Origin of the sequence: Pseudomonas entomophila (assembly GCF_013523125.1) — a bacterium.
In the GTDB taxonomy this organism is placed as follows: Bacteria; Pseudomonadota; Gammaproteobacteria; order Pseudomonadales; family Pseudomonadaceae; genus Aquipseudomonas; species Aquipseudomonas entomophila_B.
Genome location: NZ_JAAMQJ010000041.1, coordinates 1 through 43,307 on the forward strand (window position 1 = coordinate 1; position 43,307 = coordinate 43,307).

At 64.3% G+C, this 43,307-nt stretch carries 38 protein-coding genes and 1 rRNA gene; 17 read left to right on the forward strand and 22 right to left on the reverse strand.

The features are described from left to right. Positions 1 to 237: 237 nt before the first annotated feature. The 4 genes from G7007_RS18075 to G7007_RS18090 form a co-directional block, all read right to left on the reverse strand. Positions 238 to 783, reverse strand: a complete 546-nt coding sequence (locus tag G7007_RS18075) for a C40 family peptidase (protein ID WP_181103906.1) — start codon at positions 781 to 783, stop codon at positions 238 to 240. A 135-nt stretch (positions 784 to 918) separates the two neighbouring features. Continuing rightward, complete coding sequence (locus G7007_RS18080) at positions 919 to 1,554, reverse strand: C40 family peptidase (RefSeq protein ID WP_181103909.1); 636 nt, start codon at positions 1,552 to 1,554, stop codon at positions 919 to 921. Positions 1,555 to 1,688: 134 nt separating this feature from the next. Then, on the reverse strand, positions 1,689 to 2,393 hold the full coding sequence (hda, locus tag G7007_RS18085; RefSeq protein ID WP_181096626.1) for a DnaA regulatory inactivator Hda: 705 nt from the start codon (positions 2,391 to 2,393) through the stop codon (positions 1,689 to 1,691). 227 nt (positions 2,394 to 2,620) lie between these two features. Next, the gene (locus G7007_RS18090; RefSeq protein ID WP_181103912.1) at positions 2,621 to 3,670 is read right to left on the reverse strand and encodes a DUF2066 domain-containing protein; all 1,050 of its coding nucleotides are present in this window, start codon (positions 3,668 to 3,670) and stop codon (positions 2,621 to 2,623) included. Between the two features lie 293 nt (positions 3,671 to 3,963). Here G7007_RS18090 and purM point away from each other — a divergent pair, with 293 nt between their 5' ends. From purM to G7007_RS18110, 4 genes are all read left to right on the forward strand, one after another. Further along, the gene (gene purM, locus G7007_RS18095) at positions 3,964 to 5,022 is read left to right on the forward strand and encodes a phosphoribosylformylglycinamidine cyclo-ligase (protein WP_181103915.1); all 1,059 of its coding nucleotides are present in this window, start codon (positions 3,964 to 3,966) and stop codon (positions 5,020 to 5,022) included. Beyond that, positions 5,022 to 5,675: a phosphoribosylglycinamide formyltransferase gene (purN, locus tag G7007_RS18100; RefSeq protein WP_181103917.1), complete on the forward strand. Its 654-nt coding sequence runs from the start codon at positions 5,022 to 5,024 to the stop codon at positions 5,673 to 5,675. The genes purM and purN overlap by 1 nt, the downstream gene beginning before the upstream one ends. A gap of 8 nt (positions 5,676 to 5,683) precedes the next feature. Continuing rightward, the gene (locus tag G7007_RS18105) at positions 5,684 to 6,394 is read left to right on the forward strand and encodes a DUF3108 domain-containing protein (RefSeq protein WP_181103920.1); all 711 of its coding nucleotides are present in this window, start codon (positions 5,684 to 5,686) and stop codon (positions 6,392 to 6,394) included. Positions 6,395 to 6,775: 381 nt separating this feature from the next. Continuing rightward, on the forward strand, positions 6,776 to 6,964 hold the full coding sequence (locus G7007_RS18110) for a hypothetical protein (RefSeq protein WP_060394688.1): 189 nt from the start codon (positions 6,776 to 6,778) through the stop codon (positions 6,962 to 6,964). Between the two features lie 61 nt (positions 6,965 to 7,025). Here the strand turns inward: G7007_RS18110 and G7007_RS18115 are convergent, their stop codons facing one another. From G7007_RS18115 to cysM, 5 genes are all read right to left on the reverse strand, one after another. After that, a complete protein-coding gene (locus G7007_RS18115) occupies positions 7,026 to 7,565 on the reverse strand; it encodes a DUF2058 domain-containing protein (protein ID WP_181103923.1) in 540 nt (179 codons plus the stop codon). A 25-nt stretch (positions 7,566 to 7,590) separates the two neighbouring features. Further along, positions 7,591 to 8,424: a nucleoside triphosphate pyrophosphohydrolase gene (mazG, locus tag G7007_RS18120; RefSeq protein ID WP_181103926.1), complete on the reverse strand. Its 834-nt coding sequence runs from the start codon at positions 8,422 to 8,424 to the stop codon at positions 7,591 to 7,593. Between the two features lie 63 nt (positions 8,425 to 8,487). Further along, a complete protein-coding gene (gene relA / locus G7007_RS18125) occupies positions 8,488 to 10,728 on the reverse strand; it encodes a GTP diphosphokinase (RefSeq protein WP_181103927.1) in 2,241 nt (746 codons plus the stop codon). 98 nt (positions 10,729 to 10,826) lie between these two features. Continuing rightward, positions 10,827 to 12,185: a 23S rRNA (uracil(1939)-C(5))-methyltransferase RlmD gene (gene rlmD, locus G7007_RS18130; protein ID WP_181103930.1), complete on the reverse strand. Its 1,359-nt coding sequence runs from the start codon at positions 12,183 to 12,185 to the stop codon at positions 10,827 to 10,829. Further along, complete coding sequence (gene cysM / locus G7007_RS18135) at positions 12,185 to 13,084, reverse strand: cysteine synthase CysM (protein WP_181103933.1); 900 nt, start codon at positions 13,082 to 13,084, stop codon at positions 12,185 to 12,187. The genes rlmD and cysM overlap by 1 nt, the downstream gene beginning before the upstream one ends. 509 nt (positions 13,085 to 13,593) lie before the next feature. Here cysM and G7007_RS18140 point away from each other — a divergent pair. From G7007_RS18140 to G7007_RS18155, 4 genes are all read left to right on the forward strand, one after another. Then, positions 13,594 to 16,344, forward strand: a complete 2,751-nt coding sequence (locus G7007_RS18140; protein WP_181103938.1) for an ATP-binding protein — start codon at positions 13,594 to 13,596, stop codon at positions 16,342 to 16,344. 86 nt (positions 16,345 to 16,430) lie between these two features. Then, positions 16,431 to 17,420, forward strand: coding sequence for a 2-hydroxyacid dehydrogenase (locus G7007_RS18145; RefSeq protein ID WP_181103941.1), 990 nt, complete (start codon positions 16,431 to 16,433; stop codon positions 17,418 to 17,420). Between the two features lie 81 nt (positions 17,421 to 17,501). Then, on the forward strand, positions 17,502 to 17,939 hold the full coding sequence (locus G7007_RS18150) for a hypothetical protein (RefSeq protein WP_181103944.1): 438 nt from the start codon (positions 17,502 to 17,504) through the stop codon (positions 17,937 to 17,939). Beyond that, positions 17,936 to 18,340 carry an META domain-containing protein gene (locus G7007_RS18155; RefSeq protein WP_181103947.1) on the forward strand — a complete coding sequence of 135 codons (405 nt, stop codon included), beginning with the start codon at positions 17,936 to 17,938 and terminating at the stop codon, positions 18,338 to 18,340. Before G7007_RS18150 ends, G7007_RS18155 begins: the two co-directional genes overlap by 4 nt. Positions 18,341 to 18,526: 186 nt before the next feature. Here G7007_RS18155 and G7007_RS18160 read toward each other — a convergent pair whose 3' ends face one another. After that, positions 18,527 to 18,997 carry a TlpA family protein disulfide reductase gene (locus G7007_RS18160; RefSeq protein WP_181103950.1) on the reverse strand — a complete coding sequence of 157 codons (471 nt, stop codon included), beginning with the start codon at positions 18,995 to 18,997 and terminating at the stop codon, positions 18,527 to 18,529. Positions 18,998 to 19,082: 85 nt separating this feature from the next. Between G7007_RS18160 and arsC the strand changes: the two genes are divergently transcribed. Together arsC and wrbA are read left to right on the forward strand one after the other, a co-directional pair. Then, the gene (gene arsC / locus G7007_RS18165; protein WP_181103953.1) at positions 19,083 to 19,436 is read left to right on the forward strand and encodes an arsenate reductase (glutaredoxin); all 354 of its coding nucleotides are present in this window, start codon (positions 19,083 to 19,085) and stop codon (positions 19,434 to 19,436) included. Next, positions 19,433 to 20,038 (forward strand): NAD(P)H:quinone oxidoreductase, encoded by a 606-nt coding sequence (wrbA, locus tag G7007_RS18170; RefSeq protein ID WP_181103956.1) that lies wholly within the window; start codon positions 19,433 to 19,435, stop codon positions 20,036 to 20,038. Before arsC ends, wrbA begins: the two co-directional genes overlap by 4 nt. An 18-nt stretch (positions 20,039 to 20,056) precedes the next feature. Here wrbA and G7007_RS18175 read toward each other — a convergent pair whose 3' ends face one another. Beyond that, positions 20,057 to 20,728, reverse strand: coding sequence for a DNA-3-methyladenine glycosylase I (locus G7007_RS18175; RefSeq protein ID WP_181103959.1), 672 nt, complete (start codon positions 20,726 to 20,728; stop codon positions 20,057 to 20,059). Between the two features lie 3 nt (positions 20,729 to 20,731). Continuing rightward, a complete protein-coding gene (gene ttcA / locus G7007_RS18180) occupies positions 20,732 to 21,556 on the reverse strand; it encodes a tRNA 2-thiocytidine(32) synthetase TtcA (RefSeq protein ID WP_181103961.1) in 825 nt (274 codons plus the stop codon). A 164-nt stretch (positions 21,557 to 21,720) separates the two neighbouring features. Here ttcA and G7007_RS18185 point away from each other — a divergent pair, with 164 nt between their 5' ends. Further along, a complete protein-coding gene (locus tag G7007_RS18185) occupies positions 21,721 to 22,215 on the forward strand; it encodes a SprT family zinc-dependent metalloprotease (protein ID WP_181103964.1) in 495 nt (164 codons plus the stop codon). Between the two features lie 219 nt (positions 22,216 to 22,434). Here the strand turns inward: G7007_RS18185 and G7007_RS18190 are convergent, their stop codons facing one another. After that, a complete protein-coding gene (locus G7007_RS18190) occupies positions 22,435 to 23,757 on the reverse strand; it encodes a dicarboxylate/amino acid:cation symporter (RefSeq protein ID WP_181103967.1) in 1,323 nt (440 codons plus the stop codon). A 345-nt stretch (positions 23,758 to 24,102) separates the two neighbouring features. Here G7007_RS18190 and G7007_RS18195 point away from each other — a divergent pair, with 345 nt between their 5' ends. From G7007_RS18195 to G7007_RS18215, 5 genes are all read left to right on the forward strand, one after another. Next, positions 24,103 to 24,804 carry a 4'-phosphopantetheinyl transferase family protein gene (locus tag G7007_RS18195; RefSeq protein ID WP_181103969.1) on the forward strand — a complete coding sequence of 234 codons (702 nt, stop codon included), beginning with the start codon at positions 24,103 to 24,105 and terminating at the stop codon, positions 24,802 to 24,804. A gap of 600 nt (positions 24,805 to 25,404) precedes the next feature. Further along, complete coding sequence (locus G7007_RS18200) at positions 25,405 to 28,284, forward strand: ribonucleoside-diphosphate reductase subunit alpha (RefSeq protein WP_181103972.1); 2,880 nt, start codon at positions 25,405 to 25,407, stop codon at positions 28,282 to 28,284. Positions 28,285 to 28,576: 292 nt separating this feature from the next. Then, positions 28,577 to 29,830: a ribonucleotide-diphosphate reductase subunit beta gene (locus tag G7007_RS18205; RefSeq protein WP_181103974.1), complete on the forward strand. Its 1,254-nt coding sequence runs from the start codon at positions 28,577 to 28,579 to the stop codon at positions 29,828 to 29,830. A 201-nt stretch (positions 29,831 to 30,031) separates the two neighbouring features. Further along, entirely contained in the window at positions 30,032 to 30,898 is an 867-nt protein-coding gene (locus G7007_RS18210; protein ID WP_181103977.1) for an AraC family transcriptional regulator, read from the forward strand. Positions 30,899 to 30,928: 30 nt separating this feature from the next. Next, entirely contained in the window at positions 30,929 to 31,315 is a 387-nt protein-coding gene (locus G7007_RS18215; RefSeq protein ID WP_181103980.1) for a cupin domain-containing protein, read from the forward strand. A 176-nt stretch (positions 31,316 to 31,491) separates the two neighbouring features. On the opposite strand, the gene G7007_RS18220 is transcribed toward G7007_RS18215, so the two are convergent. From G7007_RS18220 to G7007_RS18245, 6 genes are all read right to left on the reverse strand, one after another. After that, positions 31,492 to 32,058, reverse strand: a complete 567-nt coding sequence (locus G7007_RS18220; RefSeq protein WP_181103982.1) for a UPF0149 family protein — start codon at positions 32,056 to 32,058, stop codon at positions 31,492 to 31,494. Between the two features lie 86 nt (positions 32,059 to 32,144). After that, the gene (locus G7007_RS18225; RefSeq protein ID WP_181103984.1) at positions 32,145 to 33,134 is read right to left on the reverse strand and encodes an asparaginase; all 990 of its coding nucleotides are present in this window, start codon (positions 33,132 to 33,134) and stop codon (positions 32,145 to 32,147) included. Continuing rightward, a complete protein-coding gene (locus G7007_RS18230; RefSeq protein ID WP_181103987.1) occupies positions 33,131 to 34,288 on the reverse strand; it encodes a hypothetical protein in 1,158 nt (385 codons plus the stop codon). The genes G7007_RS18225 and G7007_RS18230 overlap by 4 nt, the downstream gene beginning before the upstream one ends. A 9-nt stretch (positions 34,289 to 34,297) precedes the next feature. Next, positions 34,298 to 35,194 (reverse strand): nitrilase family protein, encoded by an 897-nt coding sequence (locus G7007_RS18235; RefSeq protein ID WP_181103989.1) that lies wholly within the window; start codon positions 35,192 to 35,194, stop codon positions 34,298 to 34,300. Between the two features lie 142 nt (positions 35,195 to 35,336). Then, a complete protein-coding gene (locus G7007_RS18240) occupies positions 35,337 to 37,265 on the reverse strand; it encodes a flavin monoamine oxidase family protein (protein ID WP_181103993.1) in 1,929 nt (642 codons plus the stop codon). A 434-nt stretch (positions 37,266 to 37,699) separates the two neighbouring features. After that, positions 37,700 to 39,103 carry an MFS transporter gene (locus G7007_RS18245; protein WP_181103996.1) on the reverse strand — a complete coding sequence of 468 codons (1,404 nt, stop codon included), beginning with the start codon at positions 39,101 to 39,103 and terminating at the stop codon, positions 37,700 to 37,702. Between the two features lie 224 nt (positions 39,104 to 39,327). Between G7007_RS18245 and G7007_RS18250 the strand changes: the two genes are divergently transcribed. Further along, on the forward strand, positions 39,328 to 39,861 hold the full coding sequence (locus G7007_RS18250) for a helix-turn-helix transcriptional regulator (protein WP_258198615.1): 534 nt from the start codon (positions 39,328 to 39,330) through the stop codon (positions 39,859 to 39,861). Positions 39,862 to 39,918: 57 nt separating this feature from the next. On the opposite strand, the gene G7007_RS18255 is transcribed toward G7007_RS18250, so the two are convergent. The 3 genes from G7007_RS18255 to rrf form a co-directional block, all read right to left on the reverse strand. Continuing rightward, positions 39,919 to 41,562 carry an acetolactate synthase large subunit gene (locus G7007_RS18255; RefSeq protein WP_181104001.1) on the reverse strand — a complete coding sequence of 548 codons (1,644 nt, stop codon included), beginning with the start codon at positions 41,560 to 41,562 and terminating at the stop codon, positions 39,919 to 39,921. Positions 41,563 to 41,804: 242 nt separating this feature from the next. Then, positions 41,805 to 42,995 (reverse strand): hypothetical protein, encoded by a 1,191-nt coding sequence (locus tag G7007_RS18260; RefSeq protein WP_181104004.1) that lies wholly within the window; start codon positions 42,993 to 42,995, stop codon positions 41,805 to 41,807. 239 nt (positions 42,996 to 43,234) lie between these two features. Next, positions 43,235 to 43,307: ribosomal RNA gene (gene rrf, locus G7007_RS22680) — 5S ribosomal RNA — on the reverse strand; the annotation flags it as partial.

Sequence of the window (43,307 nt, forward strand, 5' to 3'; positions counted from 1 at the left end):
GCAGATCGTCTGCGCGGCCATGCGCAAGCTGCTGCACCTGGTGTATGGCGTGGTGAAATCCGACAAACCATTCGACCCTCAGATCGCGCTTGCGAAGTGAGGATCAAGACGGTATCTACACCCGTAGCACCACCGCAGCGTTGCAGGCTGTCGCGATTCCCTGTGTGCGGCCCCCGCCAGGGCGCTGGACCGGCCGCGATTGGGCCCGCCAGGGCCCACAAATACCTCAAGCCAATGTCACGGGTTCTGCGCCAGGTGCCCGGCCGGGATGATGCGCTTGGCCTGCAAATAGGCCTTGTGCCAGTAGCTGTTCGACAGATGATCCAGACGTACGGTGCCGCCCGTGGACGGTGCATGGACGAAGCGCCCTTCCCCGACATAGATCCCCGCATGGCTGACCTGCGAACCGCCGCCGGTGGCGAAGAACACCACGTCGCCCGACTGCAGCGCGTTGATGTCGACGTTGGGCGCGCGCATGACGATCATCTCGCGGGTGGAGCGTGGCAGGCGGATCCCGGCCGCATCCTGGTACACGTACTTGATCAACCCACTGCAATCGAACCCGGAATCCGGCGTGTTGCCGCCCCAGCGATAGGGGGTGCCGACCAGACCGATGGCACGGAACAGCACGTCCTCGGCGACCGGCGAGAAGGAGGGTTGCGCGTAGTTGATCACCAGCGGACGTTGCTTGGGCACGACCGGTGCCGGCGCAGGTGCCTGACTGGAACAGGCAGTCAACAGGGCTGCCAGAGAGAAGAATGCGAAGCGCGCCAACATCGCCATGAGCCAGAGCTTCCTGTCTGAGTCGTTCGGGCAATTGCCGAAAAGAGTTGAGAAATTAGATTAGACGCTTTCTGTAAATACGCACGGCGGCTCGCTTTTCAGCTGAGCCGCCGTGTTCGACCACACCGTTTCGCGTCAGTTGCGCGCGATCGTGGTCGGTGCCATGGCCAAGGCGCGCTTGGCTTCCATGAAGGTCTTGCTCCAGTAGCGATCGCCCAGGCTGTCGATGCGCACACCACCGCTGCGGCGGCTGCTGGAGTGGATGAACTGGTTGTCGCCGAGGTAGATGCCGGCGTGGCTGACACGACCGCGGCCATTGGTGCTGAAGAACAGCAGGTCACCTGGCTTGAGCTTGCTGCGCGACACGGTCGGTGCGTCGACGTTGATCATTTCGCGCGTCGAGCGTGGCAGATTCATGCCGGCTTCTTCACGGAACAGGTAGCCGATGAAGCCACTGCAATCGAACCCGGATTTTTCCGTGGTGCCGCCGAACCGATAGCGCGTCCCGATCAGCTCTTTGCCGCGCTCGAGGATGCTGTCGGCCAGCACGGGCAGGCGATAAGGCTGGCTGCCGTGGGCGAAGGGCTGGGTGTCTTCGTCTTCCGCCGGTTCTGCGTCGAACACCGAAGCGACCGGTGCTGGCGCCTTGTGTTGAACCTGAACGGTAACGGGGGCGTGATCCTGGGGCTGGGAAACGGGGCCTTGAGCGGCGCAGCCAAAAAGCAGGGTCACCAGTGCAAGTGGCACGAGGGGTGCGAAGCGAAGCAGCATGGGCACGACCGTGACTGATTGTTGGGAAGGTTGGCACTATGCCTTCCGTCAAATCTATTTGCAAATTTTATCGAGAAAAATGTGACTTTTACGTTTCGGCGCGTTCGAAGGGTTTCGCATAGATCGATCGATGCTTACCAACCCAGGGTTTCCTTGAGAAACGGAATGGTCAATTTGCGTTGCGCCTGTAACGACGCCTGATCAAGACGTTCGAGCAGATCGAACAGCGCAGCCATGCTGCGAGTACCCCGGGTCAGGATGAAGTGTCCCACTTCGTCGGTCATCTGCAGGCCACGGCGCGAGGCGCGCAGTTGCAAGGCCCGCAGCTTGTCTTCGTCGCTCAATCCCCGCATCTGAAAAATCAGCGCCAAGGTCAGCCGGGACTTGAGGTCCGGCAGGCGGATCGGCAGTTCGCGCGGAGAGCTGGCCGCAGCCAGCAGCAGACGCCGGCCGCTGTCGCGCAGGCGATTGAACAGGTGGAACATGGCCTCTTCCCAATCGGCCTTGCCGGCGATCGCGTGCAGGTCGTCGATGCAGACCAGTTCGTACTGTTCAAGGTGATCGAGCAGTTCAACGCCACGGTCGAGCAGCTGTGCCAGGGGCAGGTAGACCGCAGGTTCGCCCAATTGCTGGAAGCGGTGGGTGGCGGCCTGCAACAGGTGGGTGCGCCCGACGCCTTGCTTGCCCCACAGATAGATGAGGCTTTCGGTCCAGCCGGCGTCGGCTTCGCATAACCGTTCGACATAGCCCAGCGCCGCGGCATTGGCGCCCGGGTAGTAGTTGATGAAGGTGGCGTCGTCGCGCAAGCGCACACCCAGGGGCAACTGGATCGGTTTCATGCTGACTGACGGTCGCGAGGACCACGGGGGGCCTTTGGAGAACGGTGCGCGAAGTCTATACCCGCAATGCCGAGCGCACAATCGGCGAGGCGCCGAGGGCGAAGTAAATCAACGGCTTGCGTGACGCGCCCAGGGCGGTGTCGCCCGGTGGGCGCTCCGGCGCGCGGCCTATAAGGAAGGCAGCAACCGCTTGGGGTCACCGCCTTCACCGGTCGAGCGACCGACGCTCACCACCCGAAGCGCAAACCGTCGAATGGCTCAGCTGATGGCGCCGTGGCACCGACTTCGCGGCCCTCGGCCTGAGGCACCGGCGCCGGTTCCGCTTCGACCGGCAACTCGCGCAGCCTGGCCAGGCCCAGTTGCGCACGCAGCTGGTCACGGCTGCCAGTAACGGCATAGGTCAGCGTGTCGCCGTCCACTTGTCGCAACTGTGCCCCATAGGGCTCGAGCGTCCGGCTCAGCTCGGCGTAACGCGGCAGGTTCATGCCTTCGACCTGTATCCGCAGATCGCTGCCGCTGCCAGGGCGAGTGACGAAACGTGGGGCCAGACGCTGGCTGACCGCCCGCATCACCGCATCGGCCAGGCTGGCCGGGTCGGCGCCCTCGGCACGCCCCTGTTCATGGGTATCGCCCAGCCACAGCTGCCAGCCCGCCTGCCAGCCACCTTCGCCCTGGCGTGCATGCACGGCCAGTACGGCATCGGTGGCATAGCGCTGCGACGCGTCTCGCAGCGCATCGGGCGCCTGGCTGTCGAGCTGCGCGCCGTCGGCGACCAGTTGCTCCTGCAGGTCGGCCAGTGGCAGGCGCAGCGGCAAGCCGCGGTGCTGCGCGGCCTGACGCAGGACGCCGGCTTCGGCCTGGCCATCGCCCACCAGGTGGCTGCCCTCGACCGTCTCGTCGAGCCACCAGCCGATGATCGATGGGCGGTTGCTGCCCCACAAGGCCAAGCCTGCCTGGCGCAGCGTGCGCTCGGTGCTGCCTGGGTCGAACTCGACGACCAGGGTTTCAGGTGGACCGGCTTCGTAGCCGAACTGGCTGATGATGCGCTGCGGGTCCTTGCGCAAGGCACTCAGGGCAGGCTCCTGTGCGGCCTTGGGGTCGCCGGTCAGGCGTAGCACCAGGGTCTGCAGGGCCTTGTCGGTGGCGATGGCGCGCGCGTCGGCCCCCTGGCCCTGGACGGTTTCGCGCACCTGGTAGAGTCCGGGAACGGACGCGGCCTGCGCGATGGCGCCAACGCTGACGAGGCAGCCGGCGAGCAGGTAGTTGAACAATCGCATGAATGAATCCTGTCCTGATGACATGGGGCCCCGTCTTGTCGGTCTGGACAGGGCGAGGCTGGCGCCTACCTTATTACAGGCCTTGCCGCGACAACCAGGGGCCGGTGACCGCGCAGGGATTTTTTGTCGCTCGGCCTCGCCGGCCGACGGCTTGAGGATGGCCGCTGCCGGGCAACCCTGATAAAATCGCGCGCCTTCGCAGACCATTGGCGTTCATGCCCCGCCGTCCTCAGGACCGGCCGTGGCCGTCGCGGTCGTTTCCCCTGAATCCCTCCCTCTAAAGGCCTGGATCAATGAGCAAGCAACCCTCCCTGAGCTACAAGGACGCCGGTGTAGACATCGACGCCGGCGAAGCACTGGTCGAACGCATCAAGGGCGTGGCCAAGCGCACCGCGCGCCCTGAAGTCATGGGTGGCCTGGGCGGCTTCGGCGCCCTCTGCGAGATCCCGGCCGGCTACAAGCAGCCGGTGCTGGTCTCGGGAACCGACGGCGTAGGCACCAAGCTGCGTCTGGCACTGAACCTGAACAAGCACGACAGCATCGGCCAGGACCTGGTCGCCATGTGCGTCAACGACCTGGTGGTCTGCGGCGCCGAACCGCTGTTCTTCCTCGACTACTACGCCACCGGCAAGCTGAACGTCGATGTGGCCGCCACTGTGGTCACCGGCATCGGCGCGGGCTGCGAACTGGCCGGCTGCTCGCTGGTGGGCGGCGAGACCGCCGAGATGCCGGGCATGTACGAAGGCGAAGACTACGACCTGGCCGGCTTCTGCGTCGGCGTGGTGGAAAAGGCCGAGATCATCGACGGCTCCAAGGTCGCCACGGGCGACGCGCTGATCGCCCTGCCCTCCTCCGGCCCGCACTCCAACGGCTACTCGCTGATCCGCAAGATCCTCGAAGTGTCCGGCACCGACATCGACAGCACCCAGCTCGACGGTACGCCGTTGGCCGACCTGCTGATGGCACCGACACGCATCTACGTCAAGCCGCTGCTCAAGCTGATCAAGGATACCGGCGCGGTCAAGGCCATGGCCCACATCACCGGCGGCGGTCTGCTGGACAACATCCCGCGCGTCCTGCCCGAAGGCGCCCAGGCGGTGGTCGACGTGGCCAGCTGGCAGCGTCCGGCGGTGTTCAATTTCCTCCAGGCCAAAGGCAACGTCGATGAACACGAGATGCACCGCGTGCTCAACTGCGGCGTCGGCATGGTCATCTGTGTGGCCCAGGACCAGGTGGACAACGCCCTGCGCGTGCTCACCGACGCCGGCGAGCAGCCTTGGGTGATCGGTCACATCGCCCAGGCACCGGCCGGTGCCGCCCAGGTCGAGCTGAAGAACCTCAAGGCACACTGATGCCGAGCGAGCCCTGCAATGTCGTGGTCCTGCTGTCCGGTAGCGGCAGCAACCTGCAAGCCCTGATCGACAGCACGCGCGCAGTGCCGGGCCCCGCCCGGATCTGCGCGGTGATCGCCAACCGCGCCGATGCCTACGGCCTGCAGCGCGCCCAGGCGGCCGGGATTCCCACCGCCGTGCTGGAGCACCCCGGCTTCGAAGGTCGCGAAGCCTTCGATGCCGCGCTGACCGAGCTGATCGACGGGTTCTCGCCGGACCTGGTGGTGCTGGCAGGCTTCATGCGTATCCTCAGTGCCGGCTTCGTCCGGCACTACCAGGGCCGCCTGCTGAACATCCACCCGTCCCTGCTACCGAAGTACAAGGGCCTGCACACGCATCGCCGCGCGCTGGAAGCCGGGGATGCCGAGCATGGCTGCAGCGTGCACTTCGTGACCGAGGAACTCGATGGCGGGCCCTTGGTCGTACAGGCTGTGCTGCCGGTCGAGCCGGGCGATACCGTCGAGTCCCTCGCCCAGCGCGTGCACCACCACGAACACCAGATCTACCCGCTGGCGGTACGCTGGTTTGCCGAAGGACGCTTGCGTCTGGGTGCAGAGGGTGCCTTACTGGATGCCCAACCGCTGCCTGCCTGCGGTCACTTGATCCGATCCTAGGAGAACCTATGCGCCGTGCCCTTTTCCTGGCTCTTGCCGTGCTTGCCCTGCCCGTGCACGCGGCTGAACTGAAGCCGTTCTCGGCCAGCTACACGGCCGACTGGAAGCAACTGCCCATGAGCGGCACCGCCGAACGCAGCCTGACCAAAGGCGCCGACGGCAACTGGGCGCTCGACTTCAAGGCGTCGATGATGATCGCCAGCCTGACCGAGCAAAGCACCGTGCGGATGGACAAGGACCTGCTACTGCCGCAGCAGTACCATTTCGAACGCGGTGGCCTGGGCAAGGCCAAGAAAGTCGACCTGACCTTCGACTGGTCGGCCAAGAAGATCACCGGCAGCGACCGTGGCGATGCGGTGAGTCTGCCGCTGAACCGGGGCGTGCTGGACAAGTCGTCCTATCAGTTGGCGCTGCAGCATGATGTGGCGGCCGGCAAGAAGAGCATGACCTACCAGGTGGTCGATGGCGACGAGATCGACACCTACGACTTCCGCGTGCTGGGGACCGAGAAGGTCACCACCAAGACCGGCCAGGTCGAGGCGGTCAAGGTCGAGCGTGTGCGCGATCCGAGCCAGAGCAAGCGGGTGACCGAGCTGTGGTTCGCCAAGGATTGGGACTACCTGCTGGTGCAACTGCGCCAGGTGGAGACCGATGGCAAGGAATACGTGATCGTGCTGCAGGATGGCACGGTGGACGGCAAGGCGGTCAAAGGCAGTTGAGGTGATCGGGGCGTGAAAAAGCCCTGTTGATCGACCATCAAGGATCCCGGTTCGTGCTGAGGCATGTGCCGGGATTTTTGTTTCCATGGCAAGGTGGCTTTTCCGATCGGCGTTGGTGGGGCCGACGCTATCGCTGGCAAGCCAGCTCCCACCCAGACCGGTGCCACGATCGGTCCGCAAGGGCCATGAAGTCAGTCATTCCCCGCCCAGCCCGACGTGTACCGATAGCACCCAGACCGGCGGACACCGCGAACAGCCGGTCCTCTCGGAACGCTGCATGAAACATGTTTCACCGTCGTTTTATTTACTTAGGCGGCTATCGAACCCTATAACAGAAGCGTGCGACATGGTGTCGCAGCCTACTGAAAGTGGAGTTTGACGATGACTGTTCAAGTGACCGAACGCGATGAATCGAAACTGTCCCACGAAGGTCTGGCCGCCGGTGTGCGGATCTGGGACGTGCATCAGCAAGGCTTGCTGGTCGGTATGTTCCACACCGAGCAGGACGCCAATGCCTACCGGCAGGAACTCGAAGGGTTGGAACACGAGGGGCGGTTGCAGCACGGATGAGGGTGCCTGAGGGCCGTCGTTCACGGCCCTCGGCGCCGCCGGGCGATTCAACGAGCGGTGGTTACCACATCAGGTCGTCCGGGATCTTGTAGGCCGCGTATGGATCGTCCTCGTCCGCCTCTTCCACGTGGGTGTTGAGCAACAGGATGCGGTGCGCATCGCGCTCCTGGATCTTCAGCGCTGCCTCGCGCGGAATCACTTCGTACCCGCCCCCATGCGATACGATCGCCAAGGCGCCGTTGCTCAGCTTGCTGCGCATCAGGGCATTGACGGCGATACGCTTGACCTTCTTGTCGTCGACGAAATTGAAATAATCTTCCGTCGTCAGCTTCGGCAGACGCGTCGCTTCGATCAACTGCTTGACCTGGGCGGCACGGGCCTTCTGCTCGGCCTTTTCCTGCTGCTGTCGGTTCAGCTCATTGTCGCGCTTGACCTTTTCGGCCATGGCCTCCTTGGCCAGACGCTGCTGGGTGTCGTCGACCTCGACCTGGCCTTTCTGCTCCAGGCGCTTTTGCTTCTTCTCGGATTTGTTGACCTGCTTGACCTGCTTCTGGTTGACCAGACCGGCCTTGAGCAACTGGTCGCGAAGGGAAAGACTCATGGTGTTCACTCACTTATGCATCGGCTCAGCCGCAGCTGGGCAGGTTCTTTTCCTGACGCTTGGCTTCGCCCCACAGGGCGTCCAGTTCGTCGAGGGTGCAATCTTCGAACGGACGGGCGCTGTCGCGCAATGCCTGTTCGATGAATCGGAAGCGCCGCTCGAACTTGCGGTTGGCGCGGCGCAGGGCGTTTTCAGGGTCCTGCTTCAGGTGACGGGCCAGGTTGGCCGTGGCGAACAGCAGGTCGCCCAGCTCGTCCTCGATCGCGTCGGCGTCGCCCTCGGCCATGGCCTGCAGGACTTCGTCGAGTTCCTCGCGCACCTTGTCGAGCACCGGCAGCGCGTCAGGCCAGTCGAAGCCGACCTGGGCAGCGCGCTTTTGCAGCTTGGTCGCCCGCGACAGCGCCGGCAAGGCGGCGGGCACGTCGTCGAGCAGCGACAATTGCTCAGGCACGCCTTTCTCGGCACGTTCCTCGGCCTTGATCGCCTCCCAGCGCGCCTTGACCTGGTCTTCGCTCAGGCGTGGGCTGTCCAGGGGGGCATGCAGGTCGCCCGTGGGGAAGACGTGGGGATGACGCCGGATCAGTTTGCGGGTGATGCCATCGACCACGTCGGCGAAGGCGAAGCGCCCCTCTTCGCGGGCCAGCTGGCTGTAGTAGACCACCTGGAACAGCAGGTCACCCAGCTCACCTTGCAGGTGGGCGAAATCACCTCGTTCGATGGTGTCGGCGACCTCGTAGGCTTCCTCGAGGGTGTGCTTCACGATACTGGCGTAATCCTGCTTCAGGTCCCAGGGGCAACCGTGTTGCGGATGGCGCAGGCGCGCCATCAGGGCGAGCAGGTCGTCTAGCGTGTAGGTCATACGTGTGTCCTTCATCGCCCGACGGCACTGCCTGGGCAGGCAGCGGTCGGACGATCGCGAGGGTCAAGGCGTGCGGTTGCGTCGGGTCTCGATGATGTTGGGCAGCTGGGAAATCCTGCCCAGCAGCCGGCCCAGGGCGTCGATCCCCGGGATCTCGATGGTCAACGACATCAGCGCGCTGTTGTCTTCCTTGTTGGAGCGGGTGTTGACCGCCAGCACGTTGATCCGCTCGTTGAGCAGCACCTGCGAGACGTCGCGCAGCAAGCCGGGCCGGTCGTAGGCGCGGACGATGATGTCCACCGGGTACGTCTGCACCGGCACCGGCCCCCAGTTCACCTGGATCATGCGCTCCGGCTCCCGGCCACCGAGCTGCAGCACCGAGGCGCAGTCCTGGCGGTGGATGGTCACGCCGCGGCCCTGGGTGATGTAGCCGACGATGGGGTCGCCGGGCAGCGGCTGGCAGCACCCGGCGATCTGCGTCAGCAGGTTGCCGACCCCCTGGATCTGGATGTCGCCACGCTTGCCGTTGCGTGGACTGGTGGGTTTGCGCGCGATCAGCTCGATCTGCTCGTTACGGTCGGGCTCGAGCAGTTGCTGGGCGGCATTGACCATCTGCGCCAGACGCAGGTCGCCGGCCCCGAGCGCGGCGAACATGTCCTCGGCGGTCTTGACGTTGGCTTTCTCGGCCAGCTTCTCGAAGTCCACCTGTGGCAGACCCAGCCGGCTCAGCTCGCGCTCGAACAGGCTCTTGCCGGCGGCGACGTTCTGGTCACGGGCCTGCAGCTTGAACCAGTGCACGATCTTGGCCCGGGCGCGCGAGGTGGTGACGTAGCCGAGGTTGGAGTTCAGCCAGTCGCGGCTGGGGTTGCCGTGCTTGCTGGTGATGATCTCGACCTGCTCGCCGGTCTGCAGGCTGTAGTTCAGCGGCACGATGCGCCCGTTGATCTTGGCGCCCCGGCAGTTGTGGCCGATCTCGGTGTGCACCCGGTAGGCGAAGTCCAGCGGCGTGGCGCCCTTGGGCAGGTCGATGGCGTGGCCGTCGGGGGTGAACACGTAGACCCGGTCAGGCTCGATGTCGACGCGCAGCTGCTCGGCCAGGCCGCCGATGTCGCCCAGTTCCTCGTGCCACTCGAGCACCTGACGCAGCCAGGAGATCTTCTCTTCGTAGTGGTTGGAGCTGGGCTTGACGTCGGTCCCTTTGTAGCGCCAGTGGGCACAGACGCCCAGCTCGGCTTCCTCGTGCATGCCGTGGGTACGGATCTGCACTTCCAGCACCTTGCCCTCGGGGCCGATCACCGCCGTGTGCAGCGAGCGATAGCCGTTTTCCTTGGGGTTGGCGATGTAGTCGTCGAATTCCTTGGGGATGTGCCGCCACAGGGTGTGCACTATGCCCAGCGCGGTGTAGCAGTCGCGAACTTCGGGCACCAGCACGCGCACGGCGCGCACGTCGTAGATCTGGCTGAACTCCAGCCCTTTGCGCTTCATCTTGCGCCAGATCGAGTAGATGTGTTTCGCCCGGCCGCTGATGTCGGCGTTGACGCCGGTGGCCAGCAGCTCGTTCTGCAGCTGGTTCATCACATCGTTGATGAAACGTTCGCGGTCCAGCCGGCGCTCGTGCAGCAGCTTGGCGATCTGCTTGTACTGCTCAGGCTCCAGGTAGCGGAAAGACAGGTCCTCCAGCTCCCACTTGATGTGACCGATGCCCAGCCGGTGCGCCAGGGGCGCATAGATGTCGAACACTTCGCGCGCCACGCGCAGGCGTTTGTCGTCGTCGGCGACCTTCACCGCGCGGATGGCGCAGGTCCGTTCGGCCAGCTTGATCAGCGCCACGCGCACGTCGTCGACCATGGCCACGAGCATCTTGCGCAGGTTCTCGACCTGCGCCTGGGAGCCGAGCACCAGGGACTGGCGGGGGTTGAGGCTGGCGCTGATGGCGGCCATGCGCAGCACGCCGTCGATCAGCTTGGACACCACCGGGCCGAAGCGCTGGCCGACGTCGGCCAGGGTGGCCTTGCCTTCGCGCACGGCGCGGTAGACCACCGCGGCGACCAGCGAGTCCTGGTCGAGCTTGAGGTCGGCGAGGATCTCGGCGATCTCCAGGCCCGCCTGGAAGCTGGAGGTGCCATCGGCCCAGGAATGCTTGGCCGGGTTGCCGTTCTTCTCGACCTCCTGGGCGAAATCGCAGGCCTCCTTGAGGGCCGCACGATCGAGCGCCGAATCGACGCTCACCACATGGTCGAGCCATGCATCGAGATTGATACTGCCGTCGGTGTTGACCGGCTGGTGCACTCTCACCTGTACCATCTTTGTTCTACCTTTCCATACAGCGCGCCTCGCAGGACGCGCTGGCAATCACCGTGCGACCTCCCATCCATGGAAGTCGCACCAAGGGGCCAGCCTGGCTAGCCCACTTCGAATAACGCCATGGCTTCGACATGCGCCGTCTGAGGAAACATGTCGAGAATCCCGGCCCTCTTTAACCGGTACCCCTGGGCCACCAAGGTCTGGGTGTCTCTTGCCAGCGTAGCTGGGTTACAGGAGACATAGACCAGTCGACGGGCGCCCAGGCGCACAATATTTTTCACCACTTCCTGGGCACCGTCCCGAGGGGGGTCCAAGAGTACCGCAGAAAACCCTTTCGCGGCCCACCCAGCATCCCCCAGGGGCTGCGACAAGTCAGCCTGATGGAAGCTGGCGTTGACGAGACCGTTGGCCTGCGCATTGGCCGCGGCACGCTCGACCATGGCCTGCACGCCTTCGACCGCCACCACTTCAGCAGCCGACCGGGCCAGCGGCAGGGCGAAGTTGCCCAGGCCGCAGAACAGGTCCAGGACGCGCTCGTCGGCCTGGGGCGCGAGCCAGGCCAGGGCCTGCTCGATCATCGCCAGGTTGACGGCGGCGTTGACCTGGACGAAATCGCCCGGTCGCCAGGCCAGGGTCAGGTCCCAGGGCGCCAGCTCGAAGCCCAGGGTCTGTCCGGGCTGGTCCGGCATCGGCTCACCCTCCCCCTGCAGCCACAACTGAGCGTCGCTCTGCTGACAGAACGCGCGCAGTCGCGCCAGGTCCTGCTCGGCCAGGGGCGCGACATGACGGACCAGCACGGCCTCGGCCGTGGCGCTGAACAGTTCGACATGGCCCAGCACCTGGGGTTTGTCGAAGCTGCGCAAGACCGTCGGCAGGTGCCGCAGGATCGTCTGCAAGGGCTGTACCAGCACCGGGCAGTCCTCGATGGCGACGATGTCCTGGCTGGCTTCGGCACGCAAACCCACGTCGAGTTCACGGCGCTTCGGGTCCCAGCGCACGGCAACCCGGGCACGACGGCGATAACCGAACTCCGGTCCGCTCAAGGGAGCGGCCCAGTGCTCCGGGGTCACGCCGGCGACCCGTTGCAACTGCTCGGCCAGGGTGCGCTGCTTGAGCGCCAGCTGGTCGGCGTGGGGCAGGTGCTGAAGGTTGCAACCGCCACAGCGGTCATAGTGCCGACACGGCGCCGGGCGCCGCTCGGGGCTGGCCTGCTGGACGCGCTCCAGGCGCGCCTCGACCACCTTGCCACGGGCTGCGAGTACGCGAGCCTCGACGGTTTCGCCTGCCAGCGCGCCGCTGACGAACCAGGTGCGCCCGCCCTCGAACGCGATGCCGCGACCGTCGCCGGACAGGCGCTCGATGACCAGGCGCTGCTTCTTGCCCACGGGCACCTGGGCGGCACGTTCGCCGCCGGCGGGCTGGAAGCGCAGCCCGCCATTGCGTTTTTGTCTGGACATCACGGCGCGTCGAACAGGCCGGTGGACAGGTAGCGATCGCCGCGGTCGCAGATGATCGCGACCATCACGGCGTTTTCGACTTCACGGGACAGGCGCAACATGGCCGCCACCGCACCACCGGACGACACGCCGCAGAAAATGCCCTCCTCTCGGGCAAGCCGACGCATGGTGACCTCGGCCTCCTCCTGGGACATGTCGACCACCCGGTCGATGCGCGTGGCATCGAAGATCTTCGGCAGGTAGGCCTCCGGCCAGCGCCGGATCCCTGGGATCGCCGCGCCTTCCATCGGTTGCAGGCCGACCACCTGCACCGCCGGATTCTGTTCCTTGAGGTAGCGCGAGCAGCCCATGATGGTGCCGGTCGTGCCCATCGAACTGATGAAGTGGGTGACCTGGCCCTGGGTCTGCTGCCAGATCTCCGGCCCGGTGCTGGCGTAATGCGCCTCGGGGTTGTCGCCGTTGCCGAACTGGTCCAGCACCAGGCCACGGCCTTCGGCCTGCAGCCGCTCGGCCAGATCGCGCGCGCCTTCCATGCCCTCGTCCTTGCTCACCACGATCAGCTCGGCGCCATAGGCGGCCATGGCCGCCTTGCGCTCGGCGGTGGAGTTGTCGGGCATGATCAGGATCATCTTGTAGCCCTTGATCGCCGCCGCCATGGCCAGGGCGATGCCGGTGTTGCCGGAGGTCGCCTCGATGAGCGTGTCGCCTGGCGTGATCTGGCCACGCAGTTCGGCGCGGGCGATCATCGACAGCGCCGGACGGTCTTTCACCGAACCGGCCGGGTTGTTGCCCTCGAGCTTGAGCAACAGGGTGTTGCTGGTTTCCCCGGCAAGGCGTTGCAGGCGCACCAGCGGCGTGTTGCCGACGCAGTCGGCGATGGTTGGAAACTGCAGGGTCATGGTGGAGTTCGCAATCGAGACGACAAAGGCGACCATCATACCGACAAACCCGTACAGGCCATATCACGCAATCGATGGTCGTCATAGCCAGGGGTTCTAAGTGGTCATTGCCGGTGCCCGGGGGTTGGTTTTTCGTGTCCATCCTGGGCCATCGCGGCGACGGGTGTTGCGGGCCCTGCGGGCCCGATCGCAGCGCGGGGGCCGCTCTACAGGAGATCGTGTCGCGCCGGCCGGGTGTGAGCGGCCCCTGCCGGGGCGCCGGACCGGCCGCGATCGGCCCCGCAGGGGCCGCAAAACCCGCCCTTGCACGCCTCAGCCATGAACCGAGTCGAACAGCCCTCCGATCCCACGCCACCCCGACACCGGCTTGGCAAGCGCACTGTCGAGGCCGCACCTCGATCGGCAGGCTCGTCATCACACAACAAGTGCATTGCCGCCACGGGCGGAGTAACGTGCGGGGCTGGGTTCGCCTGGACCACAACAAGACAGCCACGAGACAGGAGAGCGTCGTGTTCGATCGACTGGGAATCAGGAGCCGGGTGCTGCTGCTGGCGCTGGTACCTGCCGGCCTGATGGCGGTGGTACTGGGCAGTTATTTCACCTGGTTGCAGCAGAACGAACTGCGCACGCAACTGCTGCAGCGCGGCCAGATGCTGGCCGAACACCTGGCGCCCCTGGCCGCACCCGCCCTGGCCCAAGGCGCCACGGCCCAGCTCGAGCGCATCGCCGTCGAATCCCTGGAGCAGGAAGACGTACGCGCCGTGACCTTTCTGAACGCCGACCGCAAGCGCCTGGCCCATGCCGGGCCGAGCATGCTCAACCCGTCGCCCAGCGAGGCCGGGGCCGGTACGCGCCTGTTGCAACGCACCGGCAACGATGCCACCCGCTACCTGCTGCCCGTGCTGGGCCATCACCGCGACCTGGCGACCCATGCGGTGCCTGCCGAATCGCAGCGGCTGCTGGGCTGGGTCGAAATCGAACTGTCCCATGGCAACACCCTGCTGCGCGGCTACCGTAACGCGTTCGCCAGCGTGCTGCTGATTCTCGCCTGTCTGGCCTTCACCGTCCTGCTGGCCTTGCGCATGAGCCGCGCGATCAACACGCCGATCAGCCGGATCAAGCATGCCGTGGGCCTGCTCAAGGACGGCCACCTCGACGAGCGCCTGCCGGCGCTGGGCAGTCGCGAGCTGGACGAGCTGGCCTCGGGCATCAACCGCATGGCCGAGACGCTGCACACCGCACGCGAGGAGTTGCAGCACAGCATCGACCAGGCCACCGAAGACGTGCGCCAGAACCTGGAGACCATCGAGATCCAGAACATCGAGCTGGACATGGCGCGCAAGGAGGCGCTCGAAGCCAGCCGCATCAAGTCCGAATTCCTGACCAACATGAGCCACGAGATCCGCACGCCGCTCAACGGCATCCTGGGGTTCACGCACCTGTTGCAGAAGAGCGAACTGGCGCCACGCCAGCTCGATTACCTGAACACCATCGAGAACTCGGCCGACAACCTGCTGGGCATCATCAACGAGGTGCTCGACTTCTCGAAGATCGAGGCCGGCAAGCTGGTGCTCGACAGCGTGCCGTTCAACCTGCGCGACGTACTGCAGGACACCCTGACCATCATGGCGCCTTCGGCCCATGCCAAGCAGCTGGAGCTGGTCAGCCTGATCTACCGCGACACGCCGCTGTCGCTGATCGGCGACCCGCTGCGTCTGCGGCAGATCCTCACCAACCTGGTCAGCAACGCCATCAAGTTCACCCACGAAGGCACCATCGTCGTGCGGGCCATGCTCGAAGACGAGCACAAGGACCAGGCGCAGTTGCGCATCAGCGTGCAGGACACCGGCATCGGCCTGTCGCCGGACGATGTCCGCTCGCTGTTCCAGGCGTTCAGCCAGGCCGACAACTCGCTGTCGCGTCAGACCGGCGGTACCGGGCTGGGGCTGGTGATCTCCAAGCGCCTGGTCGAGCAGATGGGCGGTGAGATCGGCGTCGACAGCACGCCGGGCGAAGGCTCGCAGTTCTGGATCACCCTGAGCCTGCCCAAGGCCCACGACGATGTGGAGACCTTGCCACCCTCTGCCCTGGTCGGCCGTCGCGTCGCGCTCGCCGACCCGCACGTCCTGGCTTGCCAGGCGCTGGAACACCAGGTGGCCGATTGTGGGCTCGAGAGCACCGTCTTCGCCTCTTTCGAGACCCTGCTCGAGGCTGTCCAGGCTGCGAGCCAGGCCGGTCGACCGTTCGATTTCGCGGTCCTGGGCATCCATCTGGGGGTGCTCTCGCCCGGGCAACTGGGTGAGCTTGCACACGGGCTCGAGCGCGTCGGATGCCAATGCGTGGTGCTCTGCCCGACCACCCAGCAGACCCCGTACCATGCCTACCTGAGCGACGGGCAGACACAGTTGCTGGCCAAGCCGACCTGCACGCGCAAGCTGCGCCGCACCTTGCTGGAACTGGTGCAGCCACGCCGTCCGGTACGCGAACCGCTGAGCAGCGACACGCGTGCCCCTCGCCTGTTATGCGTGGACGACAATCCGGCCAACCTGTTGCTGGTGCAGACATTGCTCGAAGACATGGGTGCCGAGGTCATGGCCGTCGACAATGGCCAGGCCGCGATCGACACGGTGCGTGACCGTCCGTTCGACCTGGTGCTGATGGATGTGCAGATGCCCGGCATGGACGGCCCGACCTGCACGCAGCGGATTCGCCAGTGGGAGGCGGGACGCGAGGCGCCGCGCCTGCCGATCGTCGCACTGACCGCCCACGCCATGGCCAACGAAAAGCGTGCACTGCTGCTCGGGGGCATGGATGACTACCTGACCAAACCCATCAGCGAGCGGCAATTGGCCCAAGTGGTGCTGAAGTGGACCAGGCTGACCCTGGACACTTCCCTGTCACGCCCCGAGCGTACACCGCACAGTCATGAACTCAAGGTGCTGGACGCCGAGGAAGGCTTGCGCCTGGCCGCCGGCAAGCCGGACTTGGCCGCAGACATGCTGGCGATGCTGCTGGCGTCGCTCGACAGCGACCGCGAAGCCATCCGCGCGGCACGCGCGGCCAACGACCGCGAAGCGTTGATCGCCCAGGTACATCGGCTCAACGGCGCCACCCGCTATTGCGGCGTGCCTCAGCTGCGCGCCGCCTGCCAGCACAGCGAGACCCTGCTCAAGCAGGACCATGTCGAAGCGCCCCACGCGCTGGATGAACTGGACCGCGCCATCACCCGCGTGGCGCAGCAGGCCAGATCCAGCGCCTGACACGGGGCGAGTCAGGCGTCGACACAGGTCAATGCAGGCGTCGGCCGCCTGGCTACACTTGAGCTTTCTTCTGCCGGAAGATGGCCATGCGCGTTCTCTTGTTCAGCAGCCAGCCCTACGACCAGCACAGCTTCGATCGCGCCGCGGCGGATCGAGCGCTGGTCCTGCACCACCAGCCTGCCCGCCTGACGCTCGATACCGCGTTGCTGGCCCAGGGGTTCGAGGTGGTCTGCGCCTTCATCAACGACCAACTCGATGCGCCCGTGCTCGAGCGCCTGGCCGCCGGCGGGACTCGCCTGATCGCCCTGCGCTCGGCCGGCTACAACCATGTCGACCTGGCGGCAGCCAAGCGCCTTGGCCTGGTGGTGACACGGGTACCGGCCTATTCGCCTCATGCCGTGGCCGAACACGCCGTCGCCCTGGTCATGGCACTCAACCGCCATGTGCACCGCGCCTACAACCGCACCCGCGACGGAGACTTCACCCTGCATGGGCTGACCGGGTTCGACCTGCATGGCAAGACGGTCGGCATCGTCGGCACCGGTCAGATCGGCGAAGCCTTCGCCCGGATCATGGCCGGGTTCGGTTGCCAGCTGCTGGCCCACGACCCCTTCCCCAACCCCGCCGTCCTGGCCTTGGGCGCCCGTTACGTGGCCTTGCCGACGCTTCTGCGCGAATCACGCATCATCAGCCTGCATTGCCCGTTGACCGATCAGACCCGCCACCTGATCGATGCCCAGAGCCTGGCCCACCTGCGACCTGGCGCCATGCTGATCAACACCGGAAGGGGTGCGCTGGTCGATACGCCGGCCCTGATCGACGCGCTCAAGTGCGGACAGCTGGGCTACCTGGGCCTGGATGTCTACGAAGAGGAGGCGCAGCTGTTCTTCGAGAACCGTTCGGACCTGCCGCTGCAGGACGACGTGCTGGCGCGCCTGCTGACCTTCCCCAACGTGATCATCACCGCCCACCAGGCCTTTCTGACCCGCGAGGCGCTGGATGCCATTGCCCGCACGACCCTGGACACCCTCATCGCCTGGTCGGAGGGCCGTCCCTGCCATACCGTGCTCGAATGAGGCAGCCAGGCGTCGACGGGGCGTACGGTCGTGATTAAAAGCGCATCTGCCCTTACACTAGGCGGCATTTCTGGAGGACCCATGGTCGAACACGATTTCCGCTACACCCTGTTCAATCCACAGCACACCTTGATCGAATGCCGCGCCCTGGTGCCCGGCCGTTACCAGGTCACCGGCAACGGTGGCTCGATTCAGCGTGGCGATGTGCTGCTGGTGACGCTCAAGGGCAGCAAGAGCCTGTCCATGCGCCTGACCGTCGAAAGCGTGCGCCACCTGATCAACCCCCAGGGCCAGTGGGTGGCGGTGGCCAGCGGGCCGGCGTTCACCGAACTGGAAATCCTGCAGTGGCAGGTGACCTGCGATCAGTGCCAGGCGGTGCTGGAGGTCGAGTTCGCGGTGGACGCCAAGCTCGGTGCCAAGGCCCGCAAGCCTGCGGCCAATGCCCGTGTCGCCGAACTGGGCTGGGTGACGCATGGCCAGGGCCACCTCTGCCCTACCTGTCAGGAGACGTCTGCATGAAACATCTGCTTGCCCCCTCGCTCGTGGTCCTCGGGTTGACGGGCTGCGCCACCGAGGCACCGCCTCTGCAAAAGGAGCGCAGCTACGCACTGGAATGGATCGGCGAGCGTCCGCTGATGGACAACAGCCACCTGACCCTGACCCTGGGCTCGGACAATCGCGCCTATGGCAACGCCGGCTGCAACCACTGGTTCGCACCCTACACGCTCGACGGCGATCGGCTGACGTTCGGCCCGCCGGGCAGCACGCGCAAGCTGTGCGCACCGGCGATCATGGAGCAGGAGCAGCGCTTCCTCGACGCCCTGCCCAAGGTCCAGCGCTGGGACACCTCCGCCGAGGGGCAGTTGCGCCTGTGGACGGGCGTGGGCCAGCCGCTACGGTTGTGGCCGGACGAGGGTTGAGGGGGTAGAGGCCGGCGGTGTTCGACGGGTGAGATTCGGCTCGTCTGGCTGATCTAGCAGGCCGGCGCAGGCCCCTGTGGGAGCGGGCTTGCCCGCGATAGCGTCCGGTCCGTCACCGCCTGCATCGCGGGCAAGCCCGCACAAGATAGAATCCACGGGCGCTTACCTGCTTTATGCAACCCCCGCTCAGACCTCCGGCCCCTTCAGTGCCTTCAGGCGTGCCTTGAGGCTTTCCAGGGTCTGCTCGCCGACCAGTTGCTCGCGCACCTTGCCCTTGTCGTCGATGATGTAGGTGACCGGCAGTGCCTCGCTGCGCGGCAGGTCGTAGTGCTCGGCCGGGTCCTGGGCCAGCACGGTGAACCGGATGCCGAGGGTCTCGCTGGCCTGCTTGAGCTCATCGCCCTGCAGCCCGTCGAAGTTGACCCCGATGACCTTCACGCCACTGGCCTGCCAGCGCTGCGCGGCGGTGTTCAACTCGGGAACCTCCAGACGGCATGGCCCGCACCATTCGGCCCAGTAGTTGAGGATCACCCAGTGCCCGTCCACCTGGCTGGCCTCGACGGCCTTGCCATGCTGATCGACACCGTAGTCCGCGCCGCAACCACCGAGCAGCAGGCCTGCGGTAATGGCCAGTGCTGCCGCGAAACGCCTTGCCATGCGTGCATCCTTCTTGAAGTTTGAAGCGAACGATCGATTCGCTGAGGTTAGAATAGCCGCCACACCCTGCTGGATGCGACCTGTGATGACCGATCTGACGCTGTATCATAACCCGCGCTGCTCCAAATCCCGCGAGGCCCTGGCGCTGCTCGAAGCCCGCGGCCTGGCGCCGACGGTGGTGCGCTACCTGGAGACACCGCCGGATGCCGAGGCCCTGCGTGCCCTGTTGAAGGCCTTGGGCCTGCCGGCGCGTCAGCTGCTGCGCAGTGGCGAAGATGCCTACAAGACCTTGGGACTGGCCGACCCCGCCCTCACCGAGGCCCAGCTGGTCGACGCCATGGTCGCGCACCCCATCCTGATCGAGCGTCCCATCCTGGTTGCGGGCGACCGGGCCGTCGTCGGTCGTCCTCCCGAGCAGGTGCTGGAGATCCTGCCATGAACGCGCCGTACATTTTGGTGCTGTACTACAGCCGGCACGGCGCGACCCGCGACATGGCCCGGCACATCGCCCGAGGCATCGAACTGACCGGCCTGGAAGCGCGCCTGCGCACTGTGCCGGCCGTGTCCAGTGACTGTGAAGCGGTCGCGGCGGACATTCCCGAACACGGCGCGCCCTACGCCACGCTCGACGACCTGCGCGACTGCGCTGGCCTGGTACTGGGCAGCCCGACACGCTTCGGCAACATGGCCGCCCCATTGAAGTACTTCCTGGACGGCACCAACGGCCTGTGGCTCAGCGGCGATCTGGTCGGCAAGCCGGCTGCGGTGTTCACCTCCACGGCCAGCCTGCACGGCGGCCAGGAGAGCACCCTGCTGTCGATGCTGTTGCCGCTGCTGCACCATGGCATGTTGGTGTTGGGGCTGCCGTACAGCGAATCGGCGCTGATCGAGACCCGGGGCGGCGGCACGCCCTATGGCGCCAGCCACCATGCCGGCGCCGATGGCAAGCGCGCGTTGGATGCTGAAGAGATCGCCCTGTGCCGTGCCCTGGGCCAGCGCGTGGCGAGCACCGCCAGGACGCTCGCCCACCCGACCCGCTGAGACGCGGGCACTCGGGCGTCAGTGATTGACCGTATGTGCCAGCATCACCGACAGCTGGCACAGCGGCCGACCGCTTTGCTGGTGCCACTGGTTGAAGGCCTGCTGCACCAGCGCCAGGTCGCGTTGGCTGGTCGGCTGCTTGTCGATCACGCCCTGGGCGATCAACGCGGCAGCCATGTCGGTGGTGGGCACGAAGGTGTCCTTGCCGATCATGCGCAGGAAGCGTGGCGCCGACAGCCCGCCGAGCTGGTTACCATGGCGGGTCAAGTACTTCCACAGGCCGACGATGTCGTCCACCGGCCAGTCGGCAATGAACGCCGCGAAACTGCCGTGCTCATGCTGCACGTCGAGGATCATCTGCGCATTGCGCGGCACGCTCTTGAGCTTGGCCAGGTGGCGGATGATGCGTGTGTCCTGCATCAGCCGTTCCAGGTGCTCGGCGCCCATCAGCACGACTTTCTCTGGGTCGAAGCCGAAGAACACCTGCTCGAAGGCCGGCCACTTGGCGTCGACCAGGCTGTGCTTGAGCCCGGCGCGAAAGACCCGCAGCGCCAGCGTCGACAGGTAGCGGTCGTCCCCGATCGCCCTGAGCTGCTCGGGCGTCTTGGGCCGTGGCAGGCGCGCTTCGAGCGCGGCAGCCGAGCCGAAGCGGTTGAGGCAGTACTCGTGCAGCCAGGTGTAGTTACGCATGGGTCAGAGGTTCACCACGTCGAGGAAGCGCGGGGTCGCGTTTTCGTCGATCTTCAGGCTGCCGAAGTCGAACAGGTCGCGGTCGGCCAGCTGGGACGGCACCACGTGCTGCAGACCGCGGAAGATGTTGTCGGTACGCCCTGGGTGCTTGCGCTCCCATTCCACCAGCATGTCCTTGACCACCTGGCGTTGCAGGTTTTCCTGGGAGCCGCAGAGGTTGCACGGGATGATCGGGAATTCGCGCATGTCCGAGTAGGCCTGGATGTCCTTCTCGCTGCAGTAGGCCAGCGGGCGGATCACCACGTTGCGGCCGTCGTCGGCCCGCAACTTGGGCGGCATGGCCTTGAGCGTGCCGTTGAAGAACATGTTGAGGAAGAAGGTCTCGACGATGTCGTCGCGGTGGTGCCCCAGGGCCATCTTGGTCGCGCCGATCTCGTCGGCGAAGGTGTACAGCGTGCCACGGCGCAGGCGCGAGCACAGCGAGCAGGTGGTCTTGCCCTCGGGGATCAGCTCTTTGACCACCGAGTAAGTGTCCTTCTCGACGATGTGGTACTCGACGCCGAGGGTCTCGAGGTAGGCCGGCAGCACGTGCTCGGGGAAGCCGGGCTGCTTCTGGTCCATGTTCACCGCGACGATCTCGAACTGGATCGGCGCCACTTTCTGCAGGTGCAGCAGAACGTCGAGCAGGGTGTAGCTGTCCTTGCCACCGGACAGGCAGACCATGACCTTGTCGCCATCCTCGATCATGTTGTAGTCGGTGATGGCTTCGCCGGCGAGGCGTCGCAGGCGTTTCTGCAGTTTGTTCTGATTGACCGAAAGGGTGCCCATAGCGCTTGGATCCGCAAGGTGTGACAAAAGCCGGCCATTTTACGCATAAAGCGGCGTTTCGCGTAGGGTAATCCGATGAAGACCGTGACCGGCGACCGGTCGGCTGGTGGCGCCATGCCGAGGCTGGACGTGAGGCATAATGGCCGGCCAGGAGATCGTTCGTCATGCCAGACCTGCTCAACCAACGCGTGGAAGCCTGCTACCGACAGGCCGAAACGTTCTTCGACCGTCGCTTCCCCCGGCCCGAGGTGAGCCTCAAGCTGCGCGGGCAGAAAGCCGGCGTGGCGCACCTTCAGCAGAACCTGTTGCGCTTCAATGCGCAGCTGTACCGCGAGAACACCGACCACTTCCTGCGCCAGACCGTGGCCCATGAGGTCGCGCACCTGGTGGCGCACCAGGTGTTCGGCGGGCGCATCCAGCCCCATGGTCGCGAGTGGCAGTCGATCATGGTCGGGGTGTACGGCCTGCCGGCCGAGCGCTGCCATAGCTATGCCGTGGAGCGGCGCAGCGTCTTGCGTTACCTGTACCACTGCCCGTGCCCGGAGAGCGAGTTCGCGTTCACAGCGCAGCGGCACCGGCTGGTGCGGGGTGGGCGGCGGTATGTGTGTCGGCGCTGCAAGCAGGTGTTGCAGTACAGGGGGGAGACACGGATGGTGTGAGTGCGGGTGTCGGGTGGAGGGGTTGCAGGCAGGGCGGTACCTCGGTGGTTTGCCTGGGTGCTAGGGGTGGCTGATTTCGTGGGCCCTGCGGGCCCACAAAAAACCGCGATACGGTGACACATGGATCGCGCGGAAGGACCGCTGCCTTCATAAAAGCGGGCTACCCACTTTCACAAAAAAGGCGACCCGAAGGTCGCCTTTTTCACACGCGTCGAGCGATCAGCGGGCCGGGCCTTCGGCCACGCCCAGGTCGTCGGTCGGACGGGTCTCGACCAGTGGCGCGCCACCGGAGGCCAGCTCGGAGGCCAGCTTGTCGTTGTCCATCTCGTTGACCCACTTGGCCACGACCACGGTGGCGACGGCGTTGCCGACCAGGTTGGTCAGTGCGCGCGCTTCGGACATGAAGCGGTCGATGCCGAGGATCAGCGCCAGGCCTGCCACCGGCAGGTGACCGACGGCTGACAGGGTCGCGGCCAGGACGATGAAGCCCGAACCGGTCACGCCCGCAGCGCCTTTGGAGGCGACCAGCAGCACCAGCAGCAGGGTGATCTGGTGGGTGATGTCCATGGTGGTGTCGGTCGCCTGGGCGATGAACACGGCCGCCATGGTCAGGTAGATCGAGGTACCGTCGAGGTTGAACGAGTAACCGGTCGGGATGACCAGGCCCACCACCGACTTCTTGGCACCCAGGCGTTCCATCTTGGCCAGCATGCGCGGCAGGGCCGATTCCGACGAAGAGGTGCCCAGCACGATCAGCAGTTCTTCACGGATGTAGCGGATCAGCTTGAGGACGCTGAAGCCATGGGCGCGGCAGATGGCGCCGAGCACCACCAGCACGAACAGCAGGCAGGTGATGTAGAAGCAGGCCATCAGGTAGCCCAGCTGCACCAGCGAGCCGACGCCGTACTGGCCGATGGTGAAGGCCATGGCACCGAACGCACCGACCGGGGCCAGCTTCATGATCATGTTGATGATGTTGAACATGACATGGGCGAAGCGATCGATCATGTCCAGCATCGGCTTGCCGAAGCTGCCCAGACGGTGCAGGGCGAAGCCGAACAGCACGGAGAACATCAGCACCTGGAGGATGTCGCCGTTGGCGAAGGCGCCGACCACGGTGTTGGGGATCACGTTGAGCAGGAAGCCCACGGTGGTCTGCTGCGCGCCGGCGGCGGCATAGGCAGCCACGCTGCTGGCGTTCAGGGTGCTGACGTCGACGTGCATGCCGGCGCCGGGCTGGACCACGTTGACCACGACCAGACCGATGATCAGGGCGATGGTGGAGACGATCTCGAAGTACAGCAGGGCGTAGCCGCCGGTCTTGCCGACCGACTTCATGCTCTGCATGCCGGCGATACCGCTGACCACGGTACAGAAGATGATCGGGGCGATCACCATCTTGATGAGTTTGACGAAGCCGTCGCCCAGGGGCTTCAGGGCAACACCGGTTTCAGGGTAGAAGTGGCCGAGCAGGATACCCACGGTGATGGCGACCAACACCTGGACATACAGGGATTTGTACAGCGGCTGACGTGTCGTCATGGCTCAATTTCCTCAGTGTGCGGCGCCACCCTTCCCAGGGCGTCGAAGCACCTAGCGCGAACCCTCCTGCACTGGGAGGGATTTGTTGTAGGAGCTGCTGATTGCAAGACTCTGCCAACTGCTTAGCAAGGCCGGTGCCACAATGCACGGTGTCGGGGCATGGGCCGTGTTTACGGGATGTTGCTGCTCGGTTGGTGTGCAGCCGATGTCTCTCCCGTGGCGGAAACCCGCCGCCCCTGCCAGCCAGCCCTGGCGCGATGGCGGAAATCCGCCCGCACGGTACAGCGGAGTGAGCGATTCGTCCTGCACTCCCCTCCTGTGTCCGGGGCTGGCACAATGGTCAGCATGAACCGACTTCCCCACTGCTGCGACCCCCTCGAGTACCACTGGCCCCTGCCCCGCCCTTTGCCGGGTGCGGTGCTGGTCAGTTGCACCTTCGATCCCGGCCGCCTGGCACCGGACGATTTCCAGCGCGCGAAGATCGTGCAGACCTCGAGCCTGCAACGCTCGGTCGCCAAGCGTCAGGCCGAGTATCTGGCCGGCCGGGTCTGCGCCCGCGCCGCCCTGCAACGTCTGGACGGCCGTGAGCATGTACCGGCGACCCACGAGGATCGCTCGCCGGTCTGGGCCCCTGGGGTGCACGGTGCCATTACCCACGGTCAGGGCTGGGCTGCCGCCGTGGTCGTGGCCCAGGATGACTGTGGCGGGGTTGGCCTGGACGTTGAAACCGTGCTGAGCGACGCGCGTGCCGAACGCCTGGCAGGCGAAATCCTGACGCCTGCGGAGCTGCAACGGCTGGATCGCCATCAGCTCGGCCTGACGGTGACCCTTACGTTCTCGCTCAAGGAAAGTCTGTTCAAGACCCTGTACCCGCTCACCGGCACGCGGTTCTGGTTCGAGGATGCCGAGGTGCTGGACTGGTCGCCAGAGGGCGACGCGCGGCTACGGTTGCTCACCGACCTGTCGCCGGCCTGGCGCGCCGGGCAGGAAGTACGAGGCCAATTTCGGGTCGAAGAGGGGCAGTTGCTGAGCCTGGTCAGTGTCTGACGCGTCGGCCGTAGAGTTCCCTGGAAAAACAAAGAAAATTCGCCGACCAATGGCGACTCCTTTGTAAGACGCGAGCTACAAGGGATACGCCCCCCTACGCACAAAATACCCACACGTTATCCACAGAGGCGTCGTCTTGCATTAGGCCGGCGACCGCACTATCTTGTATCGCCATGACCGGCGACCAACTACATGTTGGGTTTTACGCCAAATCGCAAACACAAGTCAGGCAGAAAACTCAAGCCCTTCAGGGGCCTTTTTTCGGCGTGTACGTGACGCGAAGTCGCCAACCAGACCGCTCCTGCGGAGGCCCTCGAGATCTGTCCGAATCAGACGTGTTCGAGGTAGGTATACCAGCGCCCCCAGGCGCGGTGGACCACGGCAACAGACTGTTGGGCACACGCCCAGGACGTTTGACATCGGCCAGGGAGCGGCAGGCGATTGCCCCCTTTTATTTCCGATCTGTCCAACGTCGGTGGGCCTTGGCGGGCCATTGCATGCATGCCATGCAGAGGTCGCCAGGGCCAGCGAGCGCTTGATCGGATCGATGGACGTCCAAGACGTCCGTACAAACATTGAGAATGTGGAGAGTCACCCCCCATGCAAACCGACACAACTCGCGAGAACCCGCAGGCCCAGGTGCCATCGGCCGCCGATTCCACTGCGGATCTGGCTGCGACCGCCCCTGGTCAACTGCGTGTGATCAAGCGCAACGGTACCGTCGTCGCCTACACCGACGACAAGATCACCGTCGCCATCACCAAGGCGTTCCTCGCGGTTGAGGGCGGCACCGCCGCCGCCTCGTCGCGCATCCATGACACCGTCGCCCGCCTGACCGAACAGGTCACCGCCACCTTCAAGCGTCGCATGCCCTCGGGTGGCACCATCCACATCGAAGAGATCCAGGACCAGGTCGAACTGGCCCTGATGCGCTCCGGCGAGCAGAAAGTCGCGCGCGACTACGTGATCTACCGCGAACAACGCGCCAAGGAACGCGCCACCCGCGCCAACACCGGCGCCGTGGTCGAACCGCACCCGTCGATCCGCATCACCCTGGCCGACGGCAGCAAGGCACCGCTGGACATGGCGCGCCTGAACACCATCATCAGCGAAGCCTGCGAAGGCCTGGCCGAAGTCGACGGCGAGCTGATCCAGCGCGAGACCCTGAAGAACCTGTACGACGGCGTGTCCCTCAAGGACGTCAACACCGCCCTGGTGATGACCGCCCGTACCCTGGTCGAGCGCGAGCCGAACTACTCGTTCGTCACCGCCCGTCTGCTGATGGACACCCTGCGCGCCGAAGGCCTGGGCTTCCTCGGCGTGGCCGAGAGCGCCACGCACCACGAGATGGCCGAGCTGTACGCCAAGGCCCTGCCGGCCTACGTCGCCAAGGGCATCGAGTTCGAACTGCTCAACCCGGCACTGGCCGACTTCGACCTGGAGCGCCTGGGCAAGGCCATTGATCACGAGCGTGACCAGCAGTTCACCTATCTGGGCCTGCAGACCCTCTACGACCGCTACTTCATCCACAAGGATGGCGTGCGCTTCGAGCTGCCCCAGGTGTTCTTCATGCGTGTGGCCATGGGCCTGGCGCTGGAAGAAGCCGACAAGGAAGCCCGTGCGATCGAGTTCTACACCTTGCTGTCGTCCTTCGACTACATGGCCTCGACCCCGACCCTGTTCAACGCCGGTACCCTGCGCCCGCAACTGTCGAGCTGCTACCTGACCACCGTGCCGGACGACCTGTCGGGCATCTACCACGCGATCCACGACAACGCCATGCTGTCGAAATTCGCCGGTGGCCTGGGCAACGACTGGACTCCGGTGCGTGCGCTGGGCTCGTATATCAAGGGCACCAACGGCAAGTCCCAGGGCGTCGTGCCCTTCCTCAAGGTGGTCAACGACACCGCCGTGGCGGTCAACCAGGGCGGCAAGCGCAAGGGCGCGGTGTGCGCGTACCTGGAAACCTGGCACCTGGACATCGAAGAGTTCATCGAGCTGCGCAAGAACACCGGTGACGATCGTCGTCGTACCCACGACATGAACACCGCCAACTGGATCCCGGACCTGTTCATGAAGCGCGTCTTCGACGACGGCAAGTGGACCCTGTTCTCGCCCTCGGAAGTGCCGGACCTGCACGACCTGACCGGCAAGGCCTTCGAAGAACGCTACGAGTACTACGAAGCCCTGACCGAGTACAACAAGATCAAGGTGTTCAAGACCATCCAGGCCAAGGACCTGTGGCGCAAGATGCTCTCGATGCTGTTCGAGACCGGCCACCCGTGGTTGACCTTCAAGGACCCGTGCAACCTGCGCTCGCCGCAGCAGCACGTGGGCGTCGTGCACAGCTCCAACCTGTGCACCGAGATCACCTTGAACACCAACAAGGACGAGATCGCCGTCTGCAACCTGGGCTCGATCAACCTGCCGAACCACATTGTCGATGGCAAGCTGGACACCGCCAAGCTGCAGCGCACCGTCAACACCGCCGTGCGCATGCTCGACAACGTGATCGACATCAACTACTACTCGGTGCCGCAGGCGCGCAACTCGAACCTCAAGCACCGCCCGGTCGGCCTGGGTATCATGGGCTTCCAGGACGCGCTGTACCTGCAACACATCCCGTACGGGTCCGACGCGGCGGTCGAGTTCGCCGACAAGTCGATGGAAGCGGTCAGCTACTACGCGATCCAGGCCTCCTGCGACCTGGCCGACGAGCGTGGCGCCTACGAGACGTTCCAGGGCTCGCTGTGGTCCAAAGGCATCCTGCCACTGGATTCCCAGCAGATCCTGATCGAAGCCCGTGGCCAGAAGTACATCGACGTCGACCTCAACGAGAGCCTCGACTGGGCACCGGTCCGTGCCCGTGTGCAGAAAGGCATCCGCAACTCGAACATCATGGCCATCGCGCCGACCGCGACCATCGCCAACATCACTGGCGTGTCGCAGTCGATCGAGCCGACGTACCAGAACCTGTACGTCAAATCGAACCTGTCCGGCGAGTTCACCGTGATCAACCCGTACCTGGTGCGCGACCTCAAGGCGCGTGACCTGTGGGATTCGGTGATGATCAACGACCTCAAGTACTACGATGGCTCCGTGCAGCAGATCGAGCGCATCCCGCAAGAACTGAAGGACCTGTACGCCACTGCCTTCGAAGTCGAGACCAAGTGGATCGTCGATGCCGCCAGCCGTCGCCAGAAGTGGATCGACCAGGCGCAGTCGCTGAACCTGTACATCGCCGGCGCGTCGGGCAAGAAGCTCGACGTGACCTACCGCATGGCCTGGTACCGTGGTCTGAAGACCACCTACTACCTCCGTGCCCTGGCCGCGACCAGCACCGAGAAGTCGACCATCAACACCGGCAAGCTCAACGCCGTGTCCAGCGGTGGCGACAGTGCTCCGGTCCAGGCCGCCGGTCCTGCCCCGGTGCCGAAGGCCTGCGCGATCGACGAGCCGGATTGCGAGGCGTGCCAGTAAGCGCCACGCGAGGCCTTCCTCGGAAGGCCTCTTCATCCAGGCACCTCACCTTGCCAGGACCGCCGTGACAGCATCCAGGATGCAGGGCATGGGTGCACCGCTCTGTCGAGCGAAGCGCCTCTGCCATGCAGACGCCCTACAACAGGTCGACGCCGCGTAGCGCCGGCCCGCCCCTTCCGGGGCCTTCCCGATTTGCGTGCACCCGCAGTACCCCCACACGGGGCTCAGGCACCGCAACCATGATCCACAGGCCTTCCGTCAGGAAAGGCCCCTCGAGCAGGAGATTCTCACCATGCTGAGCTGGGACGAATTCGATAAAGAAGACGGCGACGCCGCCGCCAATGGCAACACCCACGCCGCCCAGGCCGAAGCCGCCACTTCCCTGGACAAGCTCGACAGCGCCGGCGACGCCGCCGCGCAACAGGCCCGTGCCGTCGTCGCCACCGACTCCGAGGCCGTCAAGCGCGCCAAGGCGTCGCTGGACAAGCTCGACATCGCCGAAGGCCTGGCCGAGCTGGAAGGCTCCTCGGCCCGTGTTGCGGTCGACGAGAAGCGCATGATCAACTGCCGCGCCGACCTCAACCAGCTGGTGCCCTTCAAGTACGACTGGGCCTGGCAGAAGTACCTGGACGGCTGCGCCAACCACTGGATGCCGCAAGAGGTCAACATGACCGCGGACATCGCCCTGTGGCGCGCCCAGGACGGCCTGACCGAAGACGAGCGCCGCATCGTGATGCGCAACCTCGGCTTCTTCTCCACCGCCGACTCGCTGGTCGCCAACAACCTGGCCCTGGCCGTGTACCGCCTGATCACCAACCCGGAGTGCCGCCAGTACATCCTGCGCCAGGCCTTCGAAGAGGCGATCCACACCCATGCCTACCAGTACTGCATCGAATCGCTGGGCATGGACGAAGGCGAGATCTTCAACATGTACCACGAGATCCCGTCGGTAGCGAAGAAAGCCGCCTGGGGCCTGAAGTACACCCGCGCCATCTCCGACCCGGAATTCGACACCGGCACCGTCGAGACCGACAAGGAGCTGCTGCGCAACCTGATCGCCTACTACTGCGTGCTCGAAGGCATCTTCTTCTACTGCGGCTTCACCCAGATCCTGTCCATGGGTCGCCGCAACAAGATGACCGGCGTCGCCGAGCAGTTCCAGTACATCCTGCGTGACGAGTCCATGCACCTGAACTTCGGCATCGACGTGATCAACCAGATCAAGATCGAGAACCCGCACCTGTGGGACGCCGAGATGAAGGAAGAAGCGACCCAGATGATCCTGCAGGGCACCCAGCTGGAGATCGAATACGCACGTGACACCATGCCACGCGGCGTGCTGGGCATGAACGCGGCGATGATGGAGGACTACCTCAAGTTCATCGCCAACCGCCGCCTGACCCAGATCGGCCTGAAGGAAGAGTACCCAGGGACCACCAACCCGTTCCCGTGGATGAGCGAGATCATGGACTTGAAGAAAGAGAAGAACTTCTTCGAGACCCGTGTGATCGAGTACCAGACCGGTGGGGCGTTGAGCTGGGATTGAGGTAGGGAGTTCTCAGGCTTCATACGCGGGGAAGTCTTTCAGACGTCCAGGACGGTTCGCCTGCCTGGCGTCTGATACGAAAGCCACCTGAGCCGCAAAGGCAAGGGTGGCTTTTTGCATGGACGACGTTTCGCAAGCTTCGCTACGCTGGTCTGTCCAGAGACAATGGCGTCGAAGAGTCCCTCAGCAGCGAGTCTGTTCATGGAACGAAAGACACTCCCCTGCTCCTCCTCCGATTGGGTCTTGCGCAGCACGACGCCCGGCCATGTGGAGCGCATCGAAGCCTGGTTCGGTGGTCATGGCTACGACCCGCACCGCCACGACACCTATTCGATCGGTCGCACGCTCACCGGCGTTCAGAGCTTTCACTACAAAGGGACCTTGTGCCACGGCATGCCGGGCAACACGCTCGTGCTGCACCCGGACGAGGTCCACGATGGCATGGCAGGCACGGAGGCAGGCTTTCGCTACCGGATGGCCTACATCGACCCGGCGTTGATTCAGCACGTGCTCGCAGGAGAGCCCTTGCCGTTCATCGCGGGAGGACTGTCCAGCGACCCGCGCCTGCACCGTGCCAGCGAGGTCTTCGTGCAGGCCGTGGATCACCCCCTGGACACGCTGGAAGAGCAGGACGCCGTGTATGACCTGGCCATGGCCCTGCGCGCCGTCGCCGGCAAGCCACGGGGTCGCAAGCGTCTGGACTACCGCGCTGCCGAACGCGCCCGGGCCTTCATCCTGGAGCACCTTCACACAGGTATCACGCTGGAGATGCTCGAGCAGGCCAGCGGCCGCGAGCAGTGGAGCCTGTCACGGGATTTTCGGGCGCTCTATGGCACCAGCCCCTATCGCTTCGTCACGTTGCGGCGCCTGGACACTTTTCGCCGGTTGATCCTGGACGGCTTCACGCTGGTCGATGCTGCCCTCGCCGCCGGCTTTCACGACCAGAGCCACATGACCCGGCATTTCACCCGCACCTATGGGGTGCCGCCGCTGCGGTGGCTGGACCGGCTGCACGCGTACCGCCAGGTTGCAGGATCGTACAAGCGCAGCACACTTCCCGTTGGATAGGCTGGCCACTCCCATCAGAGAGGATCCATCATGTCTGTCTTGCATCGAGCGCTCACCTCGCACCCTGTGAACCTGGCTCAAAAAGCGTCGTCGATCGACCAGCCGTGGAGCCCAAGGGTCGTCGCGGAAATGAACGACTACCAATTCAAGGTCGTACGCATCGAGGGGGAGTTCATCTGGCACGCGCACCCCGAAACCGATGAAGCCTTCCTGGTGCTCGAAGGCCTCTTGCGCATCGACCTGCCGGAAGGCTGCGTTCATGTGAAACCGGGTGAGCTGTACGTCGTGCCGCGGGGTGTCATGCACAGGACCGCGGCGCAGATCGAGACGACCCTCATGATGATCGAGCCGCGTGGGGTGCTGAACACCGGTCATGAAGGCGGAGCGCGAACGGCCGTGAATGACATCTGGATCTAGGCTTTGGATGGAAAGTCGCCGAGCGGCGAGCAGGCAAGGCGAAAACAGGTGAGGAACGGTCAGTCGCGCTCGACTTTACATAGGGTAAATGAGCATTCCGAGCCTGTTTTCAACGCAGCCTGATCGTCGCGCAGGCACTTTACGTACAAAATCTGGGTGGGCCTGACTCGTCCTGACTAGTGTCGGGTGGTAGCAGCGAACTGCTGTTGATAACGGTAGAGTCCACGCACCGCCTCGACGACCTCGGGCACGCAGGCCTGCCGCTGCGCCTCGCTCATGGCATCGAGCAGCTCGACGTTGTCTTCCAGGCCATGCAGGGAGATCGTCTTGAGCAACGCGTCCTGCTCTGCTGGCAAGTCCGCCCACTCGGCGACCTGGGTGCCGCGCATGTAACCGAAGCACCACTCTTCCAGGATGGTGACCGGCCCCTCCTCGCCCTCGCCTTCCTCGAACAGCGGCTCGAAACCGTCCAGGTCCGACGCCAGTGCCTGGTCGATCTGGTCGCAGTAGCGCAGCATCAGCGCGGTGTAGGCCTCGCCATGGGCGGCGCTCTTGAACTTGGGCACCTTGCCGCCGCTGACGGCAGGCAGCCAGCGCTCGGCGTTGACCCGGGCCGGCGAGCTGGCCAGGGCGGTGAAAAAGCCGTTGAGCTCGGCCAGATTGATGACGGAGAAGTCGTTGCCGTAGGTGATCAGCAGGTCTTCGAGGCGGTTGAGTTCTTTTTCGGAGAGTGCAGGCAGCATGAAAGCAGGTGTCCTTGGGTGAGTGCCTGCACCCTAGCACAGCGGGCCGCAGGTTGACCCGCGGTCGGTGACTGACGTCGTCGCGCTCAGTCCGGCAAGAATCGCGTGAACGATGAGGCCATGCCGTTGGCCAGCAGCAGGCACAGCAAAAGACGGCTCTTACGAGGACACAGCGTCCCTGCCATCTGTATGTCCTTGGCCTGCAGGTCGATTTCCGCGCCTTCGAACCCGTACGTGGCGTGTGCGGTCGGCCCATTGCCCGTACGGCTGGCGACCACGACGGACATCTGTGCAGCCAGGCGTTCGAGCGACCGCGACCATCTGGCCGAGACATGGCCGGCACCGAAACCGGCGATCACTGCACCTTGATAGCCCAGCTCGGGCAGTGCGTCCAACAAGGCGGTATCGGCCCCCAGGCTGGCTTCGAGCAAGGCGACAGGAGGACATGGCTGTCGAGGTGCGGGCAGCGTCACGCGAGACACGGGCGAATGACGATAGCGTGTCATGCCTTCGTACAGCCAACCGAGTGGACCGAAGCCAGGCGACTCGAACGCGGCAAGCGCCAGGCTGGCGGTCTTGCGTACACGACTGGCGGCGTGGATCTCTCCGTTCATCACCACCAGCACGCCGTGCCCACGGCTGTGGGCAGACAATGCCACCTGGGCGGCCGCCAGCAGGTTGCCTGGCCCGTCACTGCCTGGCTGGGTCGCAGGGCACATGGCGCCCGTGAGAACCAGTGGTGCCGCGAAAGGCCAGAGCAGGTCGAGCCAGTAGGCCGTCTCTTCCAGCGTGTCGGTGCCTTGGGTGAGGACGATGCCACAGGCGCCGTTTTCGACGCGCGACCTGGCCCACTCGAAGACATCGATCAAATCACCGAGATCGAGCGAGGCACTGGGCACAAGACACAAATCCGTGCTGTGCAGACGCGCCAGCGTGGCAAGGCTGGGTAACTGGGCGAGCAGTTCGGCACATCCCAGGCGAGGAGTGATACCGAGGTCGCCCTCGCTGGATTGCATGCAAATGGTGCCGCCCAGGCTGCCGATCGAAAGGCTGGGCAATGGCGTACACGTCGTCATGGATGGCCTCCAACGATGATGCCAATGAGTGGGACGATCACGGCGGTGCAGACCGCCATGGCACACACGTTGCCGATGTAGCCGTGCATGTAGGCCGGCAAGCGATCACTGATGACCACTGCCAGGGGCGGCGCAATCAGGGCGCCCCACAGCGCACTGAGCACGAGCACTGGCCACCCGCCGCCGAGCGTCAGTACGGCCGCCGGCACGATGGAAACGATGGGAATGTAGGTCGGGTACCAGCCGCGCTGTCGCCACTGATGACGCCACAGCAAGACGCCGATCAACGAGGCCAGTGCCTGACCGGTGATCAACTCCAGCACCAGGCCAGAACCATAGGCCGGAGCGCCGGGCGACAGCGCGTAGGCCAGCAAGGCCCCGAGTACCAGGCCGAGGCTGGCCCATTCGTTGCCGAGAAACGGCGCTTCGCTGAAATCCGCCAGGACACGGCGCATGACCCAAAGCGGGCCGTAGCCCGGTACCTGTGGGCTTACCGACTCGACTTCCGCAGGGGTAGGTTGTTCTGGCTTCACCAGCAGAGGGAACTGCTTGCACAACATGAAGGCGACCAGGCTGGCAAGCGCCATGCCTGAAACGTTGCCGATAACCACGGGCAATCCCAGGGGGTAGCACAGGTAATTGACCAGCAATAAGGAGGCCGGCGTGACCAGCACGGCACCCAGTACGGCGCCAGTGAGCGTGACGCGCCAGCCACCGCCGAATAGCAGCACCATGGCCGCCGGCAGCGAGACGAAGGCGACGAAGGTCGGTTGCCAGACCCCGCTGTTCAAGGTCCAGCCCCACAGGGCATGGCTCAACAACAGGCCACCCAGCGAACTGGCCAACAACCATGGCCAAAGCCCGCTGCCATAGCAGATGGCGAACCCCTGCCAGCGCTTGCCGGAGCGGTGTGCCCAGTGCCCGAGCCCTGCGCCCAGCAGTAGACCGAGAGCGGGTAGCTCATGCTTATAGAAGGCCACTTCGCTGATATCGCCGATGATCCAGCGCAGTCGACTCAAAGGCTGGTCGAGGGTGGCGGTGAGCTGAGCGTACTCGGGCTGATGGCCCGACAGGCATGCCAGCGCTATGGCTACCGAGAGACCCGCGAGCAGTACCACGCGCCAGTGACGCGGCATTGTGAATGTCGTGTTCATCACGATTCCTCAACGTGGCAGGGGCGCATGCAGGCGATAGCCGAGCATGGCGTCGTAGAGGTCGCCGCGACGATCACGCGGCAGGTCGTTGAGGCTGTTCCAGATGGGGGCGCTGCGTGCCAGGCTGAGGTCGATCTCGGCGTACAGGATGCATTCCTGCTCGGCACTGGCGACTTCGCCAATCGGCCAGCCGTTGATCCCGGCAATGAGCGAACAGCCCAGAAAGCGACTACCACGTTCACAGCCGATGCGATTGGCCGCCGCGATATACACGTTGTTGACGTGGGCGGCCGTCATGGTCAAGTACGACGCCATGCAGCGGCCGGCCACGTCGAACAACGGCGGTGGTGTCCAGACCCAGTTGTTGACGCTACAGATGATGTCGGCGCCTTGCTGGGCGAGCAGACGCGGCACTTCGGGGAACCAGATGTCCCAGCACACGAGCAGACCAATGCGCCCGATGGGGGTTTCGAAGACTGGAAACCCTAGATTGCCTGGTGTGAACCAGAGCTTTTCCTGGTTCCAGAGATGCGCTTTGCGGTAATGACCCAGCAGGCCTTGCGGCCCGAACAATACCGCGCTGTCGTACAGGTTGAGCCCCTCGCGCTCGGCGAAGCCTGCGACGAGATAGACCTGGTGGTTCCGCGCAAACTCCGACCAGGCAGCGACGGTAGGACCGTCTTCGAGGGTCTCGGCGTGTTGATAGGCCTCGACACGCGATTGGAAGGCGTAACCGGTATTGGCCAGCTCTGGCAGGACGATGAGGTTAGCGCCTTGCTGCACAGCGCGCCGGGCGAGCGCCAGACCTTTGCTGACATTCGCGGTCCGGCGTTCGATCCCCACCTGGGGATCGAACTGGATGACGGCGACGTGCGCAGGGCTGACGGGAACGGATGGCTCGTTCATGGCGGCTTCCTTCTTATCGTTATGGAAGGCGCCAGTTAACCCCGTTCGTCCCAGGGTTGATCAGTCAGCTATTTCCCATAGATCTGGCGAAATTTCCGACCGCATCGACTGAATGGGCTGATACTCAGGCGCGACCCCAGCGCTACGCCTGGTAATGCGGATAGTCCGCCAGGGTGAATCCTCCGTTAAAGACGGCTTGGGTTCGGTCGCACAGGTTAATCACCGCATCCATCGCCGTGCGCAGACAGGGCTCGGTCCAGCCTGCGTCCACGGAGAAGGACTCGCCTGCCAGGTAGAGACCCGACATACCGCCAAAGTCCCGGTTGTAGCGCATGAGGCTGATGGCCGCGTGGTACGTCCCTGCCCTGTAGAGTTTCGCGCAACCCAATGCGTGTTTGTCCGTCATCCAGCGTTGGACGACGCTGTATCGCGTATCGATGAACGGTGAAATGGCCTGTTTGATGTTACTGCACCGAAGCAGGATGCGATCAAGCTCCTGCGTGCAGGCATCGACTAGCTCCGCGTCCGATAGAAACCCCAACTTGGTGGCATCGTCTTCCCACGTGTAACTGAGCAGGATGCAGTCGTAGGCATGATGCGCCGTGTAGCGATAGGCGTAGACATCGTGCACGAAGCTGTCGGTGATCAGGATCTGAGGAAGCTGGGGATGATCGTCGAGAAACGCCTTGCTCAACCGTGCATAGACCTTGCAGCTGGTCTCCCAATGCGCATGCTTCCAGGCATCGACGATCGAACAGGGTAGAACGTCGCGGCCGAAACCCTCCAGGCGGACAGTCGTCTCGATGAGCCAGGAGGGCAAGGTCAGGATGACGGTGTCGAAAGCTTCGCTGGCGGTCGTGCTGGACATCGGTTCATCGCTGCACCGGTGATGCACGACGATTTTTCCATTATCCAAGCGTTGCAGGCGAACCACGGAGGTGTTGGTCAGAAGGCCATCGGGGCGTGCCAGGCAATGTGCGTAGAGTGACCGCTTGACTTCGGGTATCTCCAGGAACAGCAAGCACTCATCCAGCGCGCCGATACCCAGGTAGTCAGGTGCCTTGAACATCGAGCCGGCACTGTCTGGCACTTCACTGTGGTCCAGGTAGGGGGCGGCATAGGGCACTCCCTGCTCGTCAACGCGACCATGAATGAGCTGCAGGTGACTGCTGAACCCGAACAGCGCGGTACGCAGTGGGTAAAGACAGCACACGTCATAAAAGGCGCCCCAGCTCCCGTCGCCGATACCGATGGCATAGAAGATGGACGACTCGTCCTCGGTCATGCCAAGGCCGCCGAAATCGCCTGGGCGATCAGGATCGAGAACGTCTAGAAACGGCAGCTCGACCAACTGACGGAATGACAGTGACTGATAACGTTCGACGATCTGTCGCCACAGCGTCTCCCACATGCGTGTGCCATATGAAGCGGCCACTTTCTCTGCAAACCGTTGCGCAAAACGTTCCCACTTGTCATGGACGCGTCGCAGCGCTGCGCCAGGGGGCGGCGTGTTGCCGTCGGAGTTTTGCCAGATCAGGAGCGTTGGTTCACCCTGCCCCTCCAGTTGGCCTTCTCTCATGTAGATACCGGTCGCATTGACCCACGGTGTGCCGGGGTTCGGAAAGTCCGACGTTCTCAAACCAAAGAGCTGGCTGTAATACGCCATGAGTGACCGGCCCGCTTCGGGCGGCTCGCCTGTCCTGTTGAAAAACGGCATGCGCATGGCGCCCAGTTCAAACGGTGTAGACGGCTTCTTGTAGTCTTCAGGCCCATCCACGACCGTGAAATGCCGCCCGCCGACGCGCTTGGCCTTTTCGATCACCGTGATTTCAGTGAATCCGCAACGCAGAAGCTCACGGGCGGCGACAAGGCCGGTGACACCGGCGCCGACGATGCAAATTCGATGGGTGGTCTTCGTCGCTTGAGCAATGCCACCTGCTTGCTCGACGAGTCGTCGATAGTCGAAACAGAGATCGGGCGGATTGGGAAAACGCGCGCTCCATGGCAAGGGATCCGCGCCAGGCGTGATACGCAGGTCGGCAGGATGGTTGTGTGTCGATCCGATCGTCATGTCGTCAGTCCGTCCAGGTAGGTGGACGTGCAGTGTCATCGACATCGGGCGGCGTCAAACCATAGATAGCTAATCCCAAGATCGGGAGAAGATAGGGCAACTCCAGCTGCCCTCATCCTTATTCAGATCGGTCAACCCTCGTCCATGCCCAGCGACTTGCCGGCAGGGACCACTTCACAAGGGGGACTGCATCATCGACCTGGCTGATCGACGCGATTCCTTTTATGGGAGTGGGCTTGTGCACGATGCAAGCGGTGCCGGACCGGACGCTATCGCGGGCAAGCCCCACAGGTCCGTGAAAACCGCTCTCACTGCGGGGTACCCACGGGTCGACGGCCCTGGAAGTCGATCAGTGATAAGGCTTCTGAATAGCGCCAGCCATCGCCATGCCCTCTGCGCGACAGCGCGACGCCAGGGCAGTCGGTGGGCGCTCATCAGGCGAAGGTACGCGCCGCCTTGATGGCACTGAAGATCCCCAGCAAAGGTGCGAGGGCCAGCAGCGCGAACAGCCAGAAGGCTGCATTGCCGAGCGTGGCGACTTCTGTGCTGCCATCACCGAGCCCGGCCAGGTTGACGATCATGCCGGCCAAGGCAGCGCCCAACGCCGTGGCGAACAATTGAACGGTGGTGAGCGAAGCGCCGGCGGCCTCCTGGTCCGCCTCAGGCGTGATGACCAACACCTGCGTCAACAAGTGCGGCCAGCCCAGGCCGATGCCGAAACCGACCAGGCCGAGCCCTGCGCAGATGCCGGTCATGACCCAGCCATCGCCCGGCGACGCAATGGGGCTGGCGGCCGCCAGCATGACCATGCCGACGAACACGCAGATCGGCCCGTTGATGATCGCCAGACGTGCGCCGCGTGCTTGCCAGCCTGAGCTCAGGACTTCCGAGACCGTCCAGCCGGCGGCCATCAGCGCTGCGATATAGCCGGAGACCAACGGTGTCTGGCCCTGCAGCTTCTGCAGGAAGTACGGCACGAAGGTTTCGCTGGTCATGCCGACCACCAGCAACCCCATGGTCAGGTAGAGCGCGCACAAGGGCGAGGACAGCCGAAGGGCACCCTGTGGCAGCAAGCGGACCTCGCTCACGCGCTCCAGGCGTGCGATCCAGACCACCAGCAACAGCGCGGTGACGACGCCCAGCACGTTCAGCGCCGGTACGCTCGAGACGCTGCCGGCACTGACCGCCAGCACCGCGGCAGTCAAGGCCATGAGCTGCGGCATGGCCAGCGCACCGCCGTCGCTTGCGCCCTCTTTGGCTGGCAGTACCCACCAGACAAATACGGTGTAGAGCAGCGTGATGGGGACCAGGATACCGAAGGCCATGCGCCAGGCGTCGTACTCGGCGAAGAGGCCGCCGATGGCCGGCCCTAACAGGGTGGCGACGCCCCACATGGCTGAAATCAACGCCATGGCCCGCGGCCACAGGTGCTCCGCGAAGGCGTTCTGAATCATCGAATAGCTCAACGCGAACAAGAAACCTCCGCCCAGGCCTTGCAGCGTTCGGCCTATCAACATCACGGTCATGCTGGGCGCAAGGGCGCAGGTCAGGCTGCCCAGCATGAAGCACAGCGCCGCTACCGCGTAGGCACCGCGCGATCCACGGCGTGCTAGCAGACGGGCCGTCAAGGCCGAGCCAATGATCGACGCCACGACGAACAGCGTCATGTTCCAGGCATAGAGACTGACTCCGCCGATCTCGGCGACGACGGACGGCAACACGGTGGTCGCGATGTATATATTGATGGCGTGTAACGCAACACCTCCCGACAAAGCGAGCGAACGTGCGCCATTACGTCCTGACAGCAGGCTCCCCCAACTTGCATTCACGGTATCCATACAGCCTCCTGGCTTTATCCTCGTGCGGATTGTCTGAATCCGCACTGTGGGTTACGCTTGATAAAACAAGTAAATTCTTTTTTTATTCTTGAAGGGAGAGGTTGCCGTTGTCAAGCCACCACCAGGACATCGAGGACAGGCCACAGGCCACGGCGGATCGTCTGCTCCACCTGCTCAAGACGCGTGGGGCGCAACAAGCGGTCGATGCAGGTCAGGTCTTGGGCATGACGGCCGAAGCGGCCAGGCAGCAGTTCGCGAAGCTGGCTGCACAGGGGTGGGTGGAGGCGTATTCGGAAGCGCGAGGGGTGGGACGCCCTGCACAGTTCTGGCAGTTGACGAGCAAAGGGCATGGTCGCTTTCCCGACACGCATGCGGACCTGACGGTGCAACTGCTCGATTCGGTGCGTCAGGCGTTCGGAGAGCCGGCCATCGAGACGCTGATCTCGATCCGCGAACGGCAGAATCTCGATAACTACTTGAAGGCGATCGGTGAAACGGATTCGCTCGTGGAAAAGGTCCAGCGCCTGACCGAGGCGCGATCTCGCGAAGGGTACATGGCGGAGTATGCCATCGAAGAGGATGGCACCCTGACGTTCATCGAGAATCACTGCCCGATCTGTTCAGCAGCGGCGTTCTGCCAAGGCTTCTGTCGCTCCGAACTGGAGCTGTTCGAGCAGGTTCTAGACGCACGGGTGGAGAGGACCGAGCACATCCTGGCTCAGGCCCGGCGTTGTTGTTACAGGATCAGTCCACGCTGAATGCAGGACCGTGCCGCCCGTACTGCCAATGGCTGGCAGTACGGGCGATTGCAGGGGTCAGACCGCCAGCGCACGCTCACGCAGTTCGCTGTTGAGGATGCGGTCGTTCTCGCTGTAGTCGACCGGGCAGTCGATCACGTGCACGCCTGGGGTCTTCACACAGTGCTCGAGCAGCGGCAACAGGCCGTCGGCGCTTTCCACGCGGTGGCCATTGGCGCCATAGGCTTCGGCGTACTTGACGAAGTCCGGGTTGCCGTAGTCCAGGCCGAAATCGGTGAAGCCCATGTTGGCCTGCTTCCAGCGGATCATGCCGTAGCCATCGTCACGCAGGATCACCACGGTGATGTGCATGCCGAGGCGCACGGCCGTTTCCAGCTCCTGGCTGTTCATCATGAAGCCACCGTCGCCGCAGACCGAGATGACCGGACGCTCCGGGTAGACCAGGTGCGCGGCCATGGCCGACGGCAGGCCGGCGCCCATGGTCGCCAGGGCGTTGTCCAGCAGCACGGTGTTGGGCTTGTGCGCCTTGTAGTTGCGGGCGAACCAGATCTTGTAGATGCCGTTGTCCAGCGCCACGATGCCTTCGGACGGCAGCACGCGACGGATGTCGGCGACCAGGCGCTGGGGGTAGACCGGGAAGCGGTCGTCGTCGGCGCCTTCGGCGATCTGGGCCTCGTTGGCCTCACGGATCGCCATCAGGCGGGTGAAGTCCCAGTGGCTGGTGTCGGTCAGGGCTTCGCCGATCTGCCAGACGGTGTTGGCGATGTCGCCGATCACTTCGACCTGCGGGAAGTACACGGCATCGACTTCGGCGCTGCGGAAGCTGATGTGGATGACTTCGGTGCCGCCACGGACCATGAAGAACGGCGGCTTCTCGATCACGTCGTGGCCGATGTTGATGATCAGGTCGGCGGCCTCGACGGCGCGGTGCACGAAGTCACCGGACGACAGCGCGGCGTTGCCCAGGAAGCGTGGGTGACGCTCGTCGACCACCCCCTTGCCCATCTGGGTGGTGATGAACGGGATGCCGGTCTTGTCGATCAGCTGTTTGAGGACCTTGGCGGTCATCTTGCGGTTGGCGCCGGCGCCGATCACCAGGATCGGGCTGCGGGCGTTCTGGAGCTTCTGCACGGCGGCTTCGATGGCCTTGTGCTCGGCCAGCGGGCGACGGTGCAGGCTGCGCGGGATCGGCAGCGCGTCGGTCTGCTCGGCGGCGATGTCTTCCGGCAGCTCCAGGTGCACGGCACCGGGCTTTTCTTCTTCGGCCAGGCGGAAGGCTTCGCGCATGCGGGCCGGGATGTTGTCGGCCGAGGCGAACTGGTGGGTGTACTTGGTGATCGGGTCCATCATGCCGCAGACGTCGATGATCTGGAAGCGGCCCTGCTTGGACTTCTTGATCGGCTTCTGGCCGGTGATCATCATCATCGGCATGCCGCCGAGATAAGCGTAGGCGCTGGCGGTCACCAGGTTGGTGGCACCCGGGCCCAGGGTCGACAGGCTGACGCCGGTCTTGCCGGTCAGACGGCCGTAGGTGGCGGCCATGAAGCCTGCGGACTGTTCGTGACGGGTCAGTACCAGCTTGATCTTGGACTTGCGCAGGGACTCGAGCAGATCGAGGTTTTCCTCGCCTGGGATGCCGAATACAAACTCGACACCTTCGTTTTCCAGGCATTGCACAACGACATCGGCGGCCTTGGCCATCTTGCTTGTTACCTCAAGTGATAGTGCGGTGGTGAATCCGGGCATGCTTCAGCGCACAGCGCTGCATCGATCGGTCCGTGGGCCTGTCTGTGGATCACGAACAAGGTCTTGACGCAGCTTGGGCACGGGAAAGTCACGTGCGATCACGTTGCTGTCGCAATCGGTGACAAGGGTGCCGTGCATGGCTGACGGCGTCCAGGCTTTATTGCCTGCACAACGGTGAACACCTCCGGTTCACGCGCTCAGAACGTCGAGGGGCCGATGAACAGGCCAATGAGCGGGTTCAGGACCAGCGTGCCTAACGCCATGGCCAGGGCGCAGCCCACGTGCACGGGCATGTCGTCCGGCAGTCGCAGAGTGATTGCGATGGCCAGGGGTGGCAAGACGGCGGCGCCGAGCAAGGCGCTCAAGAGCACGACACTGACTTGACCGCCGTACGTCATCAAGGCAACGGGCACGATCGACACGATGGGCAGATAGGTAGGGTACCAGCCCAGGTCGATCCAGTGCCGACGCCAGATCACGACGCCCAGCAACGAGGCCAGAGCCTGGCCTGTGATCAATTCGATGACAAGGTCTGAACCATAGGCAGGGCTGGCAGGCGATAGCAGATAGGCCAGCAACAGGCCGCCCAACAGACCCAGGCTGGCCCACTCGTTACCGAAGAACGTCACCTCACTGAAATCGGCCAGCACGCGTCGCAGGACCCATACAGGGCCATGGCCGATGTCGACCGTCCTCGATCGCGTCGGCAGAGGTCGGTGTCGACCGCCCAACCAGTGAGGGCAGCGTGCGCACACGTGCGAGGTCAGGGCACAGGCGATCGCCACGCCGAGCATACTGCCCGTGACACTCGGCCACTTCAGGGGCAGGCACACGAAATTGAACAACAGCAGGCTGATGGGCGTGACCAACAAGGCACCCAGTACGGCGCTGCTGAACAGCACGCGCCATCCACCACCGCGCGACATGACCAGCAGGGCCGGGATGAAAATGAATGCCACATAGGTGGGCTGCCAATTGCCGTCCTGCAGCGTCCATCCCCAGAGGACGTGGCTCAGCAGCAGGCTGACGAGCGAACTGCCGACGACCCACCCCCACTCTCCGTGGCCGTGGCAGATGGCAAACCCCTGCCAGGCAGACGTACGTCGGCAGGCTCTGTGGGCAAACCAGCCGCCTCCCAGCAGACCCAGCGTGGCCAGCTCGTGCTTGTAGAACATGGCGCCGCTCATGTCGCCCAGGATCCAGCGCAGGCGGCCCAAGGGCTCGTTGATGTGCAGCAGCATGTCCTCATAGTCGGGCCATACGCCCAACCAGACCTGTGCACGGCCGCTGACGACCTCGATGAACAGGACGGTGAACAGCGAAATCGCCAGGCAAATCAGCCCATGGGCATAGACACTTTGACGAAAAGGAGGAAGGGCGTTGTCCATCTGCAGATCCTTCACGGTGAGAAGGTCACAGTTAAACGGGCGGAGCACGGGGGCTGACAGTCAGACGCTTCTGACAGAGACGCGGGAAACCTCAATTACCCAAGCGCGAGTCGGCCTATTGAAAGACGGAGTCGAGCGCTTCGGTCTCAAAAGCCGAGGCAGGCCACACCTGGGGTGTCGGCCTGCGGAAAAGACAAAACCCCTACCTGCATGCGCAGATAGGGGTTTTGCGAAATGAATCTTGGCGATGACCTACTCTCACATGGGGAAACCCCACACTACCATCGGCGATGCATCGTTTCACTGCTGAGT

Excerpts from the sequence above, each read along its gene's own strand:
- G7007_RS18075 (WP_181103906.1), bottom strand. The coding sequence starts at position 783 with ATGGCGATGTTGGCGCGCTTCGCATTCTTCTCTCTGGCAGCCCTGTTG.
- G7007_RS18080 (WP_181103909.1), bottom strand. The coding sequence starts at position 1,554 with ATGCTGCTTCGCTTCGCACCCCTCGTGCCACTTGCACTGGTGACCCTG.
- hda (WP_181096626.1), bottom strand. The coding sequence starts at position 2,393 with ATGAAACCGATCCAGTTGCCCCTGGGTGTGCGCTTGCGCGACGACGCC.
- G7007_RS18090 (WP_181103912.1), bottom strand. The coding sequence starts at position 3,670 with ATGCGATTGTTCAACTACCTGCTCGCCGGCTGCCTCGTCAGCGTTGGC.
- purM (WP_181103915.1), top strand. The coding sequence starts at position 3,964 with ATGAGCAAGCAACCCTCCCTGAGCTACAAGGACGCCGGTGTAGACATC.
- purN (WP_181103917.1), top strand. The coding sequence starts at position 5,022 with ATGCCGAGCGAGCCCTGCAATGTCGTGGTCCTGCTGTCCGGTAGCGGC.
- G7007_RS18105 (WP_181103920.1), top strand. The coding sequence starts at position 5,684 with ATGCGCCGTGCCCTTTTCCTGGCTCTTGCCGTGCTTGCCCTGCCCGTG.
- G7007_RS18110 (WP_060394688.1), top strand. The coding sequence starts at position 6,776 with ATGACTGTTCAAGTGACCGAACGCGATGAATCGAAACTGTCCCACGAA.
- G7007_RS18115 (WP_181103923.1), bottom strand. The coding sequence starts at position 7,565 with ATGAGTCTTTCCCTTCGCGACCAGTTGCTCAAGGCCGGTCTGGTCAAC.
- mazG (WP_181103926.1), bottom strand. The coding sequence starts at position 8,424 with ATGACCTACACGCTAGACGACCTGCTCGCCCTGATGGCGCGCCTGCGC.
- relA (WP_181103927.1), bottom strand. The coding sequence starts at position 10,728 with ATGGTACAGGTGAGAGTGCACCAGCCGGTCAACACCGACGGCAGTATC.
- rlmD (WP_181103930.1), bottom strand. The coding sequence starts at position 12,185 with ATGTCCAGACAAAAACGCAATGGCGGGCTGCGCTTCCAGCCCGCCGGC.
- cysM (WP_181103933.1), bottom strand. The coding sequence starts at position 13,084 with ATGACCCTGCAGTTTCCAACCATCGCCGACTGCGTCGGCAACACGCCG.
- G7007_RS18145 (WP_181103941.1), top strand. The coding sequence starts at position 16,431 with ATGCGCGTTCTCTTGTTCAGCAGCCAGCCCTACGACCAGCACAGCTTC.
- G7007_RS18150 (WP_181103944.1), top strand. The coding sequence starts at position 17,502 with ATGGTCGAACACGATTTCCGCTACACCCTGTTCAATCCACAGCACACC.
- G7007_RS18155 (WP_181103947.1), top strand. The coding sequence starts at position 17,936 with ATGAAACATCTGCTTGCCCCCTCGCTCGTGGTCCTCGGGTTGACGGGC.
- G7007_RS18160 (WP_181103950.1), bottom strand. The coding sequence starts at position 18,997 with ATGGCAAGGCGTTTCGCGGCAGCACTGGCCATTACCGCAGGCCTGCTG.
- arsC (WP_181103953.1), top strand. The coding sequence starts at position 19,083 with ATGACCGATCTGACGCTGTATCATAACCCGCGCTGCTCCAAATCCCGC.
- wrbA (WP_181103956.1), top strand. The coding sequence starts at position 19,433 with ATGAACGCGCCGTACATTTTGGTGCTGTACTACAGCCGGCACGGCGCG.
- G7007_RS18175 (WP_181103959.1), bottom strand. The coding sequence starts at position 20,728 with ATGCGTAACTACACCTGGCTGCACGAGTACTGCCTCAACCGCTTCGGC.
- ttcA (WP_181103961.1), bottom strand. The coding sequence starts at position 21,556 with ATGGGCACCCTTTCGGTCAATCAGAACAAACTGCAGAAACGCCTGCGA.
- G7007_RS18185 (WP_181103964.1), top strand. The coding sequence starts at position 21,721 with ATGCCAGACCTGCTCAACCAACGCGTGGAAGCCTGCTACCGACAGGCC.
- G7007_RS18190 (WP_181103967.1), bottom strand. The coding sequence starts at position 23,757 with ATGACGACACGTCAGCCGCTGTACAAATCCCTGTATGTCCAGGTGTTG.
- G7007_RS18195 (WP_181103969.1), top strand. The coding sequence starts at position 24,103 with ATGAACCGACTTCCCCACTGCTGCGACCCCCTCGAGTACCACTGGCCC.
- G7007_RS18200 (WP_181103972.1), top strand. The coding sequence starts at position 25,405 with ATGCAAACCGACACAACTCGCGAGAACCCGCAGGCCCAGGTGCCATCG.
- G7007_RS18205 (WP_181103974.1), top strand. The coding sequence starts at position 28,577 with ATGCTGAGCTGGGACGAATTCGATAAAGAAGACGGCGACGCCGCCGCC.
- G7007_RS18210 (WP_181103977.1), top strand. The coding sequence starts at position 30,032 with ATGGAACGAAAGACACTCCCCTGCTCCTCCTCCGATTGGGTCTTGCGC.
- G7007_RS18215 (WP_181103980.1), top strand. The coding sequence starts at position 30,929 with ATGTCTGTCTTGCATCGAGCGCTCACCTCGCACCCTGTGAACCTGGCT.
- G7007_RS18220 (WP_181103982.1), bottom strand. The coding sequence starts at position 32,058 with ATGCTGCCTGCACTCTCCGAAAAAGAACTCAACCGCCTCGAAGACCTG.
- G7007_RS18225 (WP_181103984.1), bottom strand. The coding sequence starts at position 33,134 with ATGACGACGTGTACGCCATTGCCCAGCCTTTCGATCGGCAGCCTGGGC.
- G7007_RS18230 (WP_181103987.1), bottom strand. The coding sequence starts at position 34,288 with ATGAACACGACATTCACAATGCCGCGTCACTGGCGCGTGGTACTGCTC.
- G7007_RS18235 (WP_181103989.1), bottom strand. The coding sequence starts at position 35,194 with ATGAACGAGCCATCCGTTCCCGTCAGCCCTGCGCACGTCGCCGTCATC.
- G7007_RS18240 (WP_181103993.1), bottom strand. The coding sequence starts at position 37,265 with ATGACGATCGGATCGACACACAACCATCCTGCCGACCTGCGTATCACG.
- G7007_RS18245 (WP_181103996.1), bottom strand. The coding sequence starts at position 39,103 with ATGGATACCGTGAATGCAAGTTGGGGGAGCCTGCTGTCAGGACGTAAT.
- G7007_RS18250 (WP_258198615.1), top strand. The coding sequence starts at position 39,328 with ATGACGGCCGAAGCGGCCAGGCAGCAGTTCGCGAAGCTGGCTGCACAG.
- G7007_RS18255 (WP_181104001.1), bottom strand. The coding sequence starts at position 41,562 with ATGGCCAAGGCCGCCGATGTCGTTGTGCAATGCCTGGAAAACGAAGGT.
- G7007_RS18260 (WP_181104004.1), bottom strand. The coding sequence starts at position 42,995 with ATGGACAACGCCCTTCCTCCTTTTCGTCAAAGTGTCTATGCCCATGGG.